Genomic DNA, 43,935 nt, shown 5'->3' with positions numbered 1-43,935 from the left:
TTCGGGGGGATGCGTTGCGGGGCGCCTGCGGGTGCGTTGCGGTTTGTCGCGCAGTTCCCCGCGCCCCTTGGGGGCTGGCCCCGGCTGCGTAGGGGTGCCGTGGGGACAGTTCCCCCCGTCACATGCCCGCATGCCGCCACAGCAGCCCCGCCCGCCACTCCGCCGCAGCCGCGCACGCCCCCACGCCGCCGCAGCGCCCTCGCTCACCCTGCTCACGCGAGGGTGCTTTGCCAGTGCTGACTGGCTGCGGCTGGTCGGCGGTGCCGGGCGCCCTGAGGGCACAGGGCCCGCGCCCCGGGGCCGCCCCCGTCCCCTTTAGAAGGGCTCGAAGTCGTCGTACGCCTGGTCGAGTTCGTCGCGTTCGGCCTGGCGGTCGCGGCGGCGTTGGACGGCGGGGCGGGGCTCTTCGAAGCGGTGGTCCTCGCCTCGGCGGCCGAGCATCTCCGCGCCGGCCGTGACGGACGGCTCCCAGTCGAAGACGACCGCGTTGTCCTCGGGGCCGATGGCGACGCCGTCACCGGAGCGGGCGCCCGCCTTCATCAGCTCCTCCTCCACGCCGAGCCGGTTCAGACGGTCGGCGAGGTAGCCCACCGCCTCGTCGTTGTTGAAGTCGGTCTGGCGCACCCAGCGCTCCGGCTTCTCGCCGCGCACCCGGAAGAGACCGTCCTCCTCGCGCGTGACGGTGAAGCCCGCGTCGTCGACCGCCTTCGGGCGGATGACGATCCGGGTCGCCTCCTCCTTCGGCTTGGCGGCCCGCGCCTTGCCGACGAGGTCCGCGAGGGCGAAGGACAGCTCCTTCAGACCGGTGTGGGCGACCGCGGACACCTCGAAGACCCGGTAGCCGCGGGCCTCCAGGTCCGGCCGCACCATCTCGGCGAGGTCCTTGCCGTCGGGCACGTCGATCTTGTTGAGGACGACGATGCGCGGCCGGTTGTCGAGCCCGCCGTACTCCTTCAGCTCCTCCTCGATGATGTCGAGGTCGGAGACGGGGTCGCGGTCGGACTCCAGCGTCGCCGTGTCCAGGACGTGGACGAGGACGCTGCAGCGCTCCACGTGCCGGAGGAACTCCAGGCCGAGGCCCTTGCCCTGGCTGGCGCCGGGGATGAGACCCGGCACGTCGGCGATCGTGTAGACCGTCGAGCCGGCCGTGACCACACCCAGGTTGGGGACGAGGGTCGTGAACGGATAGTCCGCGATCTTCGGCTTGGCGGCGCTCAGCACCGAGATCAGCGAGGACTTGCCCGCGCTCGGGTAGCCGACCAGCGCCACATCGGCGACGGTCTTCAGCTCCAGGACGATGTCCCGCAGGTCCCCCGGCTCGCCGAGCAGCGCGAAACCGGGCGCCTTGCGGCGGGCGGAGGCGAGGGCCGCGTTACCGAGGCCGCCCCGGCCGCCCTGCGCGGCGACGAAGGAGGTGCCGTGGCCGACGAGGTCGGCGAGGACGTTCCCCTGCTTGTCGAGCACCACCGTGCCGTCCGGTACGGACAGGACGAGGTCCTGGCCGTCCTTGCCGGAGCGGTTGCCGCCCTCGCCCGGCTTGCCGTTGGTGGCCTTGCGGTGCGGGGAGTGGTGGTATTCGAGCAGCGTGGTGACGGACTGGTCCACGGTCAGGATCACATCGCCGCCGCGGCCGCCGTTGCCCCCGTCGGGGCCACCCAGCGGCTTGAACTTCTCACGGTGGACGGAGGCACAGCCGTGGCCTCCGTTACCCGCGGCGACATGCAGCTCGACGCGGTCCACGAAGGTGGTCATGGTGGGTGCCTCCAGTTACGCGCAATGCGTGGTGTACGGAATTGTCTTAGCTGTAACACGTCAAAGGCGGACCCGCTTCCCGTACGGGAAGTGAGGTCCGCCTCGACGAAATCGCTCTACGGAAGCCCTGGTCGGAAGACTCAGGCGACCGGAACGATGTTCACGACCTTGCGGCCACGGCTGGTGCCGAACTGCACCGCACCGGCGTTCAGCGCGAACAGCGTGTCGTCGCCACCACGGCCGACGCCCGCGCCGGGGTGGAAGTGGGTGCCACGCTGGCGGACCAGGATCTCACCCGCGCTCACGACCTGACCGCCGAAGCGCTTCACGCCGAGCCGCTGGGCATTCGAGTCGCGACCGTTCCGGGTGGACGATGCGCCCTTCTTGTGTGCCATGTCTCCTCAGTCCCTTACTTCGCAGCCGTGGGGATCTCAGTGACCTTGATCGCCGTGTACTGCTGGCGGTGGCCCTGACGACGGCGGTAGCCGGTCTTGTTCTTGTAGCGCAGAATGTCGATCTTCTGGCCCTTGTGGTGGTCCACGACCTCGGCCTGGACCTTGATGCCGGCCAGCACCCACGGGTCGCTGGTCACAGCGTCGCCGTCGACAACGAGCAGGGTCGAGAGCTCGACCGTGTCGCCAACCTTGGCGGTGGAAATCTTGTCAACCTCAACGATGTCGCCGACAGCAACCTTGTGCTGGCGACCACCGCTGCGCACGATGGCGTACACGCGGATCTCACTCTCTCGCTCGGGAACGGCACCCCCGCAGTCCAGCCACCCGACATGCGTGCGGCCTCTCCCGAGCGCCCGGCGCCCGGAAGGATGAGGTTTACGGGGATGTGACGTGTCTGCTTACGGACACGCCGACGGTCAAGGTTACGGGGCGACGCTCGAACGGGTCAAACCGAGCCGCGCCCGACGCCCGTGGGCCTCACCGGGTCGGCTTCTCGCCGTCCGCCGGCAGCGGCTTCACGCCCTTGCAGAGGTCCGTGGTGTCGGACGTGCCCGGGTAGGCGACCTTGATCACCTGGTCGAAGTGGGCCTTGTACATGTCGTGCACGGCATCGTCGTCGACCTTGACGATCGACTCGTCGTTCTCGCGCAGCGCGGGACCGGTGTAGTTCCCGGACCCGGTGAAACTGATCTTGTTGCGCACCCCGTCGTAAGCGCCGTCCACCAGGATGTACTTGGAGTGGATGATGTAGGGCGTGGTCAGCTTCTGCCCCGGGTTCAGCGGGTCCCGGTCGTCGTTGTAGCAGCGCACGGTCGGCCCGCCGGAGGTGTGCATCTTCTCCCAGGTGCCCGGCGTGCCGCCCGAGCTCTTGGCGCTGTCCGACTCGGCGTACACGATGCTCACGTTGCAGCCGGCCTTCTTCAGCGCGACCAGCTTCTCCGCGATCGCCATCCGCGTGATCTTGAAGATCGCCACCCGTACCCAGGTCTTCCGGGTGACCCCGGCGGTGTCCTTGTAGGAGCACTGCACGTTGTTGAGCACCGAGTACACGCTGTCGGTGGCCCGGGTGCTCCCCGCCCGGGGGAAGAAGTACGCCTTGTACAGGCCGTTGCTGACGGTCCGGTACTCCCAGCCCGCCCAGTCACGGCCCACCATCGTGTCGAAGTAGTCCGCGTACGCGTCGTACATCGTCGGGTTGTTCGGCAGCAGCAGCGCGTCGTTGAAGAACTTGGTGTGCGCGGAGGGCGTCGAGTTCGAGGTCGTCTGCACGACGACGTTGGTGGCGCCCTCGACCGCCGAGAACAGCCAGAACTTGTTGTGCATGATCGACTGCCCGTACTTCGGGTCGCCGAGGCAGGACTTGTCGACGGGGCAGGTCGCGATGTACGAGCCCTTCGTGCGGTCGGTGCCGAGTGCGGCGACGAGGCTGCCGTACGCGGTGTTGGTGGGGCGGTCGCTGACACTCGACTCGTCCAGCAGGACCTGGACGTTGACACCCCGGTTCTTCGCGGCGACGAGCGCGTCGACGACGGGCGCCTCCCACACGTGGTAGACGGCGACCTTGATGGTGGAGCCGGGCAGCGCGGCCGCCGTCAGGTCGATCAGGCGCGTGCGTATCGCGAGTTGCTCGCTCTCCTCACCCAACGGGTCGTTGAAGACGGGCCCTTCGGTCCAGGTGGGGGCGGCCTGCGCGGTTCCGGCGGAGACCGCCGTCTGCACCCCGGCCGCCGACAGGACGGTGGCCAGCGCCAGCGCCTTGCGCGCGGCCCCGGCCGGCCCCCCAGGGCGGTGCCGCCTCGTGCTCGTCAGGCGCATACGCGCCATGCGATCCCCTCCCCGTTCCCCGCTCACGGCCCCGGGTGCTCGCCCCCGCAGGCGGACCGTGCGTCGAGGTAGTGCTTCAACGCTCTTGCTCGTACGACTACGTGAGTTTTGCAGGCGTCTGCGGGTGATCCAAGAGGCAGGGGGTGCTTACGCGCCAAAAGTGCCGCCCAAACCGCCCCAAACATCGCCGTGTTGTGTGAGCTTTCTCGCCCCTGTCCGGGCAACGCGAAGGCCCCCGCCCGGCAGTTGATCCGCCGGACGGGGGCCTCGGTGCGGGGCGGGCCGTGGCCCGCCCCACGGGGCTCAGCTCTCGTCGGTCGAAGCGGTGACCGTGTTCGACGCCTGCTCGGCGGCGACCGTGGTCTTCTTCGAGGCCGACTTCTTCGTCGCCGCCTTCTTGGCCGTGGCCTTCTTGGCGACCGTCTTCTTGGCCGCCGTCTTCTTCGTGGCGGCCTTCTTCGCCGTCGCCTTCTTGGCCGTCTTCCGCGCCGCCGCCTTCTTGGCGGGCGCCTCGGACTCCTCCGCGACCGGGGCGGCGTCCTCGGCCGGGGCCTGCGCCGTCTCCTCCGCCGCGGCGGACGGCACGACCACGACCGCGGTCTCCTCCGACGCGGTGGGCGCCGTCGCCTTGCGCACGGCACGCCGCCTCGGGCGGGCCGGAGCCGCGCTCTCGGCGGCGACCGCCTCGGGCTGCTCCGCCGCCGCTTCCACGACCGGCTCGGCCACAGCCTCGACGACCGGCTCCGCGACGGACTCGGCCACCGTCACCACGGCGTCGTCCGCGGCCGTCCCGGCGGGGGCACCCGCGGGCGCGGACACCTTCCGGGTCGCCCGCCGACGCGTACGGCCCTTGGGCGCGGCCTCCTCGGCGCTCACCGCGGCCGGCGTCTCGACGACCGGGTCCTCCACCGCGACCGGCTCGGCCTCGGCGGCCTCACGCGACTTGGGAGCCCGCTCCTCGGTGTCCTCCGACGGGGCGGCCGCCACGGTCTCCCGGCGCTTCGGCGCTCCCGAGGGCGCGGAGGCCCGACGGGTCACCCGGCGCCGCGAACGACCGCGCGTGACCGCGGCCTCCGCCTCGGCGACGCTGCTGTACAGCTCCTCGTCCGGCTCGAACTCGGGCGAGGGCAGCGCCACGGGCTCGGCGACCTCGGCGGCCACCTCCGCGACCTCGGCCGGCTCCACCGTCTCCGCGGCCTCCGGCTCGACGGCCTCGGGCGCGGCCACCTGCTCGTGGTCGTGCTCCGCGCCGCCACGCCCGCGCTTGCGGCGCTTGCCACCGCCACCGGCGGCCGTCGGCTGGTCCATGTGCACGATCACGCCGCGCCCGTTGCAGTGGACGCAGGTCTCGGAGAAGGACTCCAGCAGACCCTGCCCGACCCGCTTGCGGGTCATCTGGACCAGGCCCAGCGAGGTGACCTCGGCGACCTGGTGCTTCGTACGGTCGCGGCCAAGGCACTCCAGCAGGCGCCGCAGCACCAGGTCCCGGTTGGACTCCAGCACCATGTCGATGAAGTCGATGACGACGATGCCGCCGAGGTCGCGCAGCCGCAGCTGACGCACGATCTCCTCGGCCGCCTCCAGGTTGTTCCTGGTGACCGTCTCCTCCAGGTTGCCGCCCTGGCCGGTGAACTTGCCGGTGTTGACGTCGATCACGACCATGGCCTCGGTCTTGTCGATCACCAGCGAACCACCGCTGGGCAGCCACACCTTGCGGTCCAGCGCCTTCATCAGCTGCTCGTCGATGCGGTACGTCGCGAAGACGTCGACCTCGGAGGTCCACTTCTGCAGCCGGTCCGCGAGGTCGGGCGCGACGTGGGAGACGTATCCGTGGATGGTCTCCCAGGCGTCCTCGCCGCTGACGATGACCTTGGAGAAGTCCTCGTTGAAGATGTCGCGCACGACGCGGACGGTCATGTCCGGCTCGCCGTACAGCAGAGTCGGGGCGTTGCCGCTCTTCGCCTTCTTCTGGATGTCCTCCCACTGCGCCTGCAGCCGCTCGACGTCACGGCGCAGCTCGTCCTCGCTCGCGCCCTCGGCGGCGGTGCGCACGATGACGCCCGCGTCCTCGGGGACGATCTTCTTGAGGATGGTCTTCAGCCGGGCCCGCTCGGTGTCGGGCAGCTTGCGGCTGATGCCGGTCATCGACCCCTCGGGGACGTAGACCAGGTAGCGGCCGGGCAGCGAGACCTGGCTGGTCAGGCGAGCGCCCTTGTGTCCGATCGGGTCCTTGGTGACCTGGACGAGGACCGACTGGCCGGACTTGAGCGCGCTCTCGATACGGCGCGGCCCGTTGGCCATGCCGAGTGCCTCGAAGTTGACCTCACCGGCGTACAGGACGGCGTTGCGGCCCTTGCCGATGTCGATGAAGGCGGCCTCCATCGACGGCAGCACGTTCTGCACCTTGCCGAGGTAGACGTTGCCGACGTACGAGGTGGCCTGCTCCTTGTTGACGTAGTGCTCAACGAGCACGTTGTCCTCGAGGACGCCGATCTGGGTGCGCTCGCCGCTCTGGCGGACGACCATGACGCGCTCGACGGCCTCGCGGCGGGCGAGGAACTCGGCCTCGGTGATGATCGGGACGCGACGGCGCCCCTGCTCACGGCCTTCCCGGCGGCGCTGCTTCTTCGCCTCCAGACGCGTCGAGCCCTTGATGGACTGCACCTCGTCCGACGGCTCGGTCTCCTTGGCGCGCCGCTCACGCGGCTCGCGGACCTTGACGACGGTGCGCTCGGGGTCGTCCGTCGCGGCGTCGGGCTCGCCGGAGGAGTCCCCGGCGCGACGGCGGCGGCGACGGCGACGCCGGCTGCTGCTGGAGCCGGAGGCCTCGTCGCGCTCGTCGGAGTCGCCCTCGTCATCGGCGTCCTCGTCGACCTGCTCGGCGGTGTCCTCGGCGTCCTGCGCGGCCTGCTCGGCGGCGAGCTCGTCGCCCTCGCCCTCGGCGGACTCGCCCCGGCGACGGCGACGGCCGCCACGGCGACGGCGACGCCGGGACCCGGTGGCCTCCTCCTCGCCGAACTCGTCGTCGGCACCGTCCTCGGACGCCCCCTCGGGCTCCTCGGACTCGTCCGACTCCTCGGCCTCGACGGCCTCGTCGGCCTCGATGGGCTCGGGGGTCTCGTCGGCCGTCACGGGCTCCGCCTCGGCGGGCTCGCCGCGGCGGCGGCGCCGACGACGCGACCCGCCGGTGGTCTCCTCCTGGGCGTACCCACCCGGCTCGGTGGTCTCGTCGCTCTCGGCGACCTCCGCCTCGGCCTCGGCGGCGGCCTGTGCGGCGGCCCGCTCCGGCGTCTGGAACATCGGCTCGGTGAACACCGGGGCCCGGAACACGGCCACGGCGGGCCGGGCGGGCCGCGCGGGCGCGTCCTCGGCGGCGGACGCCGTCGGCTCGGAGAACCCGACGGCCGCCTTCCGGGCGACCCGGCGCCGGGCGCGACGCGTCCCGCCGTCCTCACCCTCGGCGGACGCCTTCGCGGCCGGGGTGGAGGGCGCCTGGGCCGACGCGGGCTCGGCGGCGGCCTGAGCGGTGGTGGCGGTCGGGGTCTCGGCGGCGGTGGCCTCGGCCGCCGGGGTGCCGGTGGAGGTCTCGCTCTCGGGGGCGCCCGTGGGGGCGATCACCCGGCGCGTGGCACGACGGCGCGTCCGGCGCGGCGCGGCCTCCTCGGCCGCCGCCTCGACGGGCGCGGCGTCCTGAGCGGGCTCGGCGGCGGCCTCGTCCGCGACGGCGGCAGGCGCGGCCTCCACGGGAGCCACGGTCTCCGGGGCCTGCGGGGTCTCGGCGGGAGCCGCCACTACCTCGGCCGCCTTCGGCTCACCGGCGGGCGCGGAGGCGCGACGCGTGGCACGACGGCGCGTGCGCCCGGCGGGCGCTGCCTCGGCGACCTCTGCGGCCTCGGCGGCGGGCTCGGCGGTCTTGCTGTCGGCTGCCCCGGCGGAGTCGTCGGCGGCGGTCTCGGGCACGGCCACCCCGGTGCTCTCGGCGGCCTGGGTGGCGCCGACGGGGGCCGACGCGCGGCGGGTGGCGCGGCGACGCGGACGTGCGGCGGGCGCGGCCTCCTCGGAGGGGGCGGACACCTCGGCGGCAGCGGGCGCCTCGGTGACGACGGCGGCACTGTCCTCGGCGGCGGCCGGCACGACGGTCTCGGCGATCTCGGCGGCCTCGGCACCCTTGGGGGCGCCGGCGGGCGCGGAGGCGCGGCGCGTGGCACGACGGCGCGTGCGCCCGGCGGGCGCGGCCTCGGCCTCGGCCTCGGAAGCCACCTCGGTCTCCTCGACCTCCTCCGCCTCATCGGTCACGGCAGCCACATCGCTCTCGGCGGCCTCACCGGGCTCGGCGCTCGCGAGGTCCGCGGCCTCCGCCACCGACACGGTCGGCTCGACGGTCTCGGCGGACGCCTCGTTCGCCGCGGACGGCGGTCCCGCCGGGCGGGACGCGGCACGGCGGCGACGGCGCGGCGGCAGGGTGTCGCTGGGCGTGTTGCGGTCGGAGCCCTGCGCGGACTCCGCGTTCTCGATCTGTTCGGGCATGCGGGCGTTTCTCCCGTCAGGCTCCCGGGCGCCGCACCCGGGTCCGGCGTGGCCGGTGACGTCCGCGGCTCGCGTCGTACGCGTCTGCCGCCGTCCGGGGCGCGGGCGCCGCTCGGGAGCTCTCTGTGTCCTGTCTCGCCGGTTCCGTACGCCGTGTTGCGTACGGCCTGGCGAAAGTCTTGTGGTCGGTGCGCTGCCCGACCCAGGTGGCTCCCGGATACGAGGGCGGCGCTACGACGTCCGTCCTACGCGGAGCCGACCGGCTCCGACGCCTTCGCGGCGGCAGTGGTGGCGGCCGTTGTGAGGGCCGCCGCTGCCTCGCGGTCGGGCGCGAGCGGGTCGGTCACCGTGCCGGTCTCTTCATCGAAAAGCCCCTGCGCCAGCCTGGTCACCGCTGCGGGGACCGGCGGCGCCAGGTCGGCCACGGCGCGGAGACCGGACAGGACGTCGTCGGGTCGTACGGCAGGCGTCACGTGCCGAACAACCAGCCGCAGTATCGCACAGGCCTGGTCGGTCGGCCTATCAGCCTCGGGACTCGGCGTCTCGGCGCCGTCGACACGGTCGAGTTCGACCACGGCGGCACGGGCGTCGAACGTCCGTACGCCGTTCTTGGTCATGCGCTGGACCTCGACGGCCTCGGCCGCATTGAAGGCCGCTACCGCGCGGGCGGCGTCCGCCGGGTCCACGCCGTCCAGCCGCAGCTCCCAGACGGAGGCCGTGAGCCGGTCGGCGAGGCCGGAGGTGCGGGCCTCGACCGCGTCGACGATGTCGAGCCCGGTGGGCAGCGACTCGTCGAGGAGGATCCGGAGCTTCTCCGGGTCGCGCGCGTCGGTGAGCGCGATCTCGAGGTACTCCGCCTCGCTGCCCGTGCCGGTGGGTGCGGCATTGGCGTACGACACCTTCGGATGCGGCGTGAACCCCGCCGAGTACGCCATGGGCACCTCGGCGCGGCGCAGCGCACGCTCGAAGGCGCGCTGGAAGTCACGGTGGCTGGTGAACCGGAGGCGGCCGCGCTTGGTGTAGCGCAGTCGGATGCGCTGCACCGCGGGTGCGGGCGGCGGGCCTTCGGGCTGTCGCTTGCCCAGTGTCGTTCATTCCTTCGTGAGAGCGGTCGTACTGCTACCAAGAGTACGTGCCTCGGCGGCTCGCGGTTCCCGCCGGGCGACCGGCATCGGTTCCGCCGGACGCCCGAGGAGTGCCTGGCGCACACTGGCGCGGGCCTGACGAAGGGATGTGCGGGCGGTGTCCAGGGTCTGGCGGGCGGTGCGGCCGACGGCGCGGGCGGCCGCGGCGGCGGGCTTCCAGATCACGTCCCGCACGACATGGCCGACGGGGGTGAGGACGGTCCGGTACACCCAGCGCGTCGGCTCGACGACGAGCCGGCGGAACAGGGTGGCCAGGGCCCGTCCGAAGGCGAGCGAGAGGTGTCCGGCGATCCGCCAGGCATGGCCGAGCGCGTCCAGGAGCTCGCGTCCGACGACGGCGAGGGCGCGCCCGACCGGGGCGAGCACCCACCGCCACAGCGCCAGCGCGGGCAGCACGAGCAGGACGCGCAGCGTCCAGTAGAGGCCGAGCCCGAGCCCGGTGAAGATCATCCGTATGAGCCAGAGGACTCCCCCGGCGGTCCACGCGAGGGCATGGCCCACGGGCGTCAGCACCCACCGGTACAGCCAGCCGGCCGGTACGACGACGAGGTACCGCACCAGCCAGGCCACGACCGCGAACACCCCGAGCCCGAGGGCGGCGATCCCGCGCCAGAGCCCCCTGGCCAGCCAGGCGAGGCCCCGCCCCAGCGGCACCAGCGTCCACCCGTACAGCCACACCAGCCCGGCCCAGATGCCGGTGGCGGCCCACACCACCCCGGCCCACGTGCCGGTGGCGGCCCACACCACCCCGGTCCAGACACCGGCCGCCGCCCACGCGACAGCGCGGCCGATCGGAGACAGGACGTACCGGTAGAGCCAGACCAGGGGAAGGACGAGCAGCCAGTACCCGAGCCGGCCGAGCCCCTTGGCCACCGGTACGACGACATGGCGCCACAGCGCCACCCACGGCCACACCAGCACGGCCTTGGCGAGCCACAGCAGGGCCCGCCCCGCCGGCCGGAGCACGGTGTCGTCGAGGAACCGGCCCGCGACGACGAGCGCGTCCCACGCCATCCGCACCGGAAGGACCAGCACGAGCACCACGATCCGTACGGGAATCCGGATCGCCGCGGTGAGGCACCCCTCGGGCGCCTGCGGTGCGGGCGTCGGCCGCGGGGGCCTCCGGCGCGCCGGCTCGGCGGGCTGCGGTGCGGGCCGTTTCTCCAGGTCCATGACGACGTAGACGCATCGGCGACCTGTCCGGATGCAGCCCCGCCCCCTCGACTTCCCCACCGGCCGGGACGGTCGGCCGCCCACGCCGGTGGAGTCGCTCAGCGCTTCCGCCCCGAGGACCTCGCTGCCTTGCCGGCCTTGGACTTCGGGCGGCGTGTCGCGGTAGCCAGCCGGGGCAGCGCGACGGCGTGTTGAGCGGAGAACTGCCGGTTGAACTCGACCTGGTGGCGGATGAGTTCGGGCAGGTCGCGCATCGCCAGCAGTCGGTCGCACGCGCGGAGGGCGGCGGCGTACTCCCCCACCCAGTGGGCGGTGATCGAGAACTCGAAGAGCAGCCCCCACCGGTACACCCACGGCCTGGTGAACAGCAGGTCGTCCGGCGCGGGTCTGCCCACCACGTCGGCCAGGAGGGCGTGGGCGGTGTGGTGGCGGCCTCGGGCCCGCAGGCGCGAGGCCAGTTCGTAGCAGGCTTCGAGCCGTGCGGGACGGGCCTCCCAGGCGCGGGAGAAGGCGTCCATCGCCCCCGGCCAGTCGTCCGTCTTCTCGGCGCGCAGGATGCCGGCCTCCAGGAGCGAGCAGTAGACCTCCTCGGGCCAGCCGCCCAGCGCGGCGCGCCGCTCGTACAGGTCGATGGCCTCCTGGGCGTGTCCCAGGTCGCGTTCGGTGTTGGCCAGGTAGAAGACGGTGCGTGGGTTGGCGGGGTCGCGGGCGAGTTCGCGGCGGAGCAGCCGGGCGTCGCGCTCGAACTTGTCGGCCCGGCAGCCGCCGTCGGCGTGGTCCTCGATGACGAGCGCGTCGAGGTTCTCCTGGACGTCGTCCTCGTCGGTGCACGGGTACTCGTGGGTGACGCCCTCGTAGCGCCAGAGCCAGTCCCCGCGCATCAGATGCTTGAAGCGGTGCTGGGTGGCGGTGTCGTAGCGCAGCATGTACGACCCCGCCGTCAGCCGGGGCAGGGGGGCGTCCTGGCGCATCACGTGGTCGGCGTCGAGGGTGAGCAGGTAGTCGGCTCTACCGCGGGCCTGCTGGATGTTGCGGGTGCGGTTGTGGCCGAAGTCGACCCAGGTGTCCTCGACGAGTTCGCCGGGGATATCGGCGAGTGCGGCGCGGATCAGGTCCTGGGTGCCGTCCGTCGAGCCGGTGTCGGAGATGACCCAGGTGTCGATGAGGTGGCGGACGGAGCCCAGGCACCGTTCGATCACCTGCGCCTCGTTCTTGACGATCATGCAGAGACAGAGGGTCTGTCGGCGCTCCGGTCTCGTCCCCGGTGGCTTCATCGCCTTCGTGGGCTTGGTCGTCCTCGTCACGGCGTCAACGTGGCACACGGCGGTCGGGCCGTCGGGCACCCACGCGAGACAACCCATCAGACGCACGAATTAATCACATCTATTGATAATCGGAAGCGTTCGGGCTCGCTGCGCCCGCGGATCCGCCGCACTCCCATGAGGCTCGCACCGAGTTCGGGACGACTCCCGGACCGATGCCTAGGAGGAGCACGCAGATGAGTCCTGACGACAGGACGCTCGGGCCGTTGGCCCGCGACCGTTTCAAGAAGGCCGGGATCGTGGCCTCGCTCGCCCTGGTCATGGCGGCGGGCGTGGTGAGCCCCTCGACCGCGGCGGCCCGCGCCATGGCCGAGCGTCCGCGGGTGGCCGCCGCCTCCGACAACGGCCACGAGTGCAAGCCGAGCCCGAGCCACCACAAGCCGAAGCCGCACCACCGCGTGTCGCCGACGGGCGGCAAGGACCTCTGCAAGGGCCCCACCGGGCCGACCGGTCCGAAGGGAGCCACCGGCGCGACCGGAGCCACAGGCCCGACCGGACCGACCGGTGCCACGGGTTCGCCGGGTGCCACCGGCCCCTGCATCGACATCGACGCCTACCACCCCCAGGGCAACGTCGAGTACCGGGCCGCGCTGACCGCCGACGGGCGCTACTACGCGGGCATCCGCGACCTCACCGGCAGCGAGGCCAACCCCATGCTGTGGACCGACCTCAGCACCCATGAGGGCTATCCCGCAGGGGGAGCGCCGGGCGTCCCGTGCGCCGCCGCCGTCGGTGAACATCCGACGTCAGGCGGCATCCAGTTCGACCTCATCACCACGACCGGGCGGGTCTACGAGATCACCTGCACGTTCGACCCCAACGGCTCGGACCCCGCCATCCTGCAATGCGGCACCCCGACGGGCAACGACTGGGTGGAGATGAACAGACGCCCGGCTCCGAACGCCGTCAACGGCGGAACCATCGTCACCTGACGAGCCCTCCGTCCCCGCATCACGCACGAGACCCCCGGCCGGTCAAGGCGGGGGTCTCGCGCACGACGTGTACCGGGTCGCTCACCCGGCCGGAACGGACTTCTTCACGGTCAGCGGCAGCAGCTTCTTGCCGGTGGGGCCGATCTGGATGTGGGTGTCCATCTGCGGGCACACACCGCAGTCGAAGCACGGCGTCCAGCGGCAGTCCTCGACCTCGGTCTCGTCGAGGGCGTCCTGCCAGTCCTCCCACAGCCAGTCCTTGTCGAGACCGGAGTCGAGGTGGTCCCAGGGCAGGACCTCCTCGTAGGTGCGCTCGCGGGTGGTGTACCAGTCGACGTCCACGCCGAAGTCGGCGAGGGCCTTGTCGGCGCAGCTCATCCAGCGGTCGTAGGAGAAGTGCTCGCGCCAGCCGTCGAAGCGGCCGCCGTCCTCGTAGACGGCGCGGATGACGGCGCCGATACGGCGGTCGCCCCGCGAGAGCAGGCCCTCGACGATGCCCGGCTTGCCGTCGTGGTAGCGGAAGCCGATGGAGCGGCCGTACTTCTTGTCGCCGCGGATCTTGTCGCGGAGCTTCTCCAGGCGCGCGTCCGTCTCCTCGGCGGAGAGCTGCGGCGCCCACTGGAAGGGGGTGTGGGGCTTCGGCACGAAGCCGCCGATCGACACCGTGCAGCGGATGTCGTTCGACCGCGAGACCTCACGGCCCTTCGCGATCACGTTCATCGCCATGTCGGCGATCTGCAGGACGTCGTCGTCGGTCTCCGTCGGCAGGCCGCACATGAAGTACAGCTTCACCTGGCGCCAGCCGTTGCCGTAGGCCGTGGCGACGGTCCTGATCAGGTCCTCTTCCGAGACCATCTTGTTGATGACCTTGCGCATGCGCTCGGAGCCGCCCTCGGGCGCGAACGTCAGACCGGACCGGCGGCCGTTGCGCGTCAGCTCGTTCGCCAGGTCGACGTTGAAGGCGTCCACGCGGGTCGAGGGGAGCGACAGACCGATCTTGTCCTCCTCGTACCGGTCCGCCAGGCCCTTGGCGATGTCGCCGATCTCGCTGTGGTCCGCCGACGACAGGGACAGCAGACCGACCTCTTCGAAGCCCGTCGCCTTGAGGCCCTTCTCGACCATCTCGCCGATGCCCGTGATGGACCGCTCGCGCACCGGGCGGGTGATCATGCCGGCCTGGCAGAAGCGGCAGCCGCGGGTGCAGCCGCGGAAGATCTCCACCGACATGCGCTCATGGACCGTCTCGGCCAGCGGCACGAGCGGCTGCTTCGGGTACGGCCACTCGTCCAGGTCCATGACCGTGTGCTTGGACACACGCCACGGCACACCCGACCGGTTCGGCACCACGCGGGCGATACGGCCGTCGGTGAGGTACTCGACGTCGTAGAACGCCGGGATGTACACCGAGCCCGTCCTCGCGAGGCGGAACAGGACCTCCTCGCGGCCACCGGGGCGGCCCTCGGCCTTCCAGGCGCGGATGATCTCGGTCATGTCGAGGACGGCCTGCTCGCCGTCGCCGATGATCGCCGCGTCGATGAAGTCCGCGATGGGCTCCGGGTTGAAGGCCGCGTGGCCGCCGGCCAGGACGATCGGGTCGTCCAGCGTGCGGTCCTTGGACTCCAGCGGGATGCCGGCGAGGTCCAGGGCGGTCAGCATGTTCGTGTAGCCCAGCTCCGTGGAGAAGGACAGACCGAACACGTCGAACGCCTTCACCGGGCGGTGGCTGTCCACCGTGAACTGCGGCACCCCGTGGTCACGCATCAACTGCTCGAGGTCGGGCCACACGCTGTAGGTGCGCTCGGCCATCACGCCCTCGCGCTCGTTGAGGACCTCGTAAAGGATCATGACGCCCTGGTTGGGCAGACCGACCTCGTACGCGTCCGGGTACATGAGCGCCCAGCGCACGTCGCAGGCGTCCCACTCCTTGACGGTGGAATTGAGCTCACCGCCCACGTACTGGATCGGCTTCTGCACATGCGGGAGCAGGGCCTCTAGCTGTGGGAAGACCGACTCGACAGACATCGCGGGGATTACCTTCGTGAGCTGACAGGGGTGACCATCTAGCGTAACGCCCCGGGAGCCACCCCTCGCACGCCGGCGTTCACCGCACCCTGCCCCCTCAGAAGGCGCTGTCAGCCGTGATCGTGCGCCACGCCTCCGGCAACGCCGCCTCCGCCAGCTCCGCCCTGCGCTCCTCCCTGCCGTACAGCACCCCGTACGTGAAGGAACTCTCGCCCGCCTGGCCTGCCTGGAACGCCAGGTCCCGCAGGGCCTCGCGGGCCATCACGCTGTCCTGGTGGTCGCCGAGGAGGGACTGCAGGGACTTCATGTCCCGCACGAGCTGCTTGGCGGGGGCGCCGAGAAGCGGGGTCGCCGCCTCGGCCGCGTACCGGGCGCGCTTGCCCTTCTTGCGGGCCTCGTGCATGGAGAGGTCACGTTCGGCGCCGGACGGCTGGGCCAGGGCCGCCTCCACCAGGTCCGACACCTTGCCGAAGGCTCGCGAGACCGCCTTGCCGATCACCTTCTCCGGATCGCCTCCGGCCCCCTTCGACAGCGGCGGCTCGGCGATCACGGCGTCCAGGGTCCGCAGGAGCGCCAGATACCGCTCGCCGTCCAGCGCGGCGATCAGGGCGCGCCGGGACCCGCTGCTCCCCGCCTCCACCCATGTCCGCACCCGGGTGCGGACCGAGCCGACGACCAGGCTCTCGGGCATCCCGGCGAGCGCCTCGGTCACCCGCTCGGCCAGCACCTCGTGGTCCCGGCCGACGCCCAGCTCCCCCGCCAGCCACTTCAGTTCCTCGCCGATGGGGTCGGTGACGGTCCGGTCCAGCACCTTCCCGTACGACTTGAGGGTGCTCCGCAGTCGGCGGGTGGCCACCCGCATGCTGTGCACGGAGTCGAAGAGTTCCCGGCGGACGGCCGGGTCGAGCTCGACGATGGCGTCCCGCTGGACGCGGATGTACGCGAGGACGTGCTCGGCGGCACCGCCGGGCTTCCCCGCACCACCTCCGCCCTTCTTGCCCTTCTTGCCCTTCTTCCCTTGCTCGCCCTTCGCGACTGTGTCCTTCGCAGACTTGCCCTTCGCGGACTTGCCCTTCGCGGCCTTGCCCTTCTTGGGGGCCGCCGTCTCCCGCAGGGCCCTCGCCAGCTTCGACGGTGACGCGGACGGTCGTACGCCCGCCTTGCGCAGCTTCTTCTCGACCTTGTCGAGGAACGCCGGGTCGCCGTCGTCGGCGAGCTCCACCTCGATCTCGGACCATTGCGCGGTACGGCCGCCGCCGGTGAGCCGCTCGGCGTGCACCGCGTCCACGCTGACCTCGGCGAGGAGGGCGCCGTCCTCGTCCAGCAGATCCCTGACGTCACGGGTGGACCGGAGGCGGACCAGCGGCACCAGCTCCGCCTCCCGGACCCGGGAACGCACGAGCCCCGCCAGATCGCGGGGCAGGGTCTCGGACAGCGGGGCACGGATCTCGTCCCGCACCCCCGAGGAGACGGGGAACTTCAGATGCCAGCCGGCGTCGTCTCCCCCGGTACGGCGGCGCAGGGTGATCGAGGCGGCGGCAAGACGTTCGTCGGGGGTGTCGTAGTAGACGGCGTCCAGCTCCGCCACGCCCTTGTCGACGACCGACGCGACCCCGGCCACACCGGTGAGATCGGGCAGGCCGCTCTCGTCGGACTCGTACTTCCGCTCGATCTCGCGCTTCGTGTCCGCCATGAACCGAATCTAGTCGGACCCGCGGCAAAAGGGCAGCCCACGCGCACCCTGAAGGAACACGTGGGCCGTTGTCCACAAGGGCCTTCGTGGCGTGCGCGGCTACGCCGACATGGGCCGCTCCACTCTGATCGACTGCAGCAACCCCACCGCCACCCACACCGCGAACATCGACGAACCGCCGTACGACACGAACGGCAGGGGCAGACCGGCGACCGGCATGATGCCGAGGGTCATCCCGATGTTCTCGAAGGCCTGGAAGGCGAACCAGGCGATGATGCCGCCGGCGACGATCGTGCCGTACAGCTCGGTGGTCTCGCGGGCGATCCGGCAGGCGCGCCACAGGACGACGCCCAACAGCAGGATGATCAGCCCGGCTCCGACGAAGCCCAGCTCCTCCCCCGCGACCGTGAAGACGAAGTCGGTCTGCTGCTCCGGCACGAACTGCCCGGTGGTCTGCGACCCCTTGAACAGCCCGGTGCCGAGCAGTCCGCCGGAGCCGATGGCGATCCGGGCCTGGTTGGTGTTGTAGCCGACACCCGCCGGGTCCAGCTCGGGGTTGGCGAACGCCGCGAACCGGTTGATCTGGTACTCGTCGAGCACCCCGAGCTGCCAGACGGCGATCGCGCCGATCGCGCCGGTGCCGATGAGACCGAAGATCCACCGGTTGGAGGCGCCGGAGGTGAGCAGCACCCCCAGCACGATGACCACCATGACCATGACCGAGCCGAGGTCGGGCATGAGCAGCACGATCAGTATCGGGACGGCTGCGAGACCGAGCGCCTGGACGACGGTGCGATGGTCCGGGTGCGGTTTGTCGCCCGCGTCGACCCGCGCCGCCAGCAGCATCGCCATCCCCAGGATGATCGTGATCTTCACGAACTCGGAGGGCTGGAGCGAGAAGCCGCCGCCGATGACGATCCACGCGTGGGCGCCGTTGATGGTCGCGCCGAGCGGGGTCAGCACCAGCAGGATCAGCACGACCGAGATGCCGTAGAGGATCGGTACGGCCGTGCGCAGGGTGCGGTGGCCGAGCCAGACCGTGCCGATCATCAGGGCGAAGCCGATGCCGGTGTTGAGCAGGTGCCGGAGGAGGAAGTAGTACGGGTCGCCCTGGTTGAGCTCGGTGCGGTTGCGGGTCGCCGAGTAGACGAGGGCGGCGCCGATCAGGGAGAGCGCGATGGCCGAGAACAGTATCGGCCAGTCGAGCCGACGGGCGAGTGAGTCACGGGCGAACAGCCGGGTCCAGCCGGAGCGTTCGGGCCCGTACCCGGAGACGGAGAAGCTGTTGCCGGTCATCGGGACCTCCTCCGCGTGGGCGCTCCGCCGGGGGTGCCGGGGCCCGTACGCCGTCGCGCCGCCCGGTTGCCGCCACCGCCTCGGGTGCTGACGATCGCCGCCGGTTCGTCGGGCGCCACCGGCCGGGCGCCCGGCTCGGTGACGACGGCCGCCGTGAACGCCGCGGTGCCGACGGGCCCGGTCACCGGTGCGGTGACCGCGCCCTCCGTCCCGGGCGCGTAGGACACCGGCAGGGCGCCCGGCCCCGCGGCCAGGGTCTGGGCGTCCTCGGCGGCCTGCTCCTCCTTGGTCTTCTTCGGCGGGTACGTGTCCAGCTTCGGGGCGTCGATCGAACCGTCGGACTCGATCTTCGGCAGTTTCTTCTGCGGGGTCGGCAACAGCGCCTTCCGCTTGTCGATCTTGCCGTCCTCGGAGACGCCGTAGAGCGCGTTGTAGAGCTTGCGCACGGCGGGCGCCGAGGCGCCGGAGCCCGTACCACCCTGGGAGATCGTCATGACGATCGCGTAGTCCTTGGTGTACGTCGTGAACCACGAGGTCGTCTGCTTGCCGTAGACCTCGGCGGTACCCGTCTTGGCGTGCATCGGGATCTCGTCCTGCGGCCAGCCCTGGAAACGCCAGGCTGCCGTACCGCGGGTGGCGACTCCCTCGAGGGCTTGGTCTATCTCGTCGCGGGTCTGCTTCGTCATGGGGAGCTTGCCGTGCGACTTGGGCGCGATCTCCTGCACATGCTTGCCGTCGGCGCTGATGACGGCCTTGCCGACGGTGGGGTCGTACAGGGTGCCGCCGTTGGAGATGGCGGCGTAGATGGTGGCCATCTGGATGGGGGTGACGAGGGTGTCGCCCTGGCCGATGGAGTAGTTGACGGAGTCACCGGCGCGCATGCGGTTGCCTTCGAGGCAGTTCTCGTACGCGATCTGCTCGGCGTACGTGCCGCCCTTCTTGCCGTACTTGCACCAGGCGTCCTTGTTGGCCTTCCAGTAGTCCTGCTTCCACTTGCGGTCCGGGATGCGGCCGGTGACCTCGTTGGGCAGGTCGATGCCGGTCTCGGCGCCGAGGCCGAACTGGTGGGCCGTCTTGTAGAACCAGTCCTTGGGGTTCTTCTTCGGCTTGGTGCCGCCGTCGCGCTTCCACTCCTCGTGGGAGAGACGGTAGAAGACGGTGTCGCAGGAGACCTCCAGGGCGCGGCCGAGGCTGATCGCGCCGTATCCCTTGGACTCGAAGTTCTTGAAGACCTGGCCACCGATGGAATACGAACTGGAGCACTCGTAGGGGCCGTTGAAGGAGTAGCCCGCGTTCACCGCGGCGGCGGTCGGGACCACCTTGAAGACGGATCCGGGGGCGGACTGGCCCTGGATCGCGCGGTTCAGCAGCGGGTAGTTGGACTTCTTGCCGGTGAGCTTGGCGTAGTCCTTGGCGGAGATGCCGCCGACCCAGGCGTTCGGGTCGTAGTCCGGGTTGGAGGCCATGGCGACGACGCGGCCGGTCTTGGCCTCCATGACGACGACGGCTCCGGAGTCGGCCTTGTAGTGGGTGCCGGTGTTCCGGTCCATCTGCTTGCGGGCTTCCTTCATCGCCTCGTTGAGTTCGTACTCGGCGATGCGCTGGACCCGGGCGTCGATGCTGGTGACCAGGTTGGCGCCGGGCCGCGCGGGGTCGGCCTCGGCCTCGCCGATGACGCGGCCGAGGTTGTCCACCTCGTAGCGGGTGACGCCGGCCTTGCCGCGCAGCTCCTTGTCGTACTGCCGCTCCAGGCCGGAGCGGCCGACCTGGTCGGAGCGCAGATACGGCGAGTCGGTGTCCTGCGCCTTGGTGATCTCCTCGTCGGTGACCGGCGAGAGATAGCCGAGGACCTGCGCGGTGTTGGCACCGCCGGGGCTGGCGTACCGCCGGACGGCCTGGGGTTCGGCGGTGATGCCGGGGAAGTCCTCGGAGCGCTCGCGGATCTGGAGGGCCTGCTTCGCGGTGGCCTCGTCGGTGATGGGGATCGGCTGGTAGGGCGAGCCGTTCCAGCAGGGCTGGGGGGTCTTCGAGTCGCACAGCCGGACCTTGTCCATGACCTCCTGGGGCTTCATGCCCAGGACGCCGGCGAGCTTGGTGAGGATGGCCTTGCCGTCGTCGTCCATCCTCAGCAGCTCGGTGCGGGAGGCGGAGACGACGAGCCGTGTCTCGTTGTCCGCGATGGGCACTCCGCGCGCGTCCAGGATCGAGCCGCGCACGGCGGGCTGGACGACCTGCTGGACGTGGTTGCCGGAGGCCTCCTTGGCGTAGGCGTCGCCCTCGCGGATCTGGAGGTACCAGAGGCGGCCGCCGAGGGTACCGAGGAGGGAGAAGACGAGGATCTGGATGATGACGAGCCGGATCTGGACCCGTGGCGTCCGCCCGGTCTCCGGGATGTTGGTCACTGTCTCCCCCTCTCAGTGCGTGGACCAGTGATGCCGGTACATGGAGTACACCGCTCGCCGGTGATCGGTTCCCGACGGGTGCGCGAGGCGGTGGCCGACCGCCGCGGCGGCGGTTCCGCAGGCTTGCTGACGTCCCCTCACAGCCGCTTGACCCCCTTGATGCGGCCCGCGCGGGCCGCCCGTGAGCGTGCCGCCCTCATGCGCAGGCCGCCGCGCTGGCTGCCGATGCGCAGGCCGGTGCCGGAGGAGAGCCAGCCTGCGGAGACGTCGGCGGCCTTGGCCGCGTTGTTGGTCTCGGCGAGCGGGTCGTTCTCGGCGCGCCGGGCGAGCGCCATGATGCCGGGGACGACGAACGGCGCGAGCAGCAGGTCGTAGAGCGCGGCTGTGAACAGCAGGCTGGGCAGGCCGACGTGGCGGGCGGCGTCGTCGCCGACGAGGGCGCCGACCCCGGCGTACAGCAGGGTGGCGCCGAGCGCGGCGACGACGACCACGACCATCGGCCCGGTGGCGGACTTCAGGCGGCCCGTCTCGGGCTTGGCGAGGCCCGCGAGGTAGCCGATGACGCAGAGGACGAGGGCGTACCGTCCGGCGGCGTGGTCGGCGGGCGGGGCGAGGTCGGACAGCAGTCCGGCGCCGAACCCGATGAGGGCGCCGCCGACGTGGCCGTACACCAGGGCGAGGCCGAGGACGGTAAGGAGCACCAGGTCGGGTACGGCGCCCGGCAGATGGAGTCTGGCGAGGACGCTCACCTGGATCACCAGGGCGACGATCACCAGGGTGGTGGAGAGCAGCATCCGGTTGAAACGCATGAAAAGGTCAGCTCCTACTGTCCTACGTCTACTGCTCTTGCTGCCCGTCGGCACCGTCGCCGGGTTCGTTCGCGCCCGGGGTGACGGTGACCGTCACGGTCGGCCGCGGAGTGGGCTTCGGTTTGTCCGGGAGCACCGTGTCGCGCGGGTCCTTGCGGGGCGGCTGGACGACGACGCCGACGATGTCGAGCTGGGTGAAGGCGACGTACGGCTTGACGTAGATGGTGCGGGTGAGGTCGCCGCCGGAGGGGTCGACGCGGGAGACGACGCCGACGGGGACACCGGGCACGAACGGCTTGTCGGCCTGGGAGCCGAAGGTGACGAGGCGGTCGCCCGCCTTCACCTTGGCCTTGCCGTTGAGGAGTTCGACGCGCAACGGGCGGTCGCCCTGGCCGGAGGCGAAGCCGAGTTCGTCGGTGGCCTCCATCCGGGTGCCGACGGTGAAGTCGGGGTCGTTGGCGAGGAGGACCGTCGCGGTGTTCGGGCCGACGGTGGTGACGCGGCCGACGAGTCCGTCGCCGTTGAGGACGGTCATGTCGCGGGTGATGCCGTCGTTGGTGCCGATGTCGATGGTGACGGTCCAGGAGAAGCCCTGGGCCGCTCCTATGGCGATGACCTCGGCGCCCTTGATGCCGTACTGGCCGCCTGCGGCGCTCTTGAGCATCTTGTCGAGCTGGCGCACCCTGCTGCGGTTGCGGTCGCCGCTGCCGAGCGACGCCTTCAGCTCCGCGTTCTCCTTCTCCAGGGCGGCGAGGCGGTCGTGGCGGGACCCGGATGCGCGGACCGCGCTTATGGCGTTGCCGATCGGGTCGACGGCGGTCGACACCCCGTCCTCGATCGGGCCGAAGACGGTGGCCGCGGCACGTCGGGCACCGTCGACCGGTGAGTCCTCCCCGCCGCGGATGTCCACCGTGATCAGCGCGAACGCTACGGCGATCAGCAGCACCAGGAGCAGCCGGCTCTCTCGTGTGTCCCTCACGTGCGGCGGCCGTGCCTTCCTCATAGGAATTCGACAGGAATTGGGGAATTCGGGTAGCCCCTGGGATTCCCTGGGACGGGAACCGGAGGGGCGCTTTGTGGAGCTTATGCCGCAATATCAACGATCCGCCGTACGAGAGGAGATCGTCTCGTACGGCGGAATCGAAGTGTTACGTCATCTGCGGGGCTGGGCGTCGAGCACCTGCTGCAACGCCTCGAACTCCTCGACGCACTTGCCGGAACCGAGCGCCACGCTGTCCAGCGGGTCCTCGGCGATATGGATCGGCATACCGGTCTCACGGCGCAGCCGCTCGTCCAGTCCGCGGAGCAGGGCACCACCGCCGGTGAGGACGATGCCGCGGTCCATGATGTCGCCGGAGAGTTCCGGCGGGCATTTGTCGAGGGTCGTCTTCACGGCATCCACGATGGCGTTGACGGGTTCTTCGATCGCCTTCCGCACTTCCGCGGCGGAGATGACGACGGTCTTGGGCAACCCGGACACCAGGTCCCGGCCGCGGATTTCGGTGTGCTCGTCAGCGTCGAGGTCGTACGCCGAACCGATCGTGATCTTGATCTGTTCGGCTGTCCGCTCACCGAGGAGGAGGCTGTACTCCTTCTTGATGTGCTGGATGATCGCATTGTCCAACTCGTCGCCCGCGACGCGGATGGACTGGGCGGTGACGATGCCGCCGAGGGAGATGACCGCGACCTCCGTGGTGCCGCCGCCGATGTCCACCACCATGTTGCCCGTGGCCTCGTGGACCGGCAGGCCGGAGCCGATGGCCGCGGCCATGGGCTCCTCGATGATGTGCACCTGACGCGCGCCGGCCTGGGAGGACGCCTCGATGACGGCGCGCCGCTCGACACCGGTGATGCCGGAGGGCACGCAGACGACGACCCGGGGCCGGGCGAGATAGCGCCGCTTGTGGATCTTCAGGATGAAGTAGCGGAGCATGCGCTCGGTGATCTCGAAGTCGGCGATCACACCGTCCTTCAGCGGACGTACGGCAACGATGTTGCCGGGTGTCCGGCCGATCATCTTCTTCGCTTCCGCGCCGACCGCGAGGATGCCACCGGTGTTGGTGTTGATCGCGACGACGGACGGCTCGTTCAGTACGATCCCGCGACCCCTGACGTACACCAGCGTGTTGGCGGTCCCGAGGTCGACAGCCATGTCACGGCCGATGAACGACATTGAGTTCCCCATCAGGATTCGTCTGGCCTTCCCTGGTAGAGCGCTGAGGGCTTTTGAGTGCGTTTCAGGGCTTTTCCGGGTCGGCGAAGTGGGTGCTGTGACGTGAAGGCTTACATCGTAGTCTCGCCCGCACGAACACTGCGCGAGGGTCTTCGCCATTGTGGGCATGCGATGCGCCGCCTCGCCTGTGGAGACGAGCCATCGGGGGTGCGCGTTCCCCCGATCGCCACGCATATGCCGTTGAACTGCCGTGTTTTCGGCGGTTCGGCAGGTCGGGCGGGGAGTGGGCCGTGTGGGTGGTGGCCGGATACCGCGGTGGGACAAGGACGGTGGGGGCGAGCGGACGTCACCGCCCCCGCCGCCGCGAAGAGTACTACGCCCGACCGGGGAAGAAGATCTTGACCTCACGCTCGGCCGACTCCTCGGAGTCGGAGGCGTGGATGAGGTTCTCGCGGACGATGACGCCGTAGTCACCACGGATGGACCCGGGCGCCGCGGCGATCGGGTCGGTCGGACCGGCCAGCGCCCGTACGCCCTCGATGACGCGCTCGCCCTCGACGATCAGCGCCACGACCGGACCGGAGGACATGAACTCCACCAGCGGCTCGTAGAACGGCTTGCCCTTGTGCTCGCCGTAGTGCTGCTCCAGGGTCTCCTGGTCCAGTGTCCGCAGTTCCAGCGCGGTGACGCGCCAGCCGGCCTTCCGCTCGATTCGGCTGATGATCTCGCCGGTCAGGCCACGCCGGACGGCGTCGGGCTTGAGGAGAACGAGGGTGCGCTGGCTCACGGTGGTGACTCCTTCATTCACAGGCGTGCGGAGCTCAGAGGCTACAGGGCGGGCCCGACCGGGCGTTACGCAGCGTCAGGAGGCCTGGGCCGCGAACCGCGCCTTCGCCTCGTCGATCTTGCGGCCGAAGTGGACGGACGCCCACCACAGGGCCGCGAACAGCGCGCCCAGGAAGAACATGGTCGGCACGAAGAAGCCGGACAGGATCAGCGCGATCTGCAGCGCCCAGCCCAGTTGGACTCCGCCGGGCCGGGTGACCAGCCCGCACAGCACGACGCACAGGAACATGGCGACACCGCTGACCGTCCAGACCGTCGACATGGCCAGGTCCGGGTCCTTCATGGCGACCAGCCCGGCGAAGCCGATCACGAAGAACTCGCCGATCAGGGTGGAAGCACACAGGGTACGCATGGGTGAGATCAGCCCTTCCCCAGCAGCAGTCGGGCCTCGCCGACGGTGATGACGGAACCGGTGACGAGGACACCGGCGCCCGCGAACTCGCCCTCCTCCTCGGCGAGCGTGATCGCCGCCTCCAGGGCGTCCGGCAGCCTCGGCTCGACCTGGACGCGCTCGTCGCCGAAGACCTCCACCGCGACCGCCGCCAGCTCGTCGGCGTCCATCGCGCGGTGGCTGGAGTTCTGGGTGATCACGACCTCGGCGAAGATCGGCTCGAAGGCCTCCAGGACACCCCGTACGTTCTTGTCGCCGCTCGCGCCCACGACCCCGATGAGCCGGCTGAAGTCGAACGCCTCACCGACCGCCTCGGCCGTGGCCAGCGCGCCCGCCGGATTGTGCGCCGCGTCCAGCACGACGGTCGGGGAGCGCCGTACGACCTCCAGCCGGCCCGGCGACGACACCGACGCGAACGCCTTGCGGACCGTCTCCGCGTCCAGCGGTTCCGGCCGCTGCGACCCGACGCCGAAGAACGCCTCGACGGCGGCCAGGGCGACGGCCGCGTTGTGCGCCTGGTAGGGGCCGTGCAGCGGGAGGTACACCTCGGGGTACTCGCCGCCGAGGCCGCGCAGGGTGAGCATCTGTCCGCCGACGGCGACCTGCCGCGAGACGACCCCGAACTCCAGGCCCTCACGGGCCACGGTCGCGTCGACCTCCACGGCCTTCTTCAGCATCACCTGCGCGGCGTCGACCGGCTGCTGCGCCAGGATCACGGTCGCGTCCTGCTTGATGATCCCGGACTTCTCCACGGCGATCTCGGCGGGCGTCGAGCCCAGCCGGTCCGTGTGGTCCAGGTCGATGGGGGTGATGACGGCGACGTCCCCGTCGATGACGTTGGTGGCGTCCCAGGAACCGCCCATCCCGACCTCGACGACGGCCACGTCGACCGGCGCGTCGGCGAAGGCGGCGTACGCCATGCCGGTGAGCACCTCGAAGAAGGAGAGCCGGTACTCCTGGGAGCCGTCCACCATCTCGACGTACGGCTTGATGTCCTGGTACGTCTCGACGAACCGCTCGGCGGAGATCGGGGCGCCGTCCAGGCTGATGCGCTCGGTGATCGACTGGACGTGCGGGGAGGTGTAGCGGCCGGTACGCAGGTCGAAGGCGCCCAGCAGGGCCTCGACCATGCGGGCGGTGGAGGTCTTGCCGTTGGTGCCGGTGATGTGGATCGAGGGGTACGACCGCTGCGGCTCGCCGAGGACGTCCATCAGCGCGGCGATCCGCTGGACCGACGGCTCCAGCTTGGTCTCGCCCCAGCGGGTCGCGAGGTCGGCCTCGACCTCGCGCAGCGCCTTGTCGACCTCCGGGTCGGCGGGCCGCGACGGTACGTCGGACTGGGGGGCGCCGCCCTGCGCACGCAGGGTGCGGCTGCCGGCCTCGATCACCGCGAGGTCCGGGTCACGGTCCGTCTCGGCGGCGATGATCTCCTCGAAGGGGTCGATCGGGTCGGGCTGCTGCTCACTGCGTTCGCTCACGGGGCCCAGTCTACGGACCGGGCGCCCATGAGCTCGGGGGTACCCGCTGCTGCGCGGCCGCGGGTCGTGGACGGCCGGTCGCGCAGTTCCCCGCGCCCCCTGTGTCCGGCGGTCACACCCTGTTCGGCTGCGGGCAGTCGTGCCGCTGGGGCGGCACGGGTGGGCGCAGGCGGCGCCTCGTGAGCGCCGAGTGGCGCGGCCCGCCCCGGCAAGCGGAAACCCCCGGTGCCCAGGAGCACCGGGGGTCTTCGTTGCCTACCAGCGGTTACGCCTGCGGGAGGCGGTCGAGTTGGGCGGTGATGCGGGTGATGTCCTCGTCTGCCTTGGCGAGGCGGCCGCGGATCTTGTCGACCACCTGGTCCGGGGCCTTCGCGAGGAACGCCTCGTTGCCCAGCTTGGCCGTGGCCTGGGCCTTCTCCTTCTCGGCGGCGGCGAGGTCCTTCGCGAGCCGCTTGCGCTCGGCGGCGACATCGATCACACCGGAGAGGTCCAGCGCGACCTCGGCCCCGGCCACCGGCAGGGTCGCCGTCGCCGAGAAACCCTCGCCCTCGGGCTGGAGGCGGAGCAGCTGGCGGATCGCCGCCTCGTGCGGGGCGAGCGCCGTGCCATCGAGGGTGAGGCGGGCCGGGACGCGCTGGCCGGGCTGGAGACCCTGGTCGGCGCGGAAGCGGCGGACCTCGGTGACGACCTGCTGGACCAGTTCGATCTCCCGCTCGGCGGCGTCGTCGCGGAAACCGCCCGGAGTGTCGGCGCCTGGAACGAAGACCGCCTTCGGCCAGTCGGCGACGACCAGGGACTCACCGCCGGTCAGCGTCGTCCACAGGGTGTCCGTGACGAACGGGACGATCGGGTGCAGCAGCTTCAGGGTGACGTCGAGGACCTCGCCCAGGACCCGCTTGCTGACCTCGGCCGGCTCGCCGCCCGCCTGGAACGTGGTCTTGGACAGCTCCACGTACCAGTCGAAGACCTCGTCCCACGCGAAGTGGTAGAGCGCCTCGCTGAGCTTCGCGAACTGGAAGTCCTCGTAGTACGCGTCGACCTGCTCGATCGTCTCGTCGAGGCGGGTGAGGATCCAGCGGTCGGTCGCCGACAGCTTCGACGCGTCCGGCAGCGGGCCCTCGACCGTCGCGCCGTTCATCAGCGCGAAGCGCGTGGCGTTCCAGATCTTGTTGGCGAAGTTGCGGGAGGCCTGGACCCAGTCCTCGCCGATCGGGACGTCGGTGCCCGGGTTGGCGCCGCGCGCCAGGGTGAAGCGGAGCGCGTCGGAGCCGTACTTGTCCATCCAGTCGAGCGGGTCGACGACGTTGCCGAAGGACTTCGACATCTTCTTACCGCGCTCGTCGCGGACCAGACCGGTCAGCGCGATGGTCTTGAAGGGGACCTCGCCGTCCATCGCGTAGAGGCCGAACATCATCATCCGGGCGACCCAGAAGAAGATGATGTCGTGGCCGGTGAGCAGGACGTCGGTGGAGTAGAACTTCCGCAGGTCCTCGGTCTGTTCGGGCCAGCCGAGCGTGGAGAACGGCCACAGGCCGGAGGAGAACCAGGTGTCGAGGACGTCGGTGTCCTGAGTCCAGCCCTCGCCGGTGGGCGGCTCCTCGTCGGGGCCGACGCAGACCGTCTCGCCGTTCGGGCCGTACCAGACCGGGATGCGGTGGCCCCACCAGAGCTGGCGGGAGATGCACCAGTCGAACATGTTGTCCACCCAGTCGAAGTAGCGCTTCGACATGTCCTCGGGGTGGATCTTGACCCGGCCGTCGCGGACCGCGTCGCCGGCGGCCTTGGCCAGGGGCGCGACCTTGACCCACCACTGCATCGACAGCCGCGGCTCGACGGTCGTCCTGCAGCGGGAGCAGTGGCCGACGGAGTGGAGGTACGGACGCTTCTCGGCGACGATCCGGCCCTGCGACCGCAGGGCGCCGACGACGGCGTCGCGGGCCTCGAAGCGGTCCTGGCCGAGGAAGGGGCCGTGGACGGTGATGACACCGTGCTCGTCCATGATCGTCATGGACGGCAGGTTGTGGCGCTGGCCGATCGCGAAGTCGTTCGGGTCGTGCGCCGGGGTCACCTTGACGGCACCCGTGCCGAACTCCGGGTCGACGTGGGTGTCGGCGACGACCGGGATGGTGCGGTCGGTCAGCGGGAGCTTGATGTGCTTGCCGACGAGGTGCTTGTAGCGCTCGTCGTCGGGGTGGACGGCGACGGCGGTGTCACCGAGCATCGTCTCGGCACGGGTGGTGGCGACGACGAGGCTGTCCTCGCCCTCGCCGTACCGGATGGAGACCAGCTCGCCGGCGTCCTCCTGGTACTCGACCTCGATGTCGGAGATGGCCGTCAGACAGCGGGGGCACCAGTTGATGATGCGCTCGGCGCGGTAGATCAGCTCGTCGTCGTAGAGGCGCTTGAAGATGGTCTGGACAGCCTTGGACAGGCCTTCGTCCATGGTGAACCGCTCGCGGTCCCAGTCGACGCCGTCGCCGAGGCGACGCATCTGGCCGAGGATCTTGCCGCCGTACTCCTGCTTCCACTGCCAGACGCGCTCGACGAACTCCTCGCGGCCCAAGTCGTGGCGGGACTTGCCCTCTTCGGCGAGCTGCTGCTCGACCTTGTTCTGCGTGGCGATACCGGCGTGGTCCATGCCGGGGAGCCACAACGCCTCGTAGCCCTGCATGCGCTTGCGGCGGGTCAGGGCGTCCATGAGGGTGTGCTGGAAGGCGTGGCCGAGGTGCAGGCTGCCGGTGACGTTCGGCGGGGGGATGACGATGGTGTACGCGGGCTTGTCGCTCTTGGCGTCGGCCGCGAAGTAACCCCTCTCTACCCAGCGCTCGTACAGCGTCCCCTCTACATCGGCCGGCGCGTACTGGGTCGGCAGATCGGTGGCGGGCGCTGGAGGCTGCTGCTGAGCGTTCTCGGTCACACGCTCAGTTTAGGGGTGTGAACCTGCTCGGCGAAAACGCCTTACTTCCTGCCTTCTGTCACCCTCGGGCGATAGGGCCGAAGCCCGGCCAGTACCGGATGAGGTAGCGGCTCCGCCGTCGTGGACCACAGTGCTTCCCGCAAGGGAGCGGCAGCATCATCAGCGTCGGCTGGTGCGACGGCGCCGATGGCCCGGTTCCGGGCACTACTACGTGCTTCACGCCTCCGCCCCGCACCAGCACGCGCTTGTGCCTGTTGGTGGAAGCCATGGCGTTCCCGCTGTTCGGACGACCAGCCGGGTTGGGCTCGTAGATACTTCACCTGCATCTTGGTGCCGGGTGAGACCGGGACGAAGGTCCCGTCATTGACGGCGAGGGTGTGGATGTTCACCCCGCCCACCGCGTCCCTGTGCAGCACCAGGGCGCAGTCCGTGTTCACGCAGACGTATGTACGCCCTCGCACTTTGCGGCGGCTCAGGCAGTAGGGGCAGGTCTGCGAGGAGTTCGCTTCGCTGATGTGCTGGATCGGCAGCCCGGTTTTGTAGGCGAGTTGGCGTTCCCGAACCCCGCGCTCCCATGGCGACAGCTGCTGCCGGGTCGAGCGTGAGGCGCGACGCCGCTTCTCTGTGTTCCTCTCGATTCCACGGACATCGCCAACGACGAGTCGCGCCACCACTTGGACCCCCGCGGGAGCTTCCCGCTGGTGTTCCGCCACCAGGTCGCGGATGAACCGGTTGGCCTTCGCGGTGACCTGGTGATGGAAGTCGCGCAGACGACGGTCGGCCTTCGCCTTGAGTTTCCTCCTCGTCTCTGCCAACTTGCCGTGCCGACGCGAGCCGACGCGGCAACGGGAAATCTTGGATTGCAGCCGGGCTGTGCCCTTCTTGCGCGCTTGCTTGGCCGCACGACCGCCGCGCCCGTTGAGCACGAGAGCTTCGTAGCCGCCGTCAGGAGCGACGGTGGCCAATGTCATGGTGTTGATGATGCCTTCGTCTACCGCGATGGTCACCACGCGCACCTCTTCGCCGGTTTGATCTCCCCCTGTCGCCTCGATGCGCTAGGCAGACGGTCATCAAGGGAGCGATAGGAGATGTGTAGCGCCCACCCATGAGCCGCGCTGCTCCAGCACAGTTCCATCTCGCCCCAACGGTCCGGTGTGACCACCAGACCGAGCCTGTCGACGAACTCCGGCACCGGCAACACGATCCGCTCCCGGGACTTACCCAACGACAGGACCAGACGAGCCTGGTCCTTGACCTTCCAGCCGAAATGGGCGGTGAACACAAGGGGCCGGTAGCTCTTCTCCCGCCAGGGGAACTTGACGCCGCTGATCCCTTGCGCCTTGTCCGTCCGCGCCAGGGAGATGGCATCCGCCAGGTCATAGGCAACGGCCTGGGCCGTGTGGGCATGAAGTGGCCGCACCTCTGCCGGCAGAGAGGTGACGTGACGCCGGATGTCTTCCCGACCAAGAGACCGACCCGCCGCCCACTCCTCACGAACCCAGGAAAGCGTGCCCACAGCAGTGCCGAGGCATGGCATGCCGCGTGCGCCCGTTCATGCTCCGCTCGCTTCAGCCAGACCGGAACCACCGCAGTCAGAACCCGCAGCCGAGCGCCAGTGCTCCCCCCGCCCACTCCCCACCCCTCCTCGCACACAGGCTCCAAGGCCGCATGAAAGTACGACCACAACCACCCAACGTCGCGCCGTGGAATCAGGTCACGGGCAAGGCCCCACCTGTAACAGGCGTGTAGTGAAACCCGGGGAGTCGGTAACGGTGTGACCCCCGGTGCGGGGCGCCCATCGAGTTTGCGCCAGGATGTCAGGAACACATAAGCATCTGGAGGGGAACCCAGAACATGAGTCACAACCAGCCGGGCCCGTACGGCGGGCAGCCCCAGCAGCCCGGGCCGTACGGTCAGCCGGGCCCCTACGGCCAGCAGCAGCCGCAGGCCGCCCCCCAGCCCGGCTACGGCTACCCGCAGCAGGCGCCCCCGCAGCAGCCGGGCTACGGGTACCCGCAGGCCCACCAGGGTGTCCCGCCCCAGACTCCGCCCTACGGCCAGCCGCAGGCCCCGTACGGCGGCCAGCCGGGCTACCCGACCGTGGCCCAGCCCCCGGTGGCCCCCGGCGGTGGCGGCAAGAAGGTCGGCATCATCCTGGGCGCGGTCGCCGTGGTCGCGGCGGTCGCGGTCGGCGCGTACTTCGTCTTCGGCGGAGGCGGCAGCGCGGACATCGCGGACGACGGCCCGCACAAGCTGACTGCGCCCGAGACCGTGCTCAGTGAGTACAAGAAGGGCAGCGACTCCGACGACGGGATGACCGACGAGGAGCTGAAGAAGGCCGAGGGCTTCGGCATCAAGAACCCCAAGGACGTCAGCGCCAGTTACCAGGCCGGTGACAAGAACAACCCCTTGTCCGGGAAGGCGATCACGTACGGCGGCGTCTACGGCGAGATCGAGGACCCGGAGAAGGCCGTCGACGGGTTCCTCGCCCTCCAGAAGGAAGAAGCCGAGAAGAACGACGTCACCTTCGTCGGTGAGCCCGAGGAGTACACGCCCGACTCACTGGACGGCGCCATCCTGAAGTGCCAGAAGGCGAAGGGGAAGCTGGACGAGAGTGCCACCGGGAGCGGCGGGCCGAGCGAGATGAACCTCGTCTACTGCGTCTGGGGCGACTACAGCACGCTCGGTTTCGTGATGCCCATGGAGTACGCGGACCTCGCTGCGGGCAAGTCGACGGACCCGAACGAGGCGGCCGACATCACGGCCAAGCTCCGCAAGGAAGTCCGCGTCGCGGCCTGACGACTTCCTCGGACCTGGGAAGGGCACCCCGCTCGGGGGTGCCCTTCCGGCGTATCTGCTTCTCCCGCGCTCATCGCGGATCGGACGCCGGCCGAGCTTCAGGCCAACGTGCAAGCCCTGTTTGCGTGACCGGCCGCCACACCGACGTCCTGCAGCTTGACTATGCAAACGGGATTGAACCCGATGACACTGTGATAACCGCATGCGCTGGTCACCACCGGGCCTACTCGGTACCCCTTGCCCTTGAGGTACTCGACGCAATCGAATGCGTCAGCATGCGCCGTGCCCGCCGTGACCACGGGCATGACCCCCGCCGCCGCGACCACGCTGAGCACTGCCAGGAAACGCCTTGCCTTCAACGTCAGAATCCTTCCGTTCATGGTCTCGGGGTGGTCGGCCCCGAAGCGGACAGAAGATCACTTGAAGTGCCCATGACGCCAGCGAATACATGGCGCCTGGCCGGATCTCGTCGCAGAACAACGCAAGAGGGCACCCGAGGCGATGCTTCGGGTGCCCTCTTCTGTACGTGCCCGGCGGTTACGCCGTCTTCTGCTCGCCCGATCCCCGGCCGCGTGCGTCCCTCGGGATCAGGGTCGGGTTGACGTTGGAGTGGACCACGTCCGCTGTGATGACCACGCGGGCCACGTCCTTGCGGGACGGGACCTCGTACATGACCGACATCAGGACCTCCTCCATGATGGCGCGCAGGCCGCGCGCGCCCGTCTGGCGGAGGATGGCCTGGTCGGCGATGGCCTCCAGGGCCTCGCGCTCGAAGTCGAGCTCCACACCGTCGAGTTCGAAGAGGCGCTGGTACTGCTTCACCAGCGCGTTGCGCGGCTCGACCAGGATCTGCAGGAGCGCCTCGCGGTCCAGGTTGTGGACCGAGGTGATGACGGGCAGACGGCCGATGAACTCGGGGATCATGCCGAACTTGACCAGGTCCTCGGGCATGACGTCCTCGAACTGGTCCTTGGACTCCAGCTCCCGCTTCGAGCGGATCGTCGCGCCGAAGCCGATGCCCTTGGCGCCCGCCCGCGACTCGATGATCTTCTCCAGGCCGGCGAACGCACCGCCCACGATGAACAGGACGTTCGTCGTGTCGATCTGGATGAATTCCTGGTGCGGGTGCTTGCGGCCGCCCTGGGGCGGGACCGAGGCCGTGGTGCCTTCGAGGATCTTGAGCAGGGCCTGCTGCACACCCTCGCCGCTCACGTCCCGCGTGATCGACGGGTTTTCACTCTTCCGCGCGACCTTGTCGATCTCATCGATGTAGATGATGCCGGTCTCGGCCTTCTTGACGTCGTAGTCGGCCGCCTGGATGAGCTTCAGGAGGATGTTCTCGACGTCCTCGCCCACATAGCCGGCCTCCGTCAGCGCCGTCGCGTCCGCGATGGCGAACGGGACGTTCAGCATGCGGGCCAGCGTCTGGGCGAGCAGGGTCTTGCCGGAGCCGGTGGGACCGAGCAGCAGGATGTTGGACTTCGCCAACTCGATGGCGTCCTCGCGGCTTTGACCGCCGCCGTTCTCGCCGGCCTGGACGCGCTTGTAGTGGTTGTACACCGCGACCGACAGGGCCTTCTTGGCGGCCTCCTGGCCGACCACGTACCCCTCGAGGAACTCGTAGATCTCGCGGGGCTTCGGGAGCTCCTCCCAGCGGACCTCACTGGTCTCCGCGAGTTCTTCCTCGATGATCTCGTTGCAGAGGTCGATGCACTCGTCGCAGATGTACACACCGGGCCCTGCGATGAGCTTCTTGACCTGCTTCTGGCTCTTGCCGCAGAACGAGCACTTGAGCAGATCGCCGCCGTCACCGATGCGTGCCACGGTGTGCTTCCCCTTCGCCTGGGAGACGACTGGACGATTGGAATCCAGCGGCTCCTGGTGCTGCCTTATGTCGACGGTACCTTGCCGGGCCCCCCGTTCGGGCCCCCCTTGGCACGGTTCGCTTTGACGTGCACCTTGTCGTGCACTGGGTCAAACGGTGCCAACCATGCCAAGGGGCGGCGAACAATACAGGCTTTCCGCCGTCAGCGGACGTCCGCGTTGTTCATCTTCCGCGTCGAGATGATCTGGTCGATCAGACCGTACGAGAGCGCGTCCTCGGCCGTGAGGATCTTGTCGCGCTCGATGTCCTCGCGGATCTTCTCGATCGGCGTGGTGGAGTGCTTGGCCAGCATCTCCTCCAGCTGCGCACGCATCCGGAGGATCTCGTTGGCGGCGATCTCCAGGTCGGAGACCTGACCGCGGCCGGTCTCGCTGTACGGCTGGTGGATCAGCACCCGCGCGTTCGGCAGCGCCATGCGCTTGCCGGGCGTACCGGCGGCCAGCAGGATCGCCGCGGCGGAGGCCGCCTGGCCCATGCAGACCGTCTGGATGTCCGGCTTCACGAACTGCATCGTGTCGTAGATCGCGGTGAGCGCCGTGAAGGAGCCGCCGGGGCTGTTGATGTAGACCGAGATGTCACGGTCGGGGTCCATCGACTCCAGGCACAGCAGCTGCGCCATGACGTCGTTGGCGGAGGCGTCGTCGATCTGGACGCCGAGGAAGATCACCCGCTCCTCGAAGAGCTTCGCGTACGGGTCGTACTCGCGGATGCCCTGCGAGGTGCGCTCGACGAAGCGCGGGATCACATAGCGGGACTCGGCCGTGGGGCCGGTGTACTGGGAGCTCGCACGGTCGTAGAGGTCGCGGCCGGGAAAGTCGTTCACTGTGGGTCTCCTGGAAGCCTGAGAGGGGCTGAGGCGGTCGGCTGGGGCTTTCGGGGGGTGCGGGTCGGCTGCCGCCGGGCTGCGCGCCGTCGTACGTCCGTGACGGCCGTCGTACGGCCGCTGTACGCCCCGTACGGGGCCCGGAGCCGGTCCTTCCGCCGCAGGCCCTCCTACGGGCTCCTGCGGCGTCCGGACGCGGCCGGGCTCGCGTACGGCGACGCGCGGCGCGGCGGGTGCCGTTACGCCTGCCCGGCCCCGGTGCCGCCGCCGCCCGGCATGCCGGCGGCCGTGGCGATGACGTCGTCGATGAGGCCGTACTCCTTGGCCTCGAAGGCGTCGAACCAGCGGTCGCGGTCCGAGTCGCGGGTGATCTGCTCGACCGACTGGCCGGTGTGCTGCGACGTGAGCTCGGCCATGCGCTTCTTGGTGTGCAGCAGCCGCTCGGCATGGATCTTGATGTCCGAGGCCGAGCCGGCGAGGCCGGCGGAGGGCTGGTGGATCAGGATCTCGGCGTTCGGCAGCGCGAAGCGCTTGCCGGGGGTGCCCGCGCTGAGGAGGAACTGACCCATCGAGGCCGCGAGGCCCATGGCGATGGTCACCACGTCGTTCTTGATGTACTGCATGGTGTCGTAGATCGCCATGCCGGCCGTGATCGAACCGCCCGGGCTGTTGATGTACAGGTAAATGTCCTTGTCCGGGTCGGCGGCAAGGAGCAGCAGCTGTGCGGTGATCTTGTTCGCGATGTCGTCGTCGACCGGCTGGCCGAGGAAGATGATCCGCTCGTTGAGCAGCCGGTTGTAGACATGGTCGCCGAGGCCACCGCCGATGGAAGGTTCGCCGGCGGCGGAGGGCATCAGATTCGTCACGTATCCACCTGCTCGTCTTACGACGGCGCCGGGCCGTCTCACGTTTCCCTGCGGGGGCCTCCGGCGGTTTCGCCGAGTGCTCCGGCCCCGTATTCATGGACCCTAACGCGGAGGCTCCGCCGGGGAATCCCGCAAAGGGAACTGTTCGCTGTCAGCGCATGCGCTCCGCTGCGGGAACAGGGGCGCCGTGTCACCCCCGGCCCCCTGGGGCGGCTGCCCTGCCGTACGCGAAGAGGCCCCGGAGCACGTGCTCCGGGGCCTCTTCGTGCGGATCAGAGGGGGTACGAGGCTCAGGCCTCGTTCTTCTCCTCGGCGGAGCCCTCGGCCGCGGCCGGGGCCTCCTCCGTGGCCTCGGCGGAGCCCTCCGTGGTCTCGTCCTCGTCCTCGTCGTCGAGGTCGACGAGCTCGCCGTTGGTGTCCTTGACCGTGGACGCCTCGACGACCAGGGCCAGGGCCTTGCCGCGGGCGACCTCGCCGACCAGGAGCTGGACCTGGTTGTTCTGGACGACGGCCTGGGCGAACTGGTCGGGGGACATGCCGGAGGAGGCCGCGCGCCGCATGAGGTGCTCGGTGAGCTCCTCCTGGTTGACGTTCAGCTTCTCCTTGGCGACCAGCTCGTCGAGGACGAACTGGGTCTTGATGCCCTTGACGGCCGCTTCCTTGGTCTCGGCGTCGAACTCCTCGACCGTCTTGCCCTGGATCTCGAGGTACTTCTCGAGGTCGAGGCCCATCTGGCCGAGCTGGTGGTGCTCCAGGTTGTGCTTGCGGGTGTTGATCTCGTCCTCGAGCAGCTTCTCGGGGACGGGCACCTCGACGAGCTCCAGCAGCTTCTCCAGGACGCGCTCCTGGGCCTGCGTGGCCTGGTCGTACTGCTTCATGTTCTCCAGGCGCTTGCGGCTGTCCGCGCGCAGCTCCTCGAGGGTGTCGAACTCGGAGGCGAGCTGAGCGAACTCGTCGTCCAGCTCCGGCAGCTCACGGGCTGCGACCTGGGTGACCTTGACGGTGACCTCGGCCTCCTTGCCCGCCGCCGAGCCGCCCTTCAGCTCGGAGGTGAAGGTGGCCTCGGCCCCGGGCTCCAGGCCCTTCACGGCGTCGTCGATGCCGTCGAGCAGCTCGCCCGAGCCGATCGTGTAGGAGACGCCCTCGGCGACGCCGTCCTCCAGGACCTCGCCGTCGACCTTGGCCTGCAGGTCGATCGTGACGACGTCGCCGTCCTCGGCGGCCCGCTCGACCGGGGAGGTCGAGGCGAAGCGCTCACGGAGCTGCTCGACCGCCTTGTCGATGTCCTCGTCGGTGACCTCGACGGCGTCGACCTCGACCTCGATGCCGGAGAAGTCCGGGATCTCGATGGTCGGGCGGACGTCGACCTCGGCGGTGAAGTTCAGCGTCTCGCCGTCCTTCAGCTCCGTGATGTCGACCTCGGGCTGGCCGAGGACGTTGAGCTCGGCCTCGTTGACCGCCTCGGTGTAGAACTTCGGAAGCGCGTCGTTGACAGCCTCCTCCAGCACGGCGCCGCGACCGAACCGCTGGTCGATGACCCGGGCCGGGATCTTGCCCTTGCGGAAGCCCTTCACCGTGACCTGCTGGTTGATCTTCTTGTACGCCGCGTCGAGGCTGTCCTTGAGCTCCTCGAAGGGCACCTCGACAGTGAGCCGAACCCGAGTCGGGTTCAGGGTCTCCACGGCGCTCTTCACGGTTCGGTCTCCTTGTGGCTGACTTCTTGGGGTTCTGCTGGGCCCCCTGCCGGATCCGGCAGAGCCTCAGCGGATTCGCGGCCCTTGAGAGACGTGAGAGTGCAGACACACGGGCGCGCAGCTTGCATAGTAACCGCAGGCGGTACACGCCCCAAAAGGTGATCTTGAGACACCGGGTGCCCCGCGGGTCGTGCCCTGGCAGGCCCCGGCCGGTCGGCCCGGCGGGTTCCGGCTGGTGGTCGGGGTGGCGGGATTTGAACCCACGGCCTTCCGCTCCCAAAGCGGACGCGCTACCAAGCTGCGCCACACCCCGTCTGGTGCGACACGTAGGGTACATGTCCCGGGCCAGGGGAGCCGCCGTATTTGCCGAGTACGCGGGCGCGTGCGCGGGCGGGCGCGCGGGGCGGGCCGGAAGGGGTGTGCGGCGAGGGCGCCCGACCCGCTACGATGCCTTCAGTGCCGCGGTCTCCCGACCTGCGGCGCGACCTGTGCGGGCGTAGCTCAATGGTAGAGCCCTAGTCTTCCAAACTAGCTACGCGGGTTCGATTCCCGTCGCCCGCTCCACCGGCCTCCGGCCCGGTTTCGAGGGACTTCCTCGGAGCCGGGCCGGAGGTCTTTTCGCGCGTCATGCGCGACGGCGGCGCCGTCGCGGCGCCTCGCTAGAACTGGATCGAGTTGATCGTTTCCGCTATCGAGTTCAGGAAGCGTTGGATGTCGTCGGCCATGCCGGTGGAGGCGAGGAAGAAGCCGAAGAGGATGGCGACGACGGCCGGGCCGGCTTTGATCGTCCCGCCTCTCATCAGGACGATGAGGATGATCCCCAGCAACAGAACCACTGACAGCGAAATGGCCACAACAGATCACACCCTCGGTCGGTCCGCACTCCCGGCCCGGGGCGCCGACCCCACGCGCACCCCGCCAGAACCATCGTGCCACCAACCTGGCCGTCCTATGCGGCAGGTGAGGCAACGTCGGCCACAGTGACGCGGATCCGCGGGCGCGCCCACGACCGGCGAGAGGGTGCCGGGAGTGAATTCACGGTGATCGTTTCCGTGCACACACATCCCGTTCGCAGGTAATTCGAATTGTTGCCACAGACACATCAAGGGCGGTGCGGAGAACGGGAATTAACCGGACATTCCGCCGGAGTCGCCCGAGCATGTTATGCACCGTTTAGTCCGGATGTATACGGACAGAAGGGTCCTGTGTCATGTCACTTCGGTGCACGGACAGTGACGCTCTGACTGACGCTCACTTCGCCGAATCCCGGGTACCCGGAGAGGACACGCACTCACCAATACGGGATTAACGTCGATGGTTTTACTGACTCGCACAGACAACGCTAGGGTGCCTCAGATGTTCACCGCTGCCTCGTCCCCCCCTTGCGCAGCGAGTGCTCGGACCGGCCCGCGTCGTTCACGGCGGGAGGGTCTGTGACGAACTCGCTGCGACCGCATGGCCACACCAGCGCGCCGCTCCCCCCGGCCCAGTCGTCGGCGGACGGAGTGCCGAGTCCGCGCTCGCTGAAGTCCTCGTCCCCCCACCCGGCCACGAGCGCCGCGTCCCCGGACACCAGACCGGCCAGACAACGCGACGCGTTCTTCGACAACGCCAAGTACCTGGCCATCGTGCTCGTCGCGATGGGCCACGCCTGGGAGCCGCTGACCGACCACAGTCGCGCCGCCGAGGCGCTGTACATGGTCGTCTACACCTTCCACATGCCGGCGTTCATCATCATCTCCGGCTATTTCTCCCGCAGTTTCGACATGCGTCCCGACCGGCTGCGGCGGCTGGTCACCGGCATAGCGGTGCCGTACGTGCTGTTCGAGATCGCGTACTCGGTCTTCAAGCGGTACGCCGACGACGACCCGTCGCACCCGATCAGCCTGCTGGACCCCTGGTACCTCACCTGGTTCCTGATCGCGCTGTTCGTCTGGCGGCTGACGACGCCGCTGTGGAAGGTCGTGCGCTGGCCGGTGCCGCTCGCGCTCGCCATCGCGGCGCTCGCCTCCGTGTCGCCGGACATCGGTGACGACCTCGACCTCCAGCGCGTCCTGCAGTTCCTGCCGTTCTTCGTGGTGGGTCTGTTCATGAAGCCGGCGCACTTCCAGTTCATGCGCCGCCGTGAGGTGCGGATCCTGTCCGTGCCGGTGCTGGCGAGCGCGCTGGCGATGGCGTACTGGCTGGGCCCGGACATGAACTCGGCCTGGTTCTACCACCGGGACAGCGCCCAGGAGCTGGGTGCGCCGTGGTGGGCCGGTGTCGTGATGACCTTCGCACTGTTCGGCTGCTCCATGGTGCTGACCACGTGCTTCTTCGCCTGGGTCCCCCGGCGCAAGATGTGGTTCACCGTGCTCGGCGCGGGCACCCTGTACGGCTATCTGCTGCACGGGTTCCTCGCGAAGGGCTCGCGCTTCTGGGACTGGTACGACCTCAACGCGTGGATCTACCAGCCGCTCGGCGAGCTGTTCGTAACCTTCTTCGCGGCCGCCGTCATCACCGTGCTGTGCACGCCGCCGGTGCAGCGGATGTTCCGGTTCGCGATGGAGCCGAAGATGGAGTGGGCCTTCAAGCGGGACGCGACCGAGCTGGCCCGCGAGCGCGGGAAGGCCGGCGCGAGGACCTGACTCTCAGCCGTCCTGCTCGTCCCCGACCTCCTCGGTCGCCGGTTCGTCCGGCAGGCCGAGGAGGTTTCGCATGCGGGCGTACTTGTGGGTCAGCCGGGCCCGGGTGAACTCGTCGAGGACGGCCAGGCGGGCCGGGTTCGCGTTGTGGGCGAGGTCGGACTGTTTGACGAGGACAGCGCCCGGGGTGGCGAGGATGCGCGCGGCGTACGCCTCCGGGGCCTCTCCGGGGCGCTTGGTGAGGGCCAGCACGATGTTCTTCGTACGGGCGGTCAGGGGGGCCTCGGCGAGCCAGTCCTCGGTGAGGGCCTCGTCCTCGATGGCGTCGTGCAGCCAGGCCGCGGCGATCTGGTCCTCGTCACCGCCGCGGGCGGCCACACCGTGGGCGACCGCCTGGAGGTGCTCGGCGTAGGGGCGGCCCGCCTTGTCGGTCTGGGCGGCGTGGGCGCCGCGGGCGATGGCTTCGATGTCCGCGAGGGAGAGGGGCATGAGGTGGGCTCCTGTGGTGTGTCGAGCGAGCGGGATCCCGGTGGCCGGTTCGCCCGGTCCCGCGGCCCCTGGTGGCCGGTTCGCCCGGTCCCCGCGCCCCTCGGGGGGCGCGCCCTGTCACTTCGGGGCCGTGGGGCCCTCTCGGCAGATCAGGAGCAGGGCCCGGTCGTCGTTGACGTCCTTGGCCACCGCTTCGATGAGGTGCCAGGCGGCGCCGTGGAAGCCGCCGGGGACGTAGCGGTCGGCCTCGCCGGTGAGGCGGTCGATGCCCTCGACTATGTCGCGGTCGGAGGTCTCGACGAGGCCGTCGGTGAACAGCATGAGGACGTCGCCGGGGCGCAGCGAGCCCTTCACGGGGTCGAACTGGGCGCCGTCGTAGACGCCGAGGAGCGGGCCCTCGGCTGCCTTCTCCTCCCAGCGGCCGGTGCCGGCGCTGAGCTGGAGGCCGGGCGGGTGGCCCGCGGAGAAGAGTTCGTAGTCGCCGGAGTCGAGGTCGAGGACGAGGTGGATGGAGGTCGCGAAGCCCTCGTCCCAGTCCTGGCGGAGGAGGTAGCCGTTCGCCGCCGGGAGGAACGCGTGCGGTGGGAGCGATCCCAGCAGGCCGCCGAAGGCGCCGGAGAGGAGGAGGGCGCGGGAGCCGGCGTCCATGCCCTTGCCGGAGACGTCGGTGAGGACGACTTCGAGGGTGCGGCCGCCGTTGGTGCGGGCCGCGACGACGAAGTCACCGGAGAACGACTGGCCGCCGGCGGGGCGCAGCGCCATCTCGCGGTGCCAGCCGGCGGGCAGCTGCGGCAACTTGCTCTGCACCCGGATGCGTTCACGGAGGTCGAAGAGCATGGTGCCGCCGCGTCGCCAGGGGACGCCGACGCGGCTGCGGAACTGGGCGATGAGCAGGCCGAAGAAACCGCAGGCGGCGACCACGAGCACGATGCCGGGTGTCACTCTCGCCGGGCCCTCGGTGTAGGGGCCGAGCTTCACGGACTCGATGATCAGCGCGGTCGCGGCGGCGGCGTACAGGCCGAGCAGGCTGGCGGGACGCAGCAGGAGCCCGCCCGCGACGATGGGCAGGACGAGCGCGGCGGGCGAGAACCACACCGGGTCGATCATGGTGAGCATCGCGATGAGCGGGATCATCAGCAGCAGACCGGCCAGGGCGACCCAGTCGGAGCCGTCGCCCCGGAAGTAGTCGACGGCGGATTTGCGCACGCCGGTGCGGACCCGGTGAACCAGCTTCTTCATCCGGGCCGTGAACGTATCGGCCGCCGCGCGCCGCTCTCGTCCTGCTGCCATTGTTCGGGACCTTATCCATCGGACCAGCCCCTGTGCACAGGAGGTCCTACTTGTCCCCCTTCCGAGGGCCGGTTCACGACGAATCTCACACAGATCTCACACGGGAGCCGTCCTGCGGCCCCCGCGCGGCACCTGTGAAGGATCCCACGATGTCCCCGTGCGGCATGGGGAAATTAACTCGCTCGTAACGAAGGGCGCTGCTACGCATGGCACATGACGACTGAGCTGCGGGCGCTGGGCAAGGACGACTGGAATGTCTGGTACGCGAACCTTCTGCGGGCCTTCGGGGGGATGCGGGCTGCGGCCGAGGAGCGCGACCTCGACGAGTCGCTCCTCGACTACGGCCGTGCGCTCGGCGCCTGGGACGGCGGCCAATGCGTGGGAACGGCCGGGGCGTTCGACTTCCGGATCACCGTTCCCGGTGGTGCGGCCGTCCCCGCGGCGGGCGTGACGATGGTGGGTGTCGCGGCCACGCACCGGCGGCGCGGGGTGCTGACGTCCATGATGCGGCGGCAGTTGGCGGATGTCCGCTCGTGGGGCGAGCCGCTGGCCGTGCTGGTCGCGTCGGAGCCGGCGATCTACGGCCGGTTCGGGTACGGCGTCGCCACGCATCGGCTCGGTGTCGAGGTCGACACCACGCGGGTCCGGCTGTCCGTACCGTCCGGCACCGACGACGTACGGCTGCGGTACGCCGACCCGGCCGAGGCCCTCGACGCCTGTGAGGCGGTGTACGCGCGCCGGGTGCCGGAGCGGCCGGGGATGCTGGTGCGGCGGCCGGGCTGGGAGCAGGTGGAACTGCTCGACACGGACCGGCACCGGGCGGGCGGCTCGCCGTTGCAGTGCGTGGTGGCGGAGCGGGACGGGGACGAGGGGCTCGTCGGGTACGCGCGGTTCCGGGTCAAACCGGACTGGGGGCCGGGCGGGGCCGCGGGGGTCGTCCGGCTGAGCGCGCTGGAGGCGGTGGATCCGGCCGCGCACGCCGCGTTGTGGCGGTTCCTCCTCGACATCGATCTGACGTCGTCGGTCGTCGCGTACCGGCGGCCCGTGGACGAGCCGTGGCTGCACATGGTGTCGGACGTCCGGCGGTGCGGGCTGCGGGTGCAGGACGATCTGCATGTACGACTCGTGGACGTCGGGGCGGCGTTGGGGGCACGGACCTATCAGGCCCCGGTGGACCTGGTGTTGGAGGTCGAGGACGCCTTCTGCCCCTGGAACGAGGGGCGTTGGCGGCTGGTCGGCGACGCGCGGGGGGCGAGTTGCGAGCGGACCGAGCGGGCCGCCGATCTCGCTCTCTCCGTACGGGAGTTGGCGTCGGCCTATCTGGGCGGGGTGAGCCTCGCGTCGCTGGGTGCGGCCGGGCGCGTGTGGGAGCTGCGGCCGGGGGCGCTCGCGGAGGCGTCCGTCGGATTCTGCTCGTCGACCGCGGCGCCCTGGTTGCCGCACTCGTTCTGAGGTCGGGCGCCCTTCTGCGGAGTCAGCGGTGCTGGCAGGTGGGGCACCAGAAGAGGTTGCGGGCGGCGAGATCGGCGGTGCGGATCTCGCCGCCACAGATGTGGCAGGGCAGGTGAGCCCTGCGGTACACGTACACCTCGCCGCCATGGTCGTCGACACGGGGCGGGCGGCCCATGGCCTCCGGGGTGTGTTCCGGGCGGACGCTGTCGATGCGGTTGTTGCGGACGCCCTCGCGCATGAGGGCGACGAGGTCGGCCCAGATCGCGTCCCACTCCGCCGCGGTGATGTCCCGGCCGGCGCGGTAGGGGTCGATGGCGTGCCGGAACAGGACCTCGGCGCGGTAGACGTTGCCGACGCCCGCGATGATCTTCTGGTCCATGAGGAGCGCGGCGATCGTCGTACGGCTGCGGGAGATCCGGGCGTACGCGAGGGCCGGGTCGGCGTCCGGGCGCAGCGGGTCCGGGCCGAGGCGGGCATGGACGGCCTGCTTCTCGGCGTCTGTGATCAGCGCGCAGGTCGTGGGGCCGCGGAGGTCCACGTACGACATGTCGTTGCGCAGGCGGAGGCGGACGGTGTCGGTCGGCGGGGGCGCCGGCGTGGGGCCGAGGTCGACCTTGCCGAAGAGGCCGAGGTGGATGTGGACCCAGTCCTCCGCGTCGGGGGCGCCGAAGTGGAGGAAGAGGTGCTTGCCGTGGGCTTCGGCGGCTGTGAGGGGGGTGCCGTCGAGGAGGGCGGCGGCGTCGGCGAACTTGCCCTGGGGGCTGGTGACGTGGATGGCCGTGCCGTTGCCGAAGCGGGAGAGGTAGTCCTCGGCCAGGCGATGAATCGTGTGGCCTTCCGGCACGGGGCCCTCCGG

34 protein-coding genes and 2 tRNA genes are annotated in these 43,935 nt (G+C 70.1%); 5 read left to right on the top strand and 31 right to left on the bottom strand.

The genetic code is table 11. The features are described 5' to 3' along the window. Nucleotides 1-315: 315 nt before the first annotated feature. From obgE to AOK23_RS12895, 8 genes are all read right to left on the bottom strand, one after another. Nucleotides 316-1,752, bottom strand: a complete 1,437-nt coding sequence (gene obgE, locus AOK23_RS12930; RefSeq protein WP_055712855.1) for a GTPase ObgE — start codon at nt 1,750-1,752, stop codon at nt 316-318. A 140-nt stretch (nt 1,753-1,892) separates the two neighbouring features. After that, nucleotides 1,893-2,147 (bottom strand): 50S ribosomal protein L27, encoded by a 255-nt coding sequence (rpmA, locus tag AOK23_RS12925; protein WP_055515300.1) that lies wholly within the window; start codon nt 2,145-2,147, stop codon nt 1,893-1,895. A 14-nt stretch (nt 2,148-2,161) separates the two neighbouring features. Further along, nucleotides 2,162-2,482, bottom strand: coding sequence for a 50S ribosomal protein L21 (gene rplU / locus AOK23_RS12920; RefSeq protein ID WP_003990208.1), 321 nt, complete (start codon nt 2,480-2,482; stop codon nt 2,162-2,164). A gap of 202 nt (nt 2,483-2,684) precedes the next feature. Next, nucleotides 2,685-4,031 (bottom strand): phospholipase D-like domain-containing protein, encoded by a 1,347-nt coding sequence (locus AOK23_RS12915; RefSeq protein WP_079049452.1) that lies wholly within the window; start codon nt 4,029-4,031, stop codon nt 2,685-2,687. A 303-nt stretch (nt 4,032-4,334) separates the two neighbouring features. Continuing rightward, the gene (locus AOK23_RS12910; RefSeq protein WP_055712854.1) at nt 4,335-8,558 is read right to left on the bottom strand and encodes an Rne/Rng family ribonuclease; all 4,224 of its coding nucleotides are present in this window, start codon (nt 8,556-8,558) and stop codon (nt 4,335-4,337) included. Between the two features lie 245 nt (nt 8,559-8,803). Further along, nucleotides 8,804-9,601 carry a TIGR03936 family radical SAM-associated protein gene (locus AOK23_RS12905; RefSeq protein ID WP_055712853.1) on the bottom strand — a complete coding sequence of 266 codons (798 nt, stop codon included), beginning with the start codon at nt 9,599-9,601 and terminating at the stop codon, nt 8,804-8,806. Nucleotides 9,602-9,649: 48 nt separating this feature from the next. Continuing rightward, the gene (locus AOK23_RS12900; RefSeq protein ID WP_055712852.1) at nt 9,650-10,876 is read right to left on the bottom strand and encodes a hypothetical protein; all 1,227 of its coding nucleotides are present in this window, start codon (nt 10,874-10,876) and stop codon (nt 9,650-9,652) included. A 98-nt stretch (nt 10,877-10,974) separates the two neighbouring features. Then, the gene (locus AOK23_RS12895; protein ID WP_206336190.1) at nt 10,975-12,099 is read right to left on the bottom strand and encodes a glycosyltransferase; all 1,125 of its coding nucleotides are present in this window, start codon (nt 12,097-12,099) and stop codon (nt 10,975-10,977) included. A gap of 275 nt (nt 12,100-12,374) precedes the next feature. On the opposite strand from AOK23_RS12895, the gene AOK23_RS47820 reads away from it, so the two are divergent. Next, nucleotides 12,375-13,130 carry a hypothetical protein gene (locus AOK23_RS47820; RefSeq protein WP_055712851.1) on the top strand — a complete coding sequence of 252 codons (756 nt, stop codon included), beginning with the start codon at nt 12,375-12,377 and terminating at the stop codon, nt 13,128-13,130. Between the two features lie 81 nt (nt 13,131-13,211). Here the strand turns inward: AOK23_RS47820 and AOK23_RS12885 are convergent, their stop codons facing one another. From AOK23_RS12885 to AOK23_RS12830, 13 genes are all read right to left on the bottom strand, one after another. Then, complete coding sequence (locus AOK23_RS12885) at nt 13,212-15,152, bottom strand: TIGR03960 family B12-binding radical SAM protein (RefSeq protein ID WP_055712850.1); 1,941 nt, start codon at nt 15,150-15,152, stop codon at nt 13,212-13,214. A gap of 97 nt (nt 15,153-15,249) precedes the next feature. Further along, complete coding sequence (locus AOK23_RS12880) at nt 15,250-16,845, bottom strand: CYTH and CHAD domain-containing protein (RefSeq protein ID WP_055712849.1); 1,596 nt, start codon at nt 16,843-16,845, stop codon at nt 15,250-15,252. Between the two features lie 99 nt (nt 16,846-16,944). Next, nucleotides 16,945-18,141: a rod shape-determining protein RodA gene (gene rodA / locus AOK23_RS12875; RefSeq protein ID WP_055712848.1), complete on the bottom strand. Its 1,197-nt coding sequence runs from the start codon at nt 18,139-18,141 to the stop codon at nt 16,945-16,947. Next, nucleotides 18,138-20,543 (bottom strand): penicillin-binding protein 2, encoded by a 2,406-nt coding sequence (gene mrdA / locus AOK23_RS12870; RefSeq protein ID WP_055712847.1) that lies wholly within the window; start codon nt 20,541-20,543, stop codon nt 18,138-18,140. Before mrdA ends, rodA begins: the two co-directional genes overlap by 4 nt. Before the next feature lie 137 nt (nt 20,544-20,680). Then, nucleotides 20,681-21,352 (bottom strand): rod shape-determining protein MreD, encoded by a 672-nt coding sequence (mreD, locus tag AOK23_RS12865; protein ID WP_055712846.1) that lies wholly within the window; start codon nt 21,350-21,352, stop codon nt 20,681-20,683. Between the two features lie 28 nt (nt 21,353-21,380). Then, a complete protein-coding gene (mreC, locus tag AOK23_RS12860) occupies nt 21,381-22,331 on the bottom strand; it encodes a rod shape-determining protein MreC (RefSeq protein ID WP_055712845.1) in 951 nt (316 codons plus the stop codon). A gap of 174 nt (nt 22,332-22,505) precedes the next feature. Next, a complete protein-coding gene (locus AOK23_RS12855) occupies nt 22,506-23,525 on the bottom strand; it encodes a rod shape-determining protein (RefSeq protein ID WP_004931372.1) in 1,020 nt (339 codons plus the stop codon). A 373-nt stretch (nt 23,526-23,898) separates the two neighbouring features. After that, on the bottom strand, nt 23,899-24,312 hold the full coding sequence (ndk, locus tag AOK23_RS12850; protein WP_055712844.1) for a nucleoside-diphosphate kinase: 414 nt from the start codon (nt 24,310-24,312) through the stop codon (nt 23,899-23,901). Between the two features lie 75 nt (nt 24,313-24,387). Further along, entirely contained in the window at nt 24,388-24,723 is a 336-nt protein-coding gene (locus tag AOK23_RS12845; protein ID WP_055712843.1) for a DUF4233 domain-containing protein, read from the bottom strand. Nucleotides 24,724-24,731: 8 nt separating this feature from the next. Then, a complete protein-coding gene (gene folC / locus AOK23_RS12840) occupies nt 24,732-26,240 on the bottom strand; it encodes a bifunctional tetrahydrofolate synthase/dihydrofolate synthase (protein WP_055712842.1) in 1,509 nt (502 codons plus the stop codon). 265 nt (nt 26,241-26,505) lie between these two features. Then, complete coding sequence (locus AOK23_RS12835; RefSeq protein ID WP_055712841.1) at nt 26,506-29,157, bottom strand: valine--tRNA ligase; 2,652 nt, start codon at nt 29,155-29,157, stop codon at nt 26,506-26,508. Between the two features lie 41 nt (nt 29,158-29,198). Continuing rightward, entirely contained in the window at nt 29,199-30,164 is a 966-nt protein-coding gene (locus tag AOK23_RS44900; protein ID WP_157878018.1) for a zinc ribbon domain-containing protein, read from the bottom strand. Beyond that, nucleotides 30,161-30,673, bottom strand: coding sequence for a hypothetical protein (locus AOK23_RS12830; protein ID WP_157878017.1), 513 nt, complete (start codon nt 30,671-30,673; stop codon nt 30,161-30,163). Before AOK23_RS12830 ends, AOK23_RS44900 begins: the two co-directional genes overlap by 4 nt. A gap of 338 nt (nt 30,674-31,011) precedes the next feature. Here AOK23_RS12830 and AOK23_RS12825 point away from each other — a divergent pair, with 338 nt between their 5' ends. Then, complete coding sequence (locus AOK23_RS12825; protein ID WP_055712839.1) at nt 31,012-31,956, top strand: hypothetical protein; 945 nt, start codon at nt 31,012-31,014, stop codon at nt 31,954-31,956. Between the two features lie 98 nt (nt 31,957-32,054). Here AOK23_RS12825 and AOK23_RS12820 read toward each other — a convergent pair whose 3' ends face one another. The 6 genes from AOK23_RS12820 to AOK23_RS12795 form a co-directional block, all read right to left on the bottom strand. After that, complete coding sequence (locus tag AOK23_RS12820) at nt 32,055-32,336, bottom strand: hypothetical protein (protein WP_157878016.1); 282 nt, start codon at nt 32,334-32,336, stop codon at nt 32,055-32,057. Between the two features lie 157 nt (nt 32,337-32,493). Beyond that, the gene (clpX, locus tag AOK23_RS12815; RefSeq protein ID WP_055519445.1) at nt 32,494-33,780 is read right to left on the bottom strand and encodes an ATP-dependent Clp protease ATP-binding subunit ClpX; all 1,287 of its coding nucleotides are present in this window, start codon (nt 33,778-33,780) and stop codon (nt 32,494-32,496) included. A 203-nt stretch (nt 33,781-33,983) separates the two neighbouring features. Next, nucleotides 33,984-34,664 (bottom strand): ATP-dependent Clp protease proteolytic subunit, encoded by a 681-nt coding sequence (locus tag AOK23_RS12810; RefSeq protein WP_055712837.1) that lies wholly within the window; start codon nt 34,662-34,664, stop codon nt 33,984-33,986. Nucleotides 34,665-34,903: 239 nt separating this feature from the next. Next, nucleotides 34,904-35,518 carry an ATP-dependent Clp protease proteolytic subunit gene (locus AOK23_RS12805; RefSeq protein ID WP_055519442.1) on the bottom strand — a complete coding sequence of 205 codons (615 nt, stop codon included), beginning with the start codon at nt 35,516-35,518 and terminating at the stop codon, nt 34,904-34,906. Nucleotides 35,519-35,820: 302 nt separating this feature from the next. Then, nucleotides 35,821-37,224: a trigger factor gene (tig, locus tag AOK23_RS12800; protein WP_055712836.1), complete on the bottom strand. Its 1,404-nt coding sequence runs from the start codon at nt 37,222-37,224 to the stop codon at nt 35,821-35,823. 236 nt (nt 37,225-37,460) lie between these two features. Next, a tRNA-Pro gene (locus AOK23_RS12795) sits at nt 37,461-37,537 on the bottom strand. 177 nt (nt 37,538-37,714) lie between these two features. Here AOK23_RS12795 and AOK23_RS12790 point away from each other — a divergent pair. Continuing rightward, nucleotides 37,715-37,788: transfer RNA gene (locus AOK23_RS12790), tRNA-Gly, on the top strand. Nucleotides 37,789-37,883: 95 nt separating this feature from the next. Here the strand turns inward: AOK23_RS12790 and AOK23_RS12785 are convergent. Continuing rightward, complete coding sequence (locus AOK23_RS12785; RefSeq protein ID WP_055517972.1) at nt 37,884-38,078, bottom strand: hypothetical protein; 195 nt, start codon at nt 38,076-38,078, stop codon at nt 37,884-37,886. 579 nt (nt 38,079-38,657) lie between these two features. Here AOK23_RS12785 and AOK23_RS12780 point away from each other — a divergent pair. Then, nucleotides 38,658-39,851 (top strand): acyltransferase family protein, encoded by a 1,194-nt coding sequence (locus AOK23_RS12780; RefSeq protein ID WP_055712835.1) that lies wholly within the window; start codon nt 38,658-38,660, stop codon nt 39,849-39,851. 3 nt (nt 39,852-39,854) lie between these two features. Here AOK23_RS12780 and AOK23_RS12775 read toward each other — a convergent pair whose 3' ends face one another. Together AOK23_RS12775 and AOK23_RS12770 are read right to left on the bottom strand one after the other, a co-directional pair. Next, complete coding sequence (locus tag AOK23_RS12775) at nt 39,855-40,337, bottom strand: HD domain-containing protein (protein WP_055712834.1); 483 nt, start codon at nt 40,335-40,337, stop codon at nt 39,855-39,857. Nucleotides 40,338-40,454: 117 nt separating this feature from the next. Further along, a complete protein-coding gene (locus AOK23_RS12770; protein WP_055712833.1) occupies nt 40,455-41,627 on the bottom strand; it encodes a PP2C family protein-serine/threonine phosphatase in 1,173 nt (390 codons plus the stop codon). A 213-nt stretch (nt 41,628-41,840) separates the two neighbouring features. Between AOK23_RS12770 and AOK23_RS12765 the strand changes: the two genes are divergently transcribed. After that, nucleotides 41,841-43,079 carry a GNAT family N-acetyltransferase gene (locus AOK23_RS12765; protein WP_055712832.1) on the top strand — a complete coding sequence of 413 codons (1,239 nt, stop codon included), beginning with the start codon at nt 41,841-41,843 and terminating at the stop codon, nt 43,077-43,079. 22 nt (nt 43,080-43,101) lie between these two features. Here the strand turns inward: AOK23_RS12765 and AOK23_RS12760 are convergent, their stop codons facing one another. Then, on the bottom strand, nt 43,102-43,923 hold the full coding sequence (locus tag AOK23_RS12760; RefSeq protein ID WP_055712856.1) for an Fpg/Nei family DNA glycosylase: 822 nt from the start codon (nt 43,921-43,923) through the stop codon (nt 43,102-43,104). Nucleotides 43,924-43,935: the final 12 nt, after the last annotated feature.

This window comes from Streptomyces torulosus, from assembly GCF_001419765.1.
Classification (GTDB): Bacteria; Actinomycetota; Actinomycetes; order Streptomycetales; family Streptomycetaceae; genus Streptomyces; species Streptomyces torulosus.
The sequence above is the reverse complement of the archived record's forward strand: the minus strand, read 5'-3'. Positions and strand labels throughout refer to the sequence as shown.

Coding starts and splice junctions, on each gene's coding strand:
- AOK23_RS12775 (WP_055712834.1), bottom strand. CDS start 40,337: ATGCCCCTCTCCCTCGCGGACATCGAAGCCATCGCCCGCGGCGCCCAC.
- AOK23_RS12820 (WP_157878016.1), bottom strand. CDS start 32,336: ATGAACGGAAGGATTCTGACGTTGAAGGCAAGGCGTTTCCTGGCAGTG.
- AOK23_RS12845 (WP_055712843.1), bottom strand. CDS start 24,723: ATGCGTACCCTGTGTGCTTCCACCCTGATCGGCGAGTTCTTCGTGATC.
- obgE (WP_055712855.1), bottom strand. CDS start 1,752: ATGACCACCTTCGTGGACCGCGTCGAGCTGCATGTCGCCGCGGGTAAC.
- AOK23_RS12900 (WP_055712852.1), bottom strand. CDS start 10,876: ATGGACCTGGAGAAACGGCCCGCACCGCAGCCCGCCGAGCCGGCGCGC.
- AOK23_RS12880 (WP_055712849.1), bottom strand. CDS start 16,845: ATGGCGGACACGAAGCGCGAGATCGAGCGGAAGTACGAGTCCGACGAG.
- rodA (WP_055712848.1), bottom strand. CDS start 18,141: ATGACCGGCAACAGCTTCTCCGTCTCCGGGTACGGGCCCGAACGCTCC.
- AOK23_RS12765 (WP_055712832.1), top strand. CDS start 41,841: ATGACGACTGAGCTGCGGGCGCTGGGCAAGGACGACTGGAATGTCTGG.
- mreD (WP_055712846.1), bottom strand. CDS start 21,352: ATGCGTTTCAACCGGATGCTGCTCTCCACCACCCTGGTGATCGTCGCC.
- AOK23_RS12895 (WP_206336190.1), bottom strand. CDS start 12,099: ATGATCGTCAAGAACGAGGCGCAGGTGATCGAACGGTGCCTGGGCTCC.
- rpmA (WP_055515300.1), bottom strand. CDS start 2,147: ATGGCACACAAGAAGGGCGCATCGTCCACCCGGAACGGTCGCGACTCG.
- AOK23_RS12910 (WP_055712854.1), bottom strand. CDS start 8,558: ATGCCCGAACAGATCGAGAACGCGGAGTCCGCGCAGGGCTCCGACCGC.
- AOK23_RS12805 (WP_055519442.1), bottom strand. CDS start 35,518: ATGCCCTCCGCCGCCGGCGAACCTTCCATCGGCGGTGGCCTCGGCGAC.
- AOK23_RS12855 (WP_004931372.1), bottom strand. CDS start 23,525: ATGTCGTTCATCGGCCGTGACATGGCTGTCGACCTCGGGACCGCCAAC.
- AOK23_RS12915 (WP_079049452.1), bottom strand. CDS start 4,031: ATGGCGCGTATGCGCCTGACGAGCACGAGGCGGCACCGCCCTGGGGGG.
- AOK23_RS12825 (WP_055712839.1), top strand. CDS start 31,012: ATGAGTCACAACCAGCCGGGCCCGTACGGCGGGCAGCCCCAGCAGCCC.
- AOK23_RS12770 (WP_055712833.1), bottom strand. CDS start 41,627: ATGGCAGCAGGACGAGAGCGGCGCGCGGCGGCCGATACGTTCACGGCC.
- AOK23_RS47820 (WP_055712851.1), top strand. CDS start 12,375: ATGAGTCCTGACGACAGGACGCTCGGGCCGTTGGCCCGCGACCGTTTC.
- AOK23_RS12885 (WP_055712850.1), bottom strand. CDS start 15,152: ATGTCTGTCGAGTCGGTCTTCCCACAGCTAGAGGCCCTGCTCCCGCAT.